The following is a 45802-nucleotide window of genomic DNA, read 5'->3' as shown; positions in this document are numbered from 1 at the left end:
TTATATCACTACAACCACGAGCGCCCGAATATGGGCAATGGCGGTTTTACGCCAATGCAGAAACTAAACCACGCAGCTTAATTCTATTTGATAAGTGTCTTATGGTTGGGATGATTACCCTTCCTCAGCCTAAAAAAATCATTCAAAAACCAGACACGAAAAAGCCCAGTCATTACGACTGGGCTTTTTTATTCTAAATCCAATCAATTATTACGCTGCATTTTTACTCTCAGCAGCCAATTGACGTAGCACATAGTGCAACACGCCACCATGACGCACGTACTCGCGCTCTTTTGGCGTCTGTAGCATGACATTGACATCAAAGCTCTCAGACGAACCATCGGCACGCGTGGCCGTGACTTTGGCGGTCTTGCTCTCACCATTATCTAGACCTGTAATGCTAAGCACTTCTGAGCCGTCCAGTTTATAGGTATCTGCGTTTTCACCGTCTTTAAAGGTCAATGGCAACACACCCATACCGACGAGGTTTGAGCGGTGAATACGTTCGAACGAGCTGGTCAATACTGCTTTTACGCCAAGCAAAATCGTACCCTTCGCGGCCCAGTCACGACTAGAGCCAGAGCCATATTCTGCACCGCCAAGTACCACGAGCGGACGCTTGTCTTCTTTATACTTCATTGCCGCATCATAGATGGCCATTTCTTCGCCGTCTTGAAGCGTGGCGCTATCACCGTTAAAGTAATAAGTATAGCCGCCCTCTTTGCCAGCCATCATGGTATTTTTGATACGGATATTGGCGAAAGTACCACGTGTCATGACTGCATCATTACCACGGCGTGAGCCATAGCTATTGAAGTCGGCTTGCATCACACCGCGCTCTTGCAAGTACTTACCTGCTGGCGAATCTGGATCGATATTACCCGCTGGTGAGATATGGTCAGTGGTGATTGAATCACCGAACAACCCTAAGATGCGTGCGCCTTCGATATCAGGAATACCTTCTGGCTCCATGGTCATTCCATCAAAGAACGGCGGGTTTTTAATATAAGTAGACGCTTCGCTCCACGGATACAACTGGCTATCGGCTGAGCTAATAGCGTTCCATGCGGCACTACCGTCAAACACTTCGCCGTAGTTTTTGCGGAACATATCCGCATCGATATTATTGGCAATCAGCTCATTGATCTCATCTGACGTTGGCCAAATATCTTTTAAGAAGACATCTTTGCCATCTTGATCTTGTCCTAACGGCTGCGTCGTTAAGTCAATATCAACCGTACCTGCCAGCGCATAAGCAACTACGAGTGGTGGTGACGCCAAATAACTGGCTTTTACGTGCGAGTGGATACGACCTTCAAAGTTACGGTTACCTGATAATACAGCAGCAGCGACTAAGTCTTTTTCTTCGATACCTTTTTCAATCGACTCTAAGAGCGGTCCTGAGTTACCGATACACGTGGTACAACCATAACCCACTAAATAGAAGCCTGTTTTTTCAAGCTCGTCCATTAACTTAGATTTTTCAAGATAATCGGTGACGACTTTCGAACCAGGTGCCAATGAAGTTTTGACCCAAGGCTTGGCTTTTAGACCTTTTGCAGCGGCTTTTTTCGCCACTAATCCCGCGCCAATCATCACTGCAGGGTTTGAGGTATTGGTACATGAGGTAATCGCTGCGATAACGACAGAACCATCACGCAATTTATGGCTCTTATCATCGATATTGACGTCAGAGAAAACATTAGGCTTAACATAGAGTCTATCCGCTTGCTCTTGCTCGCCGCCTTCTTCATCAAAGCGTACCTTGCCTTCGACTTCTGACTTGCGGTCTTTTGTCATTTTTTCTAAAGTTTCGCCAAATTTTTCGTGCATATCAGATAAATTGATACGCTGCTGTGGCAAGTTCGGACCGGCAAGTGCGGGCTGTACCGATGATAAATCAAGCTCTAATTTACTTGAATAAGTCGCTGCTGGCGTATCGGCATCGTGCCATAAGCCTTGCGCCTTGGCATACTTTTCGACCAACTCAATCTGACTTTCTTCACGACCTGATAGACGCAAATAATCAATCGCCATTTGGTCAATCGGGAAAATACCACAGGTTGCCCCATATTCTGGTGACATATTGGCAATCGTCGCACGATCCGCCAGTGGCATACTGTGTAAGCCTTCGCCATAAAACTCAACGAATTTACCAACCACACCATGCGCACGTAACATCTCTACCACGCGCAATACCAAATCCGTCGCAGTGACGCCTTCGGTGAGTTTGCCTTTTAGCTCAAAGCCGACCACTTGTGGAATCAGCATTGATGACGGTTGACCAAGCATTGCCGCTTCCGCTTCAATACCGCCGACACCCCAACCAAGCACGCCAATACCATTAATCATCGTCGTGTGGCTGTCAGTACCAAATACCGTATCAGGATAAGCCGTCAGCTCACTTTTACCATCAACATTGACATCAGCAGCCATTACAACACGAGCTAAGTATTCAAGGTTAACCTGATGCACGATACCAGTGGCTGGTGGTACGACCACAAAGTTTTTAAACGCATTACGACCCCAATGCAGGAATTCATAACGTTCATTATTACGTTTAAATTCAATTTTTTCGTTCAAGTCTAGTGCATCTTCTCGGCCATAAGCATCAACTTGTACAGAGTGATCGACGACCAATTCACTCGGGATAAAGGGGTTAATTTGCTCAGCTTTACCGCCAAGCTCAACCACGGCATCACGCATGGCTGCCAAATCGACAACTGACGGCACACCAGTAAAGTCTTGCAGGACTACACGGGCTGGCATAAAGGCGATCTCTTTTGACGCTTCTGCGCCTGCGTCCCAGTTGGCAACGGCTTCGATGTGGTTTTTGCCGACAGATTGACCATCATCTTCATTACGTAATAGGTTTTCTAAGACGATTTTCATACAAAATGGCAATTTGCTGATGTGCTCAAAAGTTTCGGTCAGCTTTGGCAAACTGTAATAGGCATGTTCCTTGCCATCGACCGTAATAGTGTCTTTTACATTAAAAATATCACTCATGGTAGCTTCCTTATCGTTGTTATAGATCCTAAGCCCAAACGGTTATAGGTTTATGCTTAGGATTGGTGGCTAGATAGATGATTGTACGAGTTGTATTCAAAATCATTATTATTTGACACAGTAGAATATAAAGTTGAGTTAACAAAATAGCTAAGCGACTCTTTAGGACTTAACAATAACGCTCTTTTACCATAACAAAACGGCGGCGCTTTGTTAACGTCTAGACGTTGTCAAATCGTGGCATAATCGTAAACGTAACAAGGGTTTAACGTTCTATTATTAAGTATCAATATATTTTCCAAAGACATATTAGAATCAAAGGTAATGGGTAAACCAGTCGCTGCATACGAGCCTTATCTCTTAGACGTTTGGCTGCGCTATGCTATTATGGTGCGCTTTTTTACCGCTAGGCAAACGCCTCGAAACAATCGTTTCGCGCGCTACTTATTGATGAGTTTTTATGGCAAATTTTAACACCCACCTGAATGTTGCATTCATGGTCAGTGGTACGCTCAGTTTGACAGTTTATAAAGCGGGATTGATTGATGATTCGGGGTTTTTAGTTTGCGTGGCGCTCGGCACTATCGGTGGGCTACTTCCCGATTTGGATTCTGATAACTCCACACCGATTAAACTTGGGTTTAATATTACTTCGTTTATTTTTGCCTTTGGTTTGGTCATGCATTGGCGCAGTGAGCTGAGTTTGCTCGCCCTGATTGCATTATGGCTGGCAGGCTACGGCTTTATGCGTTATGTGGTTTTCTCTATTTTTACCAACATGACCGTGCATCGCGGCGTGATTCACTCCGTGCCTTATATGGCAATTTTGGGTTTGGGGCTGACTTATTTAAGCTACTACGTTTTGCACCTCCCATTAACGGCAAGTTGGTTTTACGGTTTATTTTTATTCGGTGGAGCGCTAGTGCATTTGACATTGGACGAGCTATATAGTGTTAACTTATCGAATATGAAAATGAAGCGCTCATCAGGTACAGCGATGAAGTTTTATCAGCCTAAAGATAAGTGGTGGTATTTATTGCTATATACACTGCTCGCCATGTTGGTCTATTTTGCCCCACCGTTTGATGCATTTTGGCAGCAGCTGCGTGACCCAGCACCATGGGCACAGCTAAAAGTTGGCATATTGCCAGAACTGATAAAAAGCATGCTGCGATAAAGATACGGTAAAGTAGTAAAACCCAAACGAAAATGAGAATAAAACATGCAACCTAATCTACACGTTTGCCCTTGCCAAATTCATCCATCATCAAGCGCTATCAGCTCACCACTACTTTATAAAGATTGCTGTCAGCCTTATCATGAGGCTGTTTATAATGATGCTCTTTGTAATGGTGAGGTTGGCAAAGCAGAGGGTATAAAAGCGGAGACAGCCGAACGTCTTATGCGCACGCGCTATAGTGCCTTTATGTTGATTAAGCCAGAATATATCGTCAAAACCACCTTACCCGCGCAGCAAAACTTGTTGGATATCAAGGCGATTGAATCGTGGGCAAAAGAGACAAATTGGGCAGGATTAGAAATCGTAGCGCACACGCCAAAGCTAGGCAAACGCCATGCGCAAGTTGAGTTTAAGGCTTATTTCAAGCCAACTAATAATGCAAATAATTTAGAAGAGAAAGTGCAGGCGCATCATGAGCGGTCTACCTTTGTGAGAGTAAAAGACAAAGCTAATAACGATGCGCGCTGGTACTTTTTAGATCCGACGGTTGCGATGACTGTCAGCCAAAAGCAACCGTGTATTTGTGCGTCAGGTGAGAAGTTTAAGCGGTGTTGCGGCGCTTATATCTAACTGATATTTAGTCAATATTAAATATTGCTCGACCCTAAACACTCGCTCCAACTGCACGTGCTACCGCAATCCCTTCCTCAATCGTCAAAAACTTACGCTGGCTTGGGCTGTCTTTATAAATGACGTCGCCATCTTGGAATATCAGACATTCATTGACGGCTAGCTGTTGCCATTTTTCATTTTCAGTGAGCGGAACAGTGACTAAGATAGTCACTTTATCCGTATCTGTCGTCACATCGCCAAAGTTAATCGCCAAATCATCATCTGCCAATTTCGCCTCACCAAACGGCGCTTGACGCGTGAGATAAAACAATAAACTCCCCGCATAAGCCAATTGCCAGCTACCATTTGATATCAAGCAGTTAAATAAACCATTGGCAGATAAATATCGACATTGGGTGGTCAAAAAGTTAAACAGCGTTTGGTCATCCGGACGGGTTTTAAAGCTACTTTTTAGGCGATTAACAAGGTAGCAAAACGCCATCTCAGAATCGGTTGAACCGACTGGCTGGCAATGCGAGGCGTTGCCGTTGTCTTGCAAGCGCTGACAACGTTTGATAAATTCGCTATTCATTTGTCCATTGTGCGCAAATACCCACTGCTCGCCCCACACTTCACGGACAAAGGGATGGGTGTTTGCCAAGCAATTTTGCCCTTGGGTCGCTTTACGAATATGAGCGATGACGTTCATGGCTTTGATCGGGTAATTATTAACCAAATCAGCCACGGGCGATAAATGGCTTGGGCGATTGTCATGGAATAAGCGTAGACCAGTTGAAGCATTCTCTGGTTTGTCACTATTAGTGCATTCGCTACGCTCAAAAAATGCAATGCCAAAGCCATCTTCATGACTGTCGGTCATACCGCCACGACGACGAAACCCTGCAAAGCTAAAACCAATATCGGTTGGGGTATTACAGTTCATTCCTAGGAGTTGACACATTTATACTTCACCGCCGTTATTGTCGTCTTGTGCAGGATTTAAAGTAGGGTTAATTTTGGCTGCCGACGTTTCATCAAACACCTCATAAGGCGTTGCCCCATCGGTGTCAATATTTGCCAAAATACGCTGTGCATGCGCCAAATCAGTATCCTGTACCCACAGCACAATCCCAGAATTCATACCCGGCATTGCGCTCAGCGGTTGCAGAGACACCGTAATACCATTGTTACGCAGCAGATTGGCATGCAGTTCACCCTGCATATTGGTGTCGTAGCGTGCCAGTTTGTGCCAGTTATCAACTTGATCGGTCATGATAAATTCCTTTTAGATATTTATAAATATAACTCGTTGCTATTATTCTATTAGCAACCGAAACCTTGTGACCAATTAATTTGATTTAACGGATAAGCATCAATATGAAAACCGTTTGGATAATCTTTAAAGCCAGATTGTGATTTTAATTGCTCAATAGCAGCTTGTGCTTGTTGCTCAGTCGCAAACACACCGATTATCTTAAAATCTTCGACATCGTTATTTTTATTATCATCTTTATAACGCGCATGTTCTAGTACAAACACTGTACTTTGCGCTTTTTCAACATGTGACCAATGATAAGCAGCAAGGCGTTTCATCAGGTCAGGATTTTTGACCATGATGTTATCGCCCGTACGTCCTTCGGTACGGTTATAGTGAATAACGTTGAGACGTAATAGCCAAAAAATCACCGCCGCTTTTGCCAACATTACTGGTAAGGCACGTTTTTCATCTTCACCGAGCATGCGTTTCGACTCATAGCCTTGCAAAAAAGCCGCCATTTTACTGCGATCAAAATTCACCGACTCGCCCTGCTCAGCATCGCCCCACGTGGTACAAAAGTCATTAATCGTAATGGCAATATCCATCACATAGTGCTCGACGCTAACTTCGGTGAAATCTAACAACCCAGTCAGACGCTCTGCGCCTTTTTGGCTATTATTTAACGATAAGTCCCATAAGGTATTATCAGCGAACATGTCTAAATGACATAAGCCTTTTGGCAAAGTCGCAAGCGGCAAATCCGTATAAGACTGCCAAATATCACTCATCAATTTGGCTTCGTCAGCTGGCATAAACTGCCTTTCACGATCGCGCACCTCGCTCCATGGGTATAAAGGCACGCCATATTCTTCCGCAGGTTGTAGTGCTTGCAATGTCTCATGCAGCATCGCTAAAGCGGCGCCAATTTCATGACACATCGCTTGCGTCGTCTGCTGGGGATGCGAGCCTGCTAGGCATGGCACTAAGGTAATTGCTTTATTGTCGTATTGAATGACATAACATTTTTCTGCGCTATCAACGAGTGATAACGGCGCAGCGACCGGTAACTTACCGTCTAGTTGATTTAAGATAATCGCCATCTTTTCGATATCTTCTGGTGGACGCTCTTCAAATAAGGTAAATACATAAGAGTGTGCGCCATCTACATCGTCAGTCGTTTGAATAAACCAGTTAGAGTTTTTGATACCTTGGGTGATCGGAATGGCACGCGCGAATGACACGCCAAAACGCTGGCAAAAAGCGGCAAACTGGTCATCGGTTAACTGGGTATAGACGGACATGACATCTCACTTATGGCAATTAAAAGAAGGTAAATAGATACGGTAATGACAGTGATTGTACCGTGCATGAGCAAACTTTGGCTAAAAGCATAATAATCTTGCGAAAACCTGCCTGAGATGGCGGTGATTTTGCTAGACTAGCGCTTATAGAATGAATTGATTATAAGGCGAAAGTCCCTATGTTAGCAAAGCGTATCATTCCTTGTTTGGACGTTGATAATGGTCGTGTGGTCAAAGGTGTGCAGTTTGTCGATATCAAAGACGCAGGAGACCCTGTTGAAGTAGCGAAACGCTACAACGAACAAGGCGCTGATGAGATTACTTTTTTGGACATTACTGCGACCAATGACGAGCGCGATACCACCTATCATACCGTTGAGCGTATGGCAGAAACGGTATTTGTGCCATTAACTGTCGGTGGCGGCGTGCGTAAAATCGCTGATATCCGCAATTTGCTCAATGCGGGCGCGGATAAAGTAGCTATCAATTCTGCGGCGGTATTTACCCCTGAGTTCGTTGGCGAAGCGGCGCAGAAATTTGGTAATCAATGTATCGTCGTGGCTATCGATGCCAAACGCGTTGCAGATATCAATGTCGATGGCATCATCATGCCGCGTTGGGAGATTTTTACCCACGGTGGTCGCAAACCAACGGGGATTGATGCCGTTGCTTGGGCAAGCAAAATGGCTGAGCTTGGCGCTGGTGAATTATTGGTGACCTCGATGGATGGTGATGGCACCAAAAAAGGCTATGACTTGGCATTGATGAAGCAAATTACTAACCGCGTCAATGTGCCTGTTATTGCTTCAGGCGGCGTCGGCAATCTGCAACATTTAGCCGAAGGGGTGTTGGAAGGTGGCGTCGATGCCGTACTTGCTGCCAGCATCTTCCATTTTGGTGAGTATACGGTTCAAGAAGCCAAAGCGTATATGGCAGCGCAAGGCATACAAATGCGTCTATAGTAGGCTCGTAAAGTACAAATAAAACAGAAAAAAATGTTATCATAGCGCTAACCACTTATTTTCGTTCATTTAACTGATTATCTAACGGATAATAAGCCATTTGAGCGTAGCGATATATTTAGCGCATTATTTATTCCTACATTTTAATTAAAAGCCCATTCGGCAAAGGATTTTTTATGTCAAATCTACAACAGCAGCGCAATGACGTGACTCACATCGATGGTAATTTACATCAAAATAAAGACGTTCGTATTGGTATCGTCGTCGGTCGTTTTAATGGTTTTGTGGTTGAGTCATTGGTAGATGGTGCAATTGACGCGCTACTACGTCACGGTGTATTGGGTAGCAACATTACCGTTATCCGTGTACCGGGTGCTTTTGAACTGCCATTGGTTGCACAGCGCGCTGCTGAGTCTGATCGCTTTGACGCCATCGTTGCTTTAGGTGCGATTATTCGTGGTAGCACACCGCATTTTGATTTCGTTGCAAGCGAATCTGCAAAAGGCTTAAGCGCGGTAGCTATGGACTACAATATCCCAGTTGCCAATGGCGTCTTGACCACTGACAGCATTGAGCAAGCGATTGAGCGTGCGGGCACGAAAGCGGGTAACAAAGGCTCAGAAGCGGCAATGGTTGTACTAGAAATGCTTGCGGTACTATCACAGTTAGATATTGAAGATGACAGTGAAGACGCTTAATCAAGCCATCATTTGATAGGCTATTTGTTATTTAATGAGCGCTGTGGTTTTTATGAGCTTTCGTTTTTATCGAGACCACAGCGTCAGTGTTACAAAAACTGTTACCAAGTACGCTACAAAACTTGACTGGCAAAGCCTGCCAGCTAACTACTATTTAACATTTTATTTTAAACCTTTTATCTTAAAAACTTTTTATCTTAGCAACTAGGTATAGACCCCCTATGACTGACCAACTCAAGCGCGCTATCAGCGCTGCGAAAACCGCCCAAACCAATGATAAACAAGCTGAAGCCACGCGCATCGCGAGCAGCAGTGCGGGTGATCAAATCTTCGATATGAGTGAGTCTTCTTACAAGACCAGTCACACTGCTATCCGTAAAGCACGACGCTTTGCGATGCAAGGTCTATACGAATGGCTCGTCACTGACCGCCGCTTCGATATCGATGGTAAGCTTGGCTGGAAAGACAATGCCCCACACGATATCGCCGCTCGTACACGCGCGACCAATGCCATGCATACCGTACATATTGGCTATTATCATGAAATGATGCGTGACATCCCAGAGCAGATCGAGGCACTAGATGTCCTTATCTCTCAGCATCTTGACCGTGAAATCGATAAATTGGATACCGTCGAACACGCTATTCTTTTAATTGGTGCTTACGAGCTACAAAACCGCTTAGAGATTCCTTATAAAGTGGTACTTGATGAAGCGATGAAGCTGAATAATCACTTTGGCGCTACTGACGCGCATAAATTGATTAATGCCGTCCTTGATAAAATGGCGGTAGAGCTACGTGCTATTGAAGTAGAAGCAGATAGCAAAGCCAATTTACGCACCTCACAAAAAACGGCTGCTAAACCTGTAATAAAAGCGGATAGCAATGCTGACGATAACGCTGATATAGAAGATAGTGCTGATAAAGCTGCCATTGAAGAAAAATCAACTACTTCAAACAAGCCTCGTATTAGCGCCAATAATGCTACCGTCAAACGCAATAGCGCTAGTAAGGCTACTGCCAATATTAGTGACTTTAAAGCGAGCAAAAAAGCGATTGAAACAGACCGCATTGATGCAGACAGCAAAGACTAATCATGAATGAGTTTGAGCTGATTGAGCGTATATTCTCCCAAATACAAGCTGCGCAGTCATTGTCTAGCAGTGTTGACAAAGGCATTGTCGAAAAAGGCATTGGTGATGATGCGGCGGTGATGAGCTTGCCTGCAGGTGCGCGCTTGGTCAGCTGTATTGATACACTGGTTCAAGGTCGACATTTTAGCGCTGACTGGGAGCAAGTAAATAAGCTGGCATTTACCATCGGTTATAAATCCGTGGCAGTGAACGTCTCAGATATTGCCGCTATGGGTGCAACTCCGCATAGTATTCTACTGGCGTTAGCTTTGCCTGAGCGCTTGGCAAATGAGCACTGGTTAAGTGAATTTGCTAAAGGCTTATTTCATGCTTGCCAGCTATTTGGGGTGACACTTATTGGTGGTGATACCACGCGCAGCGACAATTTAGTTCTGAGTGTCAGCGCACAAGGGTTACTCACCAAAGAGACGCCAGCCGTCTACCGTTCAGGCGCGCAAGTTGGCGACAAACTTTATGTCTCAGGGTCGCTTGGAGATGCCGCTTATGCGCTACAGCATCCTGATACTGCTATCGGTATTGAGCTTGCGCATCGTCTACATATGCCAACGCCACGTATTGCACTGGGTTCAGCATTGGCAAAAATCGGTGCGACGGCGATGATAGATATCTCTGATGGTCTGTATCAAGACATGGGACATATCTGCCAACAAAGCAGCGTTAGTATGCGCATTCATCTTGATCAGCTACCTACTAGCAAAGCATTGGCAAACGCTGAGTTAACCGAGCGCTTGTTGTGCCAGCTGGCTGGCGGTGATGATTATGAATTGGCTTTTACTTTGCCTGCTCATATTGAACCACCTGTTAATGACAGTAGCAACACGCCTGTTACCTGTATCGGCGAAGTCATAACCGTAAATGAGCCAGATGCTACCAAGAGTTTACGACCAGAGCTTTTTTATCAAGGACAGCCAATCACACCTACCCATCCCGCCCCCTTTACTACTTGGCCCAATCTGACGGGTTACCAACATTTTGCAGGTTAACCCATGATTGATCACAACCTATCTAAGCCTGATATCCGTAAAGCCAATGACTGCCCGCCGCTACCCGCCAATGCCAGTATGCTTGACCGCGTAGTTTATTGGCTTGGGTTGGGTTTAGGTAGTGGTCTGCCTCGCCGTGCACCCGGTACTTGGGGCACGGTTGGTGGCTTAATCGTCGCAATACCATTGCTAAGCTTAGGATTCGTACCATTTTTGATTATTACCATTCTCTCTTGTGTGATTGGTAGTTGGATATGCGGTCGTACCTCAGAGCTAATGGGTGGTCATGATAACCCGCATATCGTCTGGGATGAATGGGCAGGCATGTGGCTTACCCTACTGCCGCTATCTTATATGGGTATCGCTGACGGTAATTTTTGGCAAAATATCGCTCAAACCTCTTCTATTGTTGCCATTATTATCGCCTTTATATTGTTCCGCTTTTTTGACATTATTAAGCCACCACCGATTGGCTGGGCAGATAAAAAAGTCGCGGGCGGCCTAGGTATCATGCTTGATGACATCATCGCAGGGGTCATGGCAGCAGCCGTCTGGATCATTATTTATACCACCATCCTTTAGCTGTTAAATTAGCCTCGCTTTTATATAAGCGACGGTCTTTCATAACCGATTGTCGTTTATAGTCCATCATTTTTTTAACTCTCCCACTTTTTTAGTAATGCGTTTGTGACGATAGCCAATTTATCAGCAAGCCACCAGTAAATGGTAAGCCCATGACAAGCAACGTAAGTTACAAAGATGTCACGACATAGCGTTTTAGTTAAATGACGGTTTGCGTTATAATTTGAAATTATATTTTGTTACATTTGTAGGCTATTATGACAACTCCCCTCTCGGTAATCATCCTCGCTGCTGGCAAAGGCACGCGTATGCAGTCGGCTAAGCCAAAAGTGCTACAGACATTGGCTGGTAAGTCGTTATTGGGTCATGTCCTTGATACGTGTCATCAATTAACGGTTGACGACACCATTATTGTTCATGGTTTTGGTGGCGAGCAAGTCCAAGCAGATATCAATGCTCAATATGCACACTTGCCTATTACTTGGGTTGCTCAGACTGAGCAATTAGGTACTGGACATGCGGTGAAAGTAACCCTGTCGGAATTACCCAAAGAAGGGCAAAGCCTGATTCTCTATGGTGATGTGCCATTAGTCAGCTGCCAGACATTAGCAACGCTACAAGCGGCTAACACCGAGGGCATGTCGATGTTGACGTTGACCGTAGATAATCCTTTTGGTCTCGGTCGTATCAAACGTGACAAAGACGGCAACATCGAAGCCATCGTCGAGCAAAAAGATGCCAGCGCCGATGAGCAGAAAATCCAAGAGATTAATAGCGGTATTTACTGCGTCGATAATGCGTTATTGCATAAATACCTGCCAAAACTGTCTAATGACAATGCGCAGCAAGAATACTATCTGACGGATATCGTCAAAATGGCGGTCGCTGAAGGTATTAATATTGTCGCGATTGAGCCTGAGCATACCTTTGAGATTGAAGGCGTCAATAACCGCCAACAACTTGCGAGCTTAGAGCGCACTTGGCAAGGCAAACTGGTTGCCGACTTACAAGAAGCGGGCGTGCAGTTTGCTGATCCGACACGCGTTGATATTCGCGGTACCTTGACTGCGGGTCAAGATGTGTTTGTCGATGTGGGTGTGGTATTCGAGGGTGATTGTGTCTTAGGTGACAATGTTTATATCGAAGCGGGCTGTGTCATCAAAAACGCCCACATTGGTAATGCCTGCCACATAAAACCTTATTGCGTGATTGATCGCGCTGAGATTGGGGCAGGTGTTGATGTCGGTCCTTTCGCCCATTTGCGTCCTGAAACCATACTGTCTGATAACAGTAAAGTTGGTAATTTCGTCGAGATTAAAAAATCAACGGTCGGTCATGGCAGCAAAGTCAATCACTTGAGTTATATCGGTGATACGACCATTGGTACAGATGTCAATGTCGGTGCAGGCGTCATTACTTGTAATTATGATGGTGTCAATAAATCACAAACTATTATCGAAGACAATGCCTTCATTGGCTCGAATTCAAGTTTAGTGGCACCTGTGACTATTGGTGATACCGCTACGGTTGCTGCAGGTTCAGTGATTACTAAAGACGTCGACAGTAAAGCATTAGCCTTTGGACGGGCACGACAAACTCAGAAAAACGACTTTCAGCGTCCGACCAAAAAGTCAAAATAGCAATGGTCAATCACAAGTATTTTGAACAATATCTATTGAAGTAATACTAAGCAGCATGACAATTTTTGTGATGCTGCTTCCTTATATTTATAACGTCAAAATTGTTAGTATAAAAGCTCTGCCAGTATGAACTTCTATTATTTATTGACTGAACATTATTGCCTCTCAAAGCATTTGAGCGGTTAAGCATTGAAACATTGAAGCCTTTAAAAATCAAAACATGAAACATCGAATTTAAGGAATAGTTATGTGTGGAATCGTTGGAGCAGTCGCTGAGCGTAATATCGCTAATATCTTACTTGAGGGTCTTAAGCGTCTAGAATACCGTGGTTATGATTCTGCCGGTCTGACCGTCATTCGTGATGGCGAACTCCATCGCGAGCGCCAAGTGGGTAAAGTGCAAGCATTGGTCGATGCTGTGGCCGTCAATCCTGAATTTTTCGATGGTCATATTGGTATTGCGCATACACGCTGGGCAACCCATGGCGAGCCGGCACAGCGTAATGCCCATCCGCACGTATCAGGCAAGATTGCTGTGGTACATAACGGTATCGTTGAAAACTATGCCGAATTAAAAGAAGAATTGATTGCTAAAGGTTACGTATTTACGTCGCAGACCGATACCGAAGTCGTCGCTCATCTAATCAATGATATCTACAAAACCACACCTGATTTACTAGAGGCGGTTCGTGCCGTTATTCCGTTATTACATGGCGCATTTGCCCTTGGTATTCTACATATCGACTGCCCAGAAGAGCTGATTACTGTTCGTTTGGGCTCTCCACTAGTGATTGGTGTGGGTATCGGTGAGAATTTTATTGCTTCTGATCAATTAGCCTTACTACCGGTCACCAATCGCTTTATGTACCTAGAAGAAGGAGATATCGCCAAATTGACGCGCAGTAGCATTCAGGTTTATGCCGATGGTGTCGAAGTAAAACGTCAGATACATGAAATTGATGCGGCACAGCACAATGCGGATAAAGGTGAATTTAAGCATTATATGCTCAAAGAAATCTATGAGCAGCCAGACGCGGTTGCCCGTACTGTTGAGATGGCTGTAGATAGCGATGAGCCGTCTCAACTGCGCGATGATTTTTTGCAGCGTCATGAAGCGCAATTAAAAGGCATTAAGCATGTCCAAGTCATCGCTTGTGGTACCAGTTACCACTCAGGCTTGGTCGCAAAATATTGGTTTGAGAGCCTGATTCGTGTGCCTTGTTCCGTTGAAGTCGCTAGTGAATTTCGCTATCGCAATCCTGTCGTCATCGACAACACACTCGTCATTTGTATTTCTCAATCTGGCGAAACGGCAGACACGTTATCGGCGCTACGTGATATTCAAAAGCACACGCCAGCAGGTCTAGTCAGCTTAGCCTTATGTAATGTACCGACATCGTCTCTGGTACGTGAGACGGATATCTTTTTACCAACGCTTGCTGGTCCCGAGATTGGTGTTGCTTCTACCAAAGCATTCACCACTCAGCTCGCCGCTTTAATGCTATTGGTCTTAAAAGTGGGTGTCGTTCAGGAGCGCATGACTGGCGAAAACCTGAGTACCTTGCTTGGTCAATTACAAGAGCTACGTGGTCAACTACATGCCAGCTTAAACCTCGATGCGCCTATCAAAGCCATGAGTGAGCATTTTGAGTATAAAAAGAGCTGCTTGTTCTTAGGTCGAGGTCTACAATTCCCGATCGCTCTAGAAGGCGCGTTAAAGCTGAAAGAAATCTCTTATATCCACGCTGAAGGTTATGCGGCAGGTGAGCTGAAACACGGTCCATTGGCATTGGTCGATAAAGACATGCCCATCGTCGTACTAGCGCCAAAAGACAGCATGTTTGATAAGCTAAAAGCCAACATGCAAGAGGTACACGCGCGTCATGGTGAGCTGTTCGTTTTTGCCAGCGAATCTAGTCAGATGGTGGCAGAAGACAGATTACATGTGGTCTATGTGCCCGATGTTTGTGAAACGCTTGCCCCTATCGTCTACAGCGTACCCGTACAGCTGCTGTCTTATCATGTCGCCGTAATGCGCGGCACAGACGTCGATCAGCCACGTAACCTCGCAAAATCAGTGACTGTTGAGTAATATAAGTATTTGATTTTAATAATATTATTATTAATCAGCTGCTTTTTACACCGAGTCCTTCGCTATCTGGTACGAATAAGATAGCGAAGGATTTTTTTGTGAATAACGAAATAGAAAAATATCAGTAATCTATATAATTCAATCACTTATATAATTACTGTATCTACAGTATGGACAATGAGAACATGGATATCAAAAGCGGCACCGCCAATCAAATCACTAATCAAATAGAAATAATCTATGAAGATGAATTTCTGGTGGCAATTAATAAAGAGGCTGGTCTATTGGTGCATCGCAGTTGGCTGGATAAAGGCGAGACGCGCTTTGCCATGCAGCTCACCCGTGATGCGGTAGGTTGTCATGTATTTCCGGTGCATAGGTTAGACAAGCCCACATCGGGCGTATTATTGTTTGCCAAGAGCTCAGCCGTGGCGCGCAGCCTTGGCGAGGCTTTTACTGAACACAAAGTTACCAAGCAGTATTTAGCCGTGGTGCGCGGCTATATGCCAGAACAAGGCACCGTTGATTATGCGTTGAGCTTTCAGCCCGATGCCATCGCCGATAAGTTTGCCGATTTGGACAAACCCGCTCAAGAGGCGGTGACCCATTGGCAAAGTTTGGCACAAATCGAGCTACCATTTGCCGTATCAAAAAAGCATGACACGAGCCGCTATAGTCTTGTGCGCTTGACACCCGAGACTGGGCGCAAGCATCAGCTGCGTCGGCACATGCGACATGTATTCCATCATATCGTGGGTGATACTAGCCACGGTGATATACGTCACACACGATTTTTTCGTACTCACTATGATTGTACGCGCATGTTGCTGCATGCTCAGACTTTAGCGCTCAGCCACCCCGTCACTGGTGAGCCATTATTGCTAAAAGCTAAATTAGATGACCAATGGATGCGTATCTTAGAAGAGTTTTCTTGGGTGGACAGCGCTAAAGATTAAACAGCTTAGGTTTTATCTTAGATAGTCATATCAAAGAAGTCGACATACTGATGCTAGATATGAAGGTTCGATACCCTAGTAAGGACTTCAATCTTCGGCTATGAGCTTTTGGATTTTTATTTACCGTAAGCGCTGTTATAGGAATAAGAGCAGCTAACATCATATTGGCTGGCGCTTTCTTCCCTGTTTCATTTTTATATTCGCTAGCACCAACCCCGACAATATCAATATCATTGCCAGCATCTTCCACCATGTCACGACCTCTCCTGTAAGCAGCACTGAGGTTGTCATACCGAATACTGGCACCAATAGAGCAAACGGCATAACCTTAGAAGCCGTATTTTGACTAAGCAGATGCGCCCACAGTCCAAAGCCTATCAGCGTTGAGACATACACGATAAACCCAAGTGATAACCAAGACTTAAGCGATGCCTCGGTAAACGTCGCCAGCTGCCATGCCTCGGTCTCAAATATGAGAGAAGATAGAGTTAAAATCACGCAAGCGATCAGACCACCCCAAACCACGAGAGCGAGAGCAGACAACGCGGATGCCTTATTCCTTCCAGTATTAGACGAAATAATAGCCCTGTCTGATCCTTGCTGCATCGCTTGTGTTGAAACCTGTTTTGAAGCAATGTTACCAAAGCTCCAGCCTATGGCCGCAATCAAGATACAGACAAACCCAGCCAGAGGCATATCACCACCAAGGTTCAACGCGATGACGCTAAGCCCTAGCACACCGACCAGCATACCGATGATTTGCATGCGACTCACTGCCTCACCCAGTATAAAATACGCCAACAATACGGTAATAAAAATTTGAATTTGTAGCAATAGTGCCGTCAATCCTGCTGATGCCCCTAAGTGCATGGCAGTAAAGACAAAAGCATACTGCATGACAAACGTACCGATAGCATAGATAAGTAATGTACGGTTAAATTTGGGCGGCTTCAGAAAGAAAACCAGTGGCACAGCGGTAAAGAAAAAACGCAGGGCGGTGAGCATTAGCGGTGGAAAGCTTTCAAGTCCCCATGCAATAAAGGTAAAGTTCACACCCCAAATAAAAGTAACCAGTACAGCCAATGCAGTGTATATAGGAGTCATATCGTTGGCCTAAGAAATTATGGCTGGTTATTATATTTAAAAAAATTTTATGACAATCTCGTATTAACCATAGGAGGCTTTTAGAGAGCGAGCACCACACTTACAAACAATAGAACGGCAATGAGCATTAATATTGCACCGCCTATTTTTGTAATTAACTAGAGGTTATCTTGAGCTTTCCATAGATACCGACTGGCTAAAGCAAACGCTTCTGCATAGCAAAAATGGATTAGTAAGACCAAGAGGCAAAAAGCTGAAGCTAAAATGAGAAATTGATAAAGATAGGCTTGTTCAGTGTCGATAAATTTCGGAAATACAGCCATAGAAAATAAGATAGGTTTTGGGTTAGAAAGAGAGGTTAGCAAACCTTCTTTGAATAATCTACCAGCACTTGTACTACTCACATCTAACGTGTTGCCAGACTCTAGGACAAATGATTTTCTCTTTCCAAAGATCATTCTGAAAAACAAAAATACGTATACCAAACAGAACCTAGATACTTCACCCTTTAGACCCATTAATAGACCACTTAAAGCAGACTGATATAAGAGAACCACTCAAAATAAACTTTTGAACTATCTAAACGTTGCAGTGTAAACGCGCCAATATAAAGACTTAAACCAATCCCTTATACAGGAAATAGCACCCCACAACCGTTAATAACACCGCAAAGCATTTCTTTAAAAGCTCTGGTGATAGTATATGAGCAACTTTCGCGCCTAGCTTGGCGGTAAAAAAGCTCATGATACTGATCCCTAAAAAGGCATAAATGTGCACAAAGCCAATGGTGTTAGGCACATCAATTCGTTGCTGCATCCCAAAAAACATAAAACCTAATGCTCCAGCAATGGCAATCGGCAGACCACAAGCTGCTGAGGTGCCAACGGCTTTTTGCATGACTACACCATACCGCGTGAGATAAGGCACGGTTAAGCTACCGCCGCCAATACCGAAAATAGCAGAAGCGATACCGATAACCCCACCTGCTGCGAGCTGCTTAGGTTTTGAAGGCAGTTGTGTATTAGCATCGTCGGCACTACTAGAATTGGTAGCATGATTAGTAACCTGTTTTTTGCCACCGAAAAACATCTTGTAGGCGACCCAAAGCAAAAACACCCCAACAATGAGTTGAAGATACAGCCCAGATATCTGTCCTGCAATCCCTGCCCCTAAAAAGCAACCAATCGCTAAGCCCGGTGCTAGATTTTTGAAGACAGGCCACATGACTGCGCCTTTTTTATTGTGTGCCATTAACGAGCTGATCGAGGTGACAATGATGGTCGCCAATGACGTCCCCAATGCCAAATGCATGATATTGTCAGGGCTGTAACCCATTTGCGTAAAGACGATGAATAATAATGGCACGATAATTGTGCCACCGCCTACACCAAATAGCCCCGCAGCAAATCCTGCTAGCGCACCTATGATTAAAAAAATGATTAATTCCACGGGATATTTACTTCTTATATAGAGTTAGTACGATGGTTATTTTAGTTCAGTGACAATCAATCAGTTAAAAAGCCAACTTAAGCGATTTCTGCTTGATCCACTTGACCAACCCGAGAATAGGCACGATTAAAATACACCAAACTTTCCTCTTGCTCACTTTGTCTAATGGCGACCACTCGGCACATGAAAACACTGTGCGTGCCCACTTGCTGAATGTCCTCAATCTCACAATCAAAACTGACCAACGCATCTTCTAAAACGGGAGCGCCTGTTTTGAGCGGTGACCAAGAGCCATATTCAAATCGCTCTTGTGAACTCAATTTGGAGGCAAAAGCGTTAGATATTGATTCATGCTGTGCACCTAAAACATTGACACTTAACGTTTTATTTTCAATAAAATGGGCATGTGAGCGAGATATCTGATTCATGCAAACCAGCAAGGTTGGCGGTGTATCGGTGACGCTACACACCGCAGATGCGGTAAATCCATGAGTACCAGCGCTGCCTTCTGTGGTAATGACATTGACCGCTGTGGTTAATAAAGACATACCATCTCTAAAATCGGTGGCTTCAATCATGACTTAACTCCTAAATTTTAAATCTTTAAGTTCATTGATAACTGAGGTCACTCATGAGTTTAAACAAGCTGGTATATACGGGGTTAAAAACCCAACCTATAAAAGCTAAATTTTGTATCAGTTTATCAATAAATCCTAAGCGGTCAGTTCTTGACGCACGATTGCCGCGCCAGCACTTAACGCTTGCAGCTTACCTCGTGCCACTTGTCGAGACAACGGTGCCATGCCACAGTTGGTTGAAGGATACAGTTTATCCGCATCAACGAATTGCAAGGCTTTACGTAGCGTATTGGCCACTTCTTCAGGGGTTTCAATGGTATTGGTTGCCACATCAATGGCACCAATCATCACTTTTTTACCGCGGATCAATTCAATCAAATCCATGGGAACATGTGAGTTTTGACATTCTAAAGAGACAATATCAATATTCGACTGTTGCAATTTAGGGAATGCTTGCTCGTATTGACGCCACTCTGAACCCAGTGTCTTTTTCCAATCGGTATTGGCTTTGATGCCATAGCCGTAGCATATATGCACCGCTGTTTCACACTTTAGACCTTCAATGGCACGCTCTAACGTGGCAATACCCCAGTCGTTGACGTCATCAAAGAACACATTAAATGCAGGCTCATCGAATTGGATAATATCCACGCCGGCAGCCTCTAACTCTCTCGCTTCTTGATTTAAGATTTTAGCAAATTCCCACGCCAATTTTTCACGGCTTTTATAATGACCATCATACAAGGTATCAATCATGGTCATCGGACCAGGCAGTGCCCATTTGATCGGCTGATCGGTTTGTGCACGTAAAAACTTAGCATCATCAACAAATACAGATTTTTGACGGCTTACCGCGCCCACAACTGACGGCACACTGGCATCATAACGATTACGAATGCGCACGGTCTCGCGCTTCTCAAAATCGACGCCATCCAGATGTTCAATAAAGGTGGTCACAAAATGCTGACGAGTTTGCTCGCCATCACTGACAATATCAATGCCTGCATGTACCTGTTCTTGCAATGTCAAACGTAGCGCGTCTTGTTTGGCTTCAAACAGTTGCTCACCTTCTAATGCCCATGGTGACCAGATTTTTTCAGGTTCTGCAAGCCAAGAAGGTTTCGGTAAACTGCCAGCCGTTGACGTCGGTAATAACTTTTGTGTCGGTAATAATATTGTCATACGATTCATCTTCTTATTTATTGGTATTCTCATTTCAGCCAGATTGAGCGTGTTTAGGCAGCGTATTCTTTATTCGCACATGCTTCTGCCACGTGCTCATTTACATCATAGCTTGCTGCCCACTCATTAAGAATGGTTTGGTATGGCTTGATGAACTGCTCTTCGGTGAACTTACCTTGTGTCACTGCCATCTGGCTGCGCTCTGCGCGATCATAGACGATTTGCGTTAGGGAATAATCTTGGTACTTCAAACTCGGTTGATACACTTGAGCGGCTGCTGAATTGGCGTTATAAATCTCAGGTCGGTAGATTTTTTGAAACGTCTCCATGGTACTAATCGCACTGATCAGCTCAAGATCGGTATAATCGCTCAGCAAGTCACCCGCAAAATAAAAGGCTAAAGGTGCAACACTGCCAGCAGGCATAAAGTAGCGAACGGTTAAGCCCATTTTGGAAAAGTACTCATCGGTTAATGACCCTTTGTTCAAAGAGCAGCCATCTTGTTTGTATTCAACGCCCAATACAGGGTGCTGATTGGTCGTACGTTGATAGGTTTTACTGGTGGACACACTCAAGCAAATCACAGGCTTCTTGGTGAAATTAGCTTGGTAAGCTTCTGAATTCAATAAATACTGAAACAGCTTGCCGTGTAAGTCACCGAAATCTACTGGCGGCGCAGATGATGGATGTTTATCGAAATGGTCTAATAAGACCACGCTAAAGTCATAATCGCGCACATAAGATGAGAAACTATTACCAATCATACCGTCAATACGGGTGTTTTCTTTATGATCCACAATCGTTGTTTGCAGCATCTCGATGATAGGGAAAGTATCGCCATTTCCTGCCACATCCATGTCGACAGAAATAATATCAACCTCAACAGAATAACGATCTGCGGTGGGATTATCCCAATGCGCCAAAGCATTAAAACGATTATTGATCATTCTTAATGTTTTGCTTAAGTTCTCTTGACGATGCTCGCCACGCGCCAAATTCGCAAAGTTTGTCGTCAGACGCGTGCTATTTGCAGGATGATAGTTTTCATCAAAACGAATGCGCTTAATGGCACAGCTAAATTCTTTACTCATGATAATCCGCTACCCTAATCTACTCTCATTATTTGAGATAAAACCCAATTTGTGTATGAGTTGAATCATACCCAAACTATTACATGAATAAAAACGATACTATTTAAACATAAGATGAATATAATTCATGTTAATGAAATTATGGTATGACATGAGATTGGATAGCGGAGACTTTATGACTTGCTCGATAGGATCATTCAGCAAAAAATAAGCCTGTAGAAAAATGAGCTACGCTAGTGAAAGCATAAAGAAAATTTCGATAAACTAACGAATCTAAGGGTTCTCTCATTAAAAAAGCCGAAACTTATTTTCTAAGTCTCAGCCCTTTTTTTGATAATATAAATAGAAAATTGCTTTCTATTGATTGTGTTAGCAATAAGCATTCTTAAGATTTTTTGAACTTCAACGCGGTCAAACTACTGCCTTGCCGCTTCAATCTGAATGTTTAGCTGAACTTCTTTAGTAATACCCAATAACGTATATTTACTGATGCCCCATTTCATTCGATCAATGGTCGTTGTAAAATCCCCACCGCAAACTGGCTTTTTCAATATTGGGTTTAAGTAGCAATTGAACTTGGTAGCCGTCAGCGTAATGGGATTAGTCTTGCCATGTAGTGTCAACATACCATCAACCTTGCTGACATTTGAGCCACTACCATCATTCGTAAAATACCATTTGGTAGACTCAAATTGCGCCAGTGGAAACTGCTCAATATCGAAAAAATCTGCGCTTTTTAACGTAATATCAAATGCTGTATTGCCTGTATTTAGGCTATTCAGAGGAATTACTAGCGAGATATTACCGGTCTTAGCCGCTGGATCATAATCTAGCTGCCCAGTGATATTATAAAAGCCACCTGTGTTGGTAGAGGTATTAAAATGGTCAATAGCAAAGCGTACATTGGTATGGGTGGGATCAATATCGTAAGTCCTCGCCTGACTGCTGGCGATACCCAACATGCTTATGCTTAATGCTAGTAGCGGCTTTCGAGAGGACAGTATGACTGTCGAGAGGGATATTTGATTCATAGTAACATTCCTTTGCTGTATAAATGATAGAGCCATCACATCCTTTGTGATTGTGATTGTGATTGTGATTGTGATTGTGCTTGTGATTTTGCTCTTATAATTGCTCTCTTATATAATGACAACAAGCCCATACTTAATCAATAAATATAGGCTCGTCTATTTTAGACATAGCATTCTCACTGCTAACGCTATGTCATAGGTATGATCAAATAAATCCATTAAATCATACTTTACCATCTGTCGTTGTCTGCTCTTTGCCACTAGGTACGAGCCATTTAGCAAACCATCCTGACAAGTCATCCATCAAAGTATAAACCACGGGAATCACCACAAGGCTTAATAACGTCGAAGTCACCAGACCACCCAATACCGCAGCGGCCATCGGACGACGGAAGGTTGGATCGGCATCACCCCAACCGAAGACTAAGGGCAACATCCCCGCTCCCATCGCAATGGTGGTCATAATAATAGGACGCGCCCGCTTGCGGCAAGCATCGATAATAGCCTCAAAACGCGCCAAACCTCGACGCTGTGCAATAAGTGCATAATCGACCAATAGGATAGAGTTTTTGGTGGCAATACCCATTAGCATAATAAAGCCGATCATCGATGGCATAGAAAGACTGCTATTGGTAATAACCAAGCCTACAAAAGCGCCACCTATCGATAAAGGCAATGCCATCAAAATGGTAAAAGGCTGCAATATACGCCCAAACAATAGAATAAGTACGCCTAAAATACAAACCACACCGACCGACATCGCAATCACAAAACCGCTAAATAGCTCAGCCATGTTTTCTGCTTGACCTTGGTCAATAATGGTAATGGAAGGCGGTAGTTGTTGCATGGCAGGTACTGATTTAACCGCTTGCACCAAATCTCCAAGCTCACCACTCGCAGGTTGCACCGTGATACTGATGGCGCGTTCCCGATCGAGCCTGCTAATCTGCGCCGGCCCAGTGCCAAAGTCTAATGACGCGACTTCACCCACACGTACACCCTGTCCTGCGGGTAACGAGCTCGGTACATATAGACCTTCTAATTGACTGACATTTTGTTTGGCAACATCTGGTAGACGAATGACGATAGGAATCTGCCGCGTATCCAAATTGAGCTTGGATAAACGTTGCTCATAGTCACCCACCGTCGCCACTCGTAACGTCGTAGCGATGTCTTGCGTGGTCACGCCTTTATCCGCCATCGCCAGTCTGTCTGGCGTCACCGTTAACTCTTGACGCGGCAAACTGCGGTCACTGGTCACGGAGCCAGCACTGGGCAGCCCTCGAATCTCTGACATAATTTGCTGAGCGGTTTGTTCAAGCAATTGCGGATTGGTACTGGTCATAGAGAAGTTGTAACCACTCTCTCCACCACTCGACAAACCGACGGTAAAGCGCGCACCTGGCACTTCTGCCAACAAACTACTTATTTGACGTTCAATCTCTTGCTTAGAGCCGCGCTCTGCACGTGGTGCTAGCACGATGTCTAGACCTGCTATATTTTCGGCTTTGCCACCACTAGAGTTTGAGTCCATGCTAGCCTGAGCCTCACCGACTGAGGTAAAAATATTGGTGACTTCAGGCATTGCTAAAATACGCTCACTTGCCAGCGCAGCAACGCGCTCTGTGTCTTCCAGTGCAACGTCAGGTGTCAACTCAATCGCCACACGAGTTTGGTCAATGTCATTATCAGGAATAAACGATGTTGGTAGTAATTTGACAAGCATCAGTGACGCCACGAATAACACTAAAGTTGCACCCATCGTCAGCCAGCGATGATGCAGTGTCCATGCCACTATTTTGAGATACCAACCCATCAGCGCGCTTTGCTTCTCAACGTGTTTTTTCTCTGGTCGCAATATATACGCTGCCATCATCGGTGTGATAAGACGCGCGACCATCAAAGACGCAAAAATCGATAATGCAGCCGTCCAGCCAAACTGACGGAAAAACTGTCCAACGATACCGCCCATAAAGGCGGTGGGTAAAAACACGGCAATCAAAGTAAAGGTGGTGGCGACTACCGCCAAGCCAATCTCGTCAGCCGCTTCCATCGCCGCTTCATACGGTGTCTTGCCCATGCGTAAATGCCGTATGATATTTTCGACCTCGACGATCGCATCATCAACCAATACACCGATCACTAACGACAATGCCAATAAAGATATAATATTGAGGCTAAAGCCAAATAAGTACATACCTAAAAATGTGGGAATCACTGATAATGGCAAGGCGACAGCAGCAACTATAGTCGCCCGAATATTGCGCAAAAATAAAAATACGACGACGACTGCTAACAGACCACCTTCGATCAGCATCCGTAATGAGGCTTGATAATCTTCCGCAATCGGCGTTGCCCGATCATAGACCTTTTCAATCGTGATGTTATCTACATCGGCTGACAGCTTGGCAAGCTCTGCATCAACCAGCTCCATGACCTCGACTTCACTGGCACCACGCGAGCGGGTGATGTTAAATGCCACCACCGTTTGCCCGTCAAGCTTAGCAATAGAGCTTGGGTCAGCCGCGCCATCTGTGATTTGTGCCATACGTCCAAGCGCTTGCGTGCCGCCTACTGGGATTGCCACTTGTAAATCATTGAGCTCACTTGCCCGCTCCACCGCACCAAGGACACGAATCGTCTGGGTGGTTTTGCCCACTTCTGCTTCACCACCAGAGCTGTCCTGCTGAATACCCGTGATTTGATTGGATAGTTGTGTGATAGAGAGCTTAAGACCACTCAAGGTAATCGGGTCAGCTGCGACGGTAATCTCACGCTGCAAACCACCAATACGGCTAACCGTACTGACACCCGGTATATCAGAAAGACGCTTGGTGACCGTATCATCGACGAACCAAGACAAGTCTTCCACATTCATGTTTTCAGAAGCCACAGAATAAGTGACAACGGGGAATCCTGCGGTTGAAACTTTAGTAATAATAGGGTCATTGGCAGCGGCAGGCAAATCGCCGCGTACCTCGCCTACTGCCGAGCGCACATCATCGACCGCTTCCTGAATATCCTTTTCTAACACAAACTCTGTGACCATGGTGGCAGCACCCGTTTGTAACGTGGTGCGAATATGCTTGATGCCCTCAATACTGGTGAGCTTATTTTCTATCTTTTTTGCGATGTCGTTTTCGAGCTGTGATGGCGCGGCGCCCGGTAAAGTTACCGTGACCACAACTGCAGGTAGGTCAATATCGGGAAACTGCTGTACCTTCATTTTCATAAAGCCATAAATACCGCCTAACGTCAGTAATATGAATAGCAAAATGGCGACTAAAGGATTTTTTATCGAGTAAGCAGAAACATTTAAACTCATGGTTGTGCCTGCGCTGCTGTACTCGTTTGGCTAACACCATCAACGATACGCACCAAATCTCCATCATTTAAAAAGCTGCCGCCTTGTTTGACAATTTGACTGTCACTAGGCAATGGCTCTAGCACTGCCACATTTTCGCCAAGTCGCTCGCCCAATGTCACTCGTTGTTGCTTGATACGACCCATGGTCTGACCATCTTGAGTCGTCACATTGGTTACTAGCATCACATAATCATAGCCATCGTTGCTGACGATAGCGCTATTGGGTACCGTTTGCGTACTGGCACTGCCTAATAGGAACTCACCCGTTTGATACATACCTGCCCGTACTTTTGCATTGGCCGCCAAGCTCGCATAAATAGTAATCTGCCGGTTGTTGTCCGCCGTTGGTGCTATGCGGCTCACTTTCCCCATTACCGTATCACCATCTGGTAAGCTCACCCGTACTGGCGTCCCGACACTGACTTCACCGACGAGCTTGGGATCAATATCTGCACGCCATTCCAAAATACCACCTTTAATGATAGTAAATAATGGCTCGCCACCAGCAACCATACCGACCTCCGCCATTTTCTCGCTGATGACACCGCTGACTGGTGCGACCACTGTTGCATTATCTACACTCAAGCGCTGAGTGCTCAGACGCGCTTTGGAGGCTTGTAGCGCAGCCTGTGCTTGAAGCTTTGCAGTGCGATAGCGATCGGCTTCTTGTTTGCTAATCGCATCAATATCAAGCAGTGGCAATACACGGGCAGCATCAGCGCTGGCATTGGCAAGCGTCGCTTCTGCTTCGGCAACATCTGCCTCTGCTTGCAAGACTTGCTGCTCCATAGCATCGGTGTCAAATATCGCCAATACTTGACCCGCTTTGACGCGATCACCTTCTTCAACCACTATACTCTCGATAGCCACGCCATTGACTTTAGCACTGACATTCGCCGTATCTTTGGCATCAATGGTGCCATCAGCACTGAGTGTGTTACCAATATCATCTTGGCTTGGGCTGACCGTTTCTACTGATAATACCGCCTGCTCAGTGCTCGTAGCGCTTGCAGTGGCACCATCACTTGAAGTACGACTAGAAGCTGGTGATTCATCGGTCGCGGCTTTATCACTACCGTCCCAATACTTTCCAAGTAGCACACCAATGATAAGCACGGCTGCCAATACGGGTAACAACCATAATGGTAGTTTTGAAGCGGTTTTTTTAGACAAATTATCAGACTGGCGATACGGTGGTAGCTCAGATGGTTGAGGTGGCTCAATGTTGGTTTCTTGCTCGCTAGTCGGTGCTTGCTTATTATTAGGGTGTTCAAAATCACTCATAGTCGGTCTCTATAAATAAGCACGGTACTAACGCCGTAAAAAGTATAAGGGAAACAAAATGATACAGGCAGAGCTTATCAAAATAGTCTTTTATCATTGTAGACTATCTCGTCATTGGGTCAATTATGTTAAGTATCTACATAGTCAATTGTTGATAGTAATCAAGATATAATAATCAAGACGTAGTAAGACATTGAACTTAATAAAGATTATTAGTAGCAAAGATTATAAAGTGAACGATAAGTAAAGACAAAAGACAGCCTATTCCTAGCTCATTCCCAGTTCATTGCATAAGTCTTCTTCACCAAAATCCCTTGCTTAAAACTTATTCAGCCAATGAAAAAATATGCTGTCATATTGAATGCATTAAGATGCGACCATTATAGTTGGAACAATCACTCGTAAAAATTAATGATACATACGCCCTACAGTTTAGACTTGTATTTATGGGGTAATTTGTCATTATTAAGATAACTCTACTAATAAAGGAATCCATCATGGCTAATAAATCAGACGTAAAGAAGCTTAAACAAGAAATTAAAGACACCAAAGCAAAGATTAAGCAGAAAAAGAAAGACCTCAAAGATCTTAAGAAGTCATTGAAAAAGTCGAAAAAAGCCAAATAGCTTTTCGAGATGATGGCTCTACGTCAAAAAACAGAAGAGGATAGCGTTGGCTGTCCTCTTTTTTGCTATTAATTTAGCCATTTTCAGCCCATTTAGACGATAGTCGATTGAATTGAGAACACGCCCTAGGCATTGGTATAACGACTCGCCTCAGGCATCCAGCGGTGAATCAGTTGGCTGACATCTGCCTTGCGCGTAGGATCTGCAATTAGATGTTTGGCTAAACGCTGAGCAATGGCAAAAAGCTGCTCGTCACGTATCAGATCAGCCAAATAATAACCAACATTACCCGTTTGACGTTTGCCTAATAACTCACCGGGACCACGCAGTTCCAAATCTTTTTGCGCAATGACAAAACCATCAGTGCTATCACGCAGGACATTTAAGCGCTCTGTACCTGTCTCTGATAATGGCTTTTGGTATAACAGTACGCAATAGCTTTTGGTTGAGCCACGCCCGACTCGCCCGCGCAGCTGATGTAATTGCGATAGACCTAATCGTTCGGCATTTTCGATGACCATTAACGATGCATTAGGTACGTCGACCCCAACTTCAATGACCGTTGTGGCAATCAACAAATCCAAATTGCCAGCTTTAAATGCTTGCATGATAGCTTGTTTATCAACGGATTTCATCTTGCCATGGACAAGACCAATGCGAATATTCAAGCGCTCATTTAAATCCTCATAAGTGGCTTCAGCAGCTTGCGCATCCAGCACACTAGACGCTTCGACCAACGAGCAAACCCAGTACGCTTGCCTACCCGCTTCACAATTAACCGCAATCCGCTCAATGACTTCATCGCGTCGATTACGGTCAATGGTCACCGTAGTAATTGGCGTACGCCCCGGTGGCAATTCATCAATAATCGAGGTATCCATATCACCGTAAACGCTCATCGCGAGCGTGCGCGGAATCGGGGTAGCGGTCATAATCAGCTGATGTGGTGTGCTATTCGCCACCCCTTTATTGGTCAGTGCCATACGCTGCTCAACACCAAAGCGATGCTGTTCATCGATAATAACTAAGCCCAATTTGGCAAACTGCACCTGCTCTTGAAACAGTGCATGAGTACCGACCACGATTTGCACCGTGTTTTCTGCGACGGCTTCCAACGCTTCGCGGCGCTGCTTCGCCGTTTGTTTACCAGCAAGCCAGCCAACACCGATACCTAACGGCTCAAACCATTGTTTGAAATTGACCAAATGTTGCTCTGCCAAAATCTCCGTGGGTGCCATGACCGCCACCTGCCAGCCACTATCAAGCGCATAACCCGCTGCACCCGCTGCGACCAGAGTCTTGCCCGCGCCCACATCACCTTGCACCAACCGCAGCATTGGGATGGACGTTGCCATATCAGCCGTAATATCTTTCATGACTCGTTGCTGGGCGCTAGTGAGATCAAATGATAATGTGGCAAATAGCTTATCGGTAATCGGACTTTGTGTAGCACATTTGGGTGCTTTATGCTGATGCAGTTGCTGACGACGATATAACAAGCTGAGCTGATGGGCGGTTAATTCTTCAATAATCAAACGCTGGCATGCCGCATGAGTACGGGCACTTAACTGGGTGAGTAGCTGATATTGTCGTCCTGCGTCGGTATAAGTCGGCGGCGTATGCAGTAATACTAAGGCTTCAAATATCGTCAGATTATAGACGTTGTTATTAACTGTTCTATTAGCGACTGTATGGATATCACTGTTTGTATTATTATTGGCATCATAGACATTGGCTTTATTGACACTACTAACGCTATGAGCAATCGTATTATCTGGCATACTACGCGCCAGTGTCGAAAATATATCTTCTGGATACTCTGCCTCTGTTACTACTGTCTTCGTCGGTTCAAAAGGTGCTAATGGCAAGTCAGCCACGACTGCAAAGTCTGTAGGAGTAAACAGCGTCATCGGTAAGCCTTCACTGCGAACCGTCTGTAATGCCAGCTTAATTAAGGTACGCAGCTTATTTTGATGCAAACCTTTAACACTTGGATAAATGGGCTGCAAACCGGTATTTACTACCGTCTCATTACTACTGATAATTTGATATTCAGGATGGTGGATTTGCTTACCATAACGACTCACCTTTACTTCGCCAAATAATTGCAGCTGCGTCCCTAAGCTCATGGTTTGTGCAAGGCCACGATAAACCTTAAAAAACCGTAGCGATATGGTGCCCGTATCATCATCTACCACGACCGTCATACCGCTGCGCTTGGTATCGACGTGCACCACACGCCCAGTAATTAACGCAGACTGCCCGTGCCCCACCTCTGCTATGGACAGCAATCGGCTACGATCTTCATAATCACGTGGCAAATGCAGCAATAAATCAAATATTCGTTTAATATTCAATTGCGCCAACTGTTCTGCGACTTTTAATCCCACACCCGCCAGTGCCGTCACTGGCATATCTAGCGCTGAGAGTGGCAGCTCAGACCTTATATGGTCTGTTGGGCTGGTTAAAGAAGCGTTCACTGATACTGACATCAAAGATCCTAACGATATTATTTTTAGTTTTCATATACTCATTCAAGTATTTTCAATATACCGTAGATGATGATATTTTTTATAAAACAGCTGTCATCAACAGGACACATCAAAACACCGACTCATTTCATTATAGCTGACAATACAATTGCTTATGCTCAGCTATTTAGTAATACTGCGTCAAAAAGCCTGAAAGTCAAACGGCTCATTTGTATCATATCAATAACTGATGTTTTATTTTCCGTATTATGGTCATTTTATAAGGTGTTTTTATGTTCCCTCCTGCCCAGTACCGACAACCTCTTCATAGTCTAAGAGTGCGACATAGTATGAGAGTGCTATGCACCAGCTTAATTGCCGTACTTGGATTATCTATCAGCGCTTGTAGCGCTCTAACGCCAGCGCAGCCGTTACCTGAAGCACCTGAAATAGCGCCACTTAATGTGGCGTTAGTATTGGGCGGCGGCGGTGCCAAAGGCTTCGCCCATGTTGGGGTGATTAAAGCACTAGAAGCAAATGGTATCAAACCAACGCTCATTGTTGGCACCAGCGTCGGCAGCTTGGTTGGTGGCCTATATGCCAGCGGCTACACACCATTACAACTTGAGCAACTGGCACTGACCACTACAGATAGCGAATTGACAGATTTTGTGTTATCCAATCAAGGTGTCATCGAGGGTATCAAACTCAAGAACTTTATCAACGATAAAGTCGATGGACGATCAATAGAGGATTTCCCCATCCGCTTTGCAGCAGTCGCGGCGGAGAAGCATACTTTGAAAAAAGCCATTTTTACCACTGGTGATGCGGGGCTTGCCGTTCAGGCATCCTGTAGCGTACCAAATATTTTTATTGCGCCACGTATTCCCGAAAAGGTCGGTAAAAAATATATCGATGGTGGCGTGGTCAGCCTAGTACCTGTCGATAGCGCCCGTGATTTGGGCGCTGATATTGTTATTGCCGTTGATGTGACAGATACTGGCATTAACAATCCTAGCGGTGTTTCTACACTAGATAAAAAATTAAACCTCAACGGATTAAGCAATTTTTGGGGATTTTTGGAGAGTAATATCGTAGCCCCGCCAAGCGCCAATCGTGCCTCATCGATGCAGCGTGAACGAGATCGTGCTGATGTGCTGATTACGCCTGCGGTCAGTCATATCAGCTCACTAGATACCAGCCAGCGCCGTGCTCTCATAGCTGCAGGCTCGCAATCCACTACCGCACAGATGGCTGCCATCAAGCAATTAATCAAAGAAAAATCTAGCCGAAAATACGCGACGCTTTAAGCGCTTTGCAACAGCATACCAAAATTTCTTGTTAACAACCCACAAAAAAGCACCACAGCAACGAGCCGTGATGCTTTTTGTGATTAAACGAATATTAAGCCAGTATTAAATAAATCACACTGATAAAGTATTTAATATTAAATGACTGGCTTATTTCACACGTGCACGGTATTTAACCACTACAGTGTCATTAAGACCAACACCCTCTAAATCCCAGCGTACCGCTTTATAATACTTTAATGGAATTTCTTGCAGTTGGTTATCCACTTTTCCACGTAATGGCATACGGGCAAAAGTATTGCCGTCAGCACTGCCGTATGGAAATTCAGGTGATACTGTACGCAATAATTCTACCTGCTCAGGGATACTCATCGTCACAGTCATTTTACGGACGCGATCTGCATTGGTATTGGTAAAATAGCCTTGGTACTCTAAGACATTACCTGATTGTAGGCGCGTACTAGCATTCACCGGAGCCAAAACCTCTTGACCGTTTGCATCAACGCTAATCAATGACGCGGTAATCTTACTATTGACGGCCTGTGCACTCGAGTTGCTGCTTTTAGTAGCATTGGTCTGTACAGCTGCCGAACTATCAACGGCTTGTTCTGGCGTCGGTAGCATTGCCGAGGCTTGCGTCACTACCATCGCACCGATGAGCGTACCAGCCACAACGTGGAATAAGCGATGTCCGCTCCAAGCACTAAATGGGCTAGCAAATTGGTTACTTTTTTTCATGGTTTTCATTATCCCTGGTTAATATGTCGGTAAAACGCAGCTGGTAAAAATTGAATAACTTTTGGTGTATATTGAATCGTTGATAGGCAGCGCAATTTAGACGGAACATACATACTTATAAGAAACATGTTATAAGAAACATAACTCATTATAAATGGTCGACTATTATAGTATTGGCAGACCTAGTATCGCTGCTGATTGTAGTGACAGCTAATGGCAAGCGCTGCTGGCGTCTATGCTGCTAGCGTCTATCTTGTCATAGCTGGTAAGCTTATCGTATAAAGTTTTTATTTTTATTGATTATCTTCGTTCATCGCCTGTAAAGCAATAGCGCTTAGCATAGCAAAAAGTGTTTGTACGTACACTAACCCCGTGTTGAGGTTGTGTATATCCTCGATCAGTGATAAAAATTGATTGATACTACTGAAATAAAAGATAGCTCATAACGGCGTTTTTTGCTATGGTAATTCTTTAGCGATAGGCATTTTTTGCTACGCCCCTTTTCTTATTCTCACTACTATTGCCCTTATTATGACTACTAGCGCCATGCCCCAAATCAACCCTGAATACGTCCATTGGTTCCGTAACTCTGCCCCCTACATCAATACCCATCGCGGCAAAACGTTCGTGATTATGTTTGGTGGTGAGGCGGTCAATCATCCAAATTTTAGCACCCTTATTCATGATTTTGCGCTACTGCATAGCTTAGGTATCAAGCTGGTATTGGTACATGGAGCGCGACCGCAAATCGAAAAGAACTTAAAAGATGCCAACATTACCTCCCCACTGCATCAAGACATTCGAATTACACCGCGCGTGGCGATGCCTGCTATTTTACAAGCGGTAGGCGCTATTCGCCTGCAACTCGAAGCGCAGCTGTCGATGGGACTGGCTAATTCACCTATGTATGGTTCACGCATCGATGCCATTTCAGGCAATTTTGTGACCGCACGTCCTTACGGTATTCGTGATGGTATCGACTACCAAATGACTGGCGAAGTGCGCTCTATCGATGTTGAAGCCATCAAAAATAACCTGCTACACGACCATATTGTGATTTTAGGCTCAATGGGTTATTCAGCGACTGGTGAAGTCTTTAATTTGCTAGCTGAAGACGTGGCGCTCAGTGCGGCTGTGGCACTGGGTGCTGATAAGCTTATCTTCTTGGGCGAAGAAGCAGGCATCAATGACGATTATCGCTTACTAAGGGAGATGATTCCCAATGAAGTCGATCGTTTCTTACGTGATCGTGATTTAAATTGCGAGATCAATTATTTCTTAAATTGCGCCAGTTTGGCTTGCCGCCAAGGCGTCCATCGCACCCATATTATCTCGTATGCCAAAGACGGTGCCTTATTAGAAGAGTTATTCACTCGCGATGGCTCTGGTACTCTTATCAGCCATGACCCTTACGAAGAGATTCGTCGTGCCAATATTGACGATGTGGTCGGACTGATTGAGCTGTTATCACCGCTAGAAGAGCAAGGCATATTAGTCAGCCGCTCACGCGAACGCTTAGAGCAAGAGATTGATAGTTATAGTGTCATTGAGCGTGATGGTATGATTTTGGGCTGCGCAGCGCTATATCCATTGGATACAGAATCAGCAGAAGTTGCCTGTGTCGCCGTACATCCCGATTATCGTAGCGGTAGTCGCGGTGCGGACTTACTGGCATTTTTAGAGCAACAAGCGCGCAGTCATGGTCTGCACAAGTTGTTTGTATTAACGACACGGACGGCACATTGGTTCGTCGAACAAGGCTTTGCCGAAGTCGAGGCCAGCGCGCTACCTGCATCGCGTCAAGAAAAATACCATAACGGTCGTAATTCTAAAGTCTTTCAAAAAACTCTTTAGATCCTCAATTTCTAATCATAAAAAAGCCCTCATAATATTATGAGGGCTTTTTTATGACTTTATTTTTTAACACTGTTCACTAGGGTGTGTACTAAGTATTATTTTACTTTTAACAGCTCAACCGTAAAGATAAGCGTGCTGTTAGGCTCGATACCTGCGTTACCCGCTTCGCCATAAGCAATATCTGATGGGATATAAAACTCGTATTTACCGCCCTCTTTCATCAGCTGTAGACCTTCTGTCCAGCCAGCGATGACTTGGTTCAATGGAAACTCAATTGGCTCACCGCGCTCATAAGAGCTATCAAATACCGTACCATCGATTAACTTACCTTCGTAGTTTACTTCAACCACGTCAGTCGATTTTGGTGATTTACCCGTACCTGCGGTGATGACTTTGTACTGTAAGCCAGAAGCCGTTTCTTTGACGCCTTCTTTTTTAGCGTTTTCTGCTAAGAATGCAGCGCCTTTAGTTTTGTTTTCTTCAGCTTTTGTTTCCATGTCTTTAACGAACTTTTCTTCTTGCTCTTTTTGATAAGTCGTCAACACTTCCTGCATTTGTTCTTGAGTCAATGCTGATTCGTTGCCTTCATAACCATCACGGAAGCCTTTTTCAAAGGTATCAAGATTCAGGTCACCGACCGCTTCTTTGTTACCTTCAGCCATCATGAAGCCTAAGCTATAACCTACTTTTTCATTTGCTGAGCTTTGCTCGGTGATTGAAACGCTTTTAGCAGCTGTCTCTTGGTTACCGTTATTTGTGCTACAGCCTGTTACCAACAACATAGCACTAGCAAGTGCACCAACGCTTAAAGTAGTGATTTTTTTCATAAAGTACTCTCAAATTGTAAGGATAGTGGCGAGATGTCACATGTTCCTATAATAACAAATCTTAGTTTTAGGAACCATGTTTGCCGTCAAATTATCGGGCGAATGTACAGTCTATGTTAATATTTCTCATCATAATAACAAGTTATCACACAAATACAGTAACACGTTAAGCTTTCTATCTTTAAATCTACTAATACATCAGCTAAGCTAAGTTAGTTAAGGTGATAAGTAACCGAGTGTACGTCTTTATCATGGATGATTAACATTGGCAGTAGAGCAATTAACACGAGGGAAACCAACGTTTTTTGATAAGGTTTTTTGATAAGGTTACCTACTCAAAAATTATAATATCACCGCATAACTTATTTTAAAAATACTATTAATTATAACCATCTATGTATTGGTTTCGCTCAACACTAGCTGTACTGATGATATTGTTGAGTGGCTTTCGTATGATGATTAAAGGAGGATAAGATGAATCCAATGTACACATCTTTTAACGGTTATCTTGGTGGGCCTATCGGCTCTATTATTGGTGCTATTTTAATATTTATTATTGGTTGGCTAGTGGCACTGGGTATCGCGGCACTGGTTCGTAATGTATTATCTAGAGTCAATCTGAACCAACGCATGAACTCTTCAACGGGTAAGACCTACGATTTAGAAGGTATTATCTCTAAGATTGTATTTTGGTTCATCTTTATCATCGCGATTTCTGGGGCGCTGAATCAATTGAATTTGAACTCAATCTCGACACCGTTTGCAAATATGGTCAATCAAGTCCTAGCCTTTATCCCTAATCTTATCGGCGCTATCGCTGTGGGTATTATTGGTTGGGTCTTGGCTACTGTTGCACGCACAGCTATCAACGCGGCATTGGCGAAAACGTCAATGGATGAGCGTTTAAGTGCTCAGGCAGGTGTAAAACCGATGAGCAGCACGATTGCCGATATGGTTTATTGGTTCATCTTGTTGGTTGTTTTGACGATGGTATTGGGTAAATTAGAGCTTGATGGTTTATTTGCTCCATTGACTAATATGGTTGATAAAATCTTTAGCTTTATCCCTAACATCCTCATTGCAGGTGTCGTCTTTGTCGTCGGTTATATCATTGCCAAAGTGGTACGCGGCATTGTGACCAACCTTGTTTCTACTTTTAATGTTCAAGAATTGGCTACAAAAGCAGGCTTAAGCGAAAAAAACAGTTTGCCTAATATCGCTGGTTCATTGGCATTTTTAGTAGTGATCATTCCAACTATTATTGCTGCATTAAACGCATTAAAAATTGAAGTGATTGCTCGTCCTGCGACAAACATGCTGAACAAAATCATGGAAGCATTGCCAAACATCTTTATGGCGGTTGCGATTTTAGTCGTGACCTTCTATGTGGTACGTATGGTTGCCAATATCATCAAAGGTTTGATCGAAAACACTGAGATTAATCAATTGCCTGCGAAAGTTGGCTTACAAGAAACGATGGGCGATAAGAGAGTCTCTGACCTTGTTGGTTATGCGATTATCTTCTTTGCGATGTTATTTGCCTCAATTGCCGCCGCTGACTTGCTAGGTTTTGAGCCTATCTCTGCCATTATCGCCATGTTTATTGCGTTTGGTGCCAATATTATCTTGGGCGCAATTATCCTATTTATTGGCTTTTGGCTTGCCAATATCATTGCAGGTGTCGTTGAGCGTTCTGAGCAAGGCTCACAATTCCTAGCAAATATCGTCCGTGTACTAATAATGGGTTTAGTACTTGCCATGGGTCTAAAAGCGATGGGTATTGCTGACTCTATCGTTAACCTAGCATTTGGTCTAACGCTAGGTGCCGTAGCGGTAGCCTTTGCCCTTTCATTTGGTCTTGGTGGTCAAGAAGCTGCTGCACGTTTCCTACGTAAAATGCAGGATAAAATGGACAAAGAACGTGAAGAAGCTAAAGCGAAATCTGCTCTTCATGCTAGCTCAAGTACACAAGAAAAAGTTGCTGACTCAGTTCGAGAGAACACTCCTGCTGCTTCAGGTACAATGACTAGTGACTTCCCTACTAGCACTGGCGATACCAACAATCTTAGTACGGGTCATGTAGATATTACTCACGTTGAAACAAGTGATGACGATATCGACACTGGTTCAGATCTAGCGCCAAGTAATAAAGGCTTTACTGATATTGATAATAACGACTTAAAATAAGTCATCGTTAACGATATATTTTGAATAAAAAAAGACAGCCTAGGCTGTCTTTTTTTATGGCGTAAATTTATTTTCTACAAAACATCGCTACAAAATCATATTCAGGACTTGGTCTTCCGTGCAGGTATATTCAAATTTAATTGCATTCGCATTGGCTCATTTTTACTTGCTGATAAATTATTTGCTGTTTGCTGTTTATGCTGTTGGTTTAAGCGCTGTAATTGTTTGGTCAGCTGCCGCTCACGCTGGGTCATCGGATCAACGGGTTGAATCCATAAATCTATATCAATAAAGGTGTCATTAGACTCGTCAATAAAATCAATGCCCAATACAATCACATGATGCAGCTCGGCTATTGGCAGGCGGCTCGCAACATCCTGTGCAATCCTTGCTAAGTTTGGCTGAATAGCCTGTTTACTGTGCTGGCTCTCAACATCTTGCCCATAAAATATTAATACATAATGCCTTCCCAAGCTCTCATAAGAGTGCTGATGGACGACATAACCTTCTTTTTGCAGACCATGTGCTTGTTTAGGATGCCTATATAGAGTTCGAACCAGCTCATGGCGTGAAAATAAAGACTCATCCAATAACTGCTGTTGCCAATAACAGCGTTTTGTTCCTAGTGTCTCTTTATCAGCATTGTCTAGTACTTCTGCATCGAGCATCTCTATCATTTGGGTGCTTAACTGCGACCACAGAGCTGCCGCTTGCGCCATATGCTGATGATACATCTGCGCAGTCGTGCTTTTGTTTTTGTAGGCAAGTGTCATAGCGACTAATGCAGGATTGGGCTCATCTTGCACCTCGTACTTGATGAGTGCATTATCTACTGCGATAGCGTCCGTAAATAAAGTTGGGCTATGTAAAAACTGAGTGACTAGATCTGCTTCTGATTCAAAGCTAATGACATGATTACTGGCTGAATACTGTAATTGCCCTAAACGATAATGCAAAAATCGCCATAACTCGCATGGTGCTTGTAGGCTTGCTAATATCGCCTGCCAGTCATGCCAGCTAAAAACTTGTAGCTGCTGCATACTGTCGCTCATATCCACCACCAAATCTTCCATAAAATAGCGGACACCAAAGCCATGAATGAGCCGTTTTAGGGATTGTCGTTGCTGGTTATTTATCTTAATTTTATTGATTTCTTCAACTTTATCGGTGCGCTGAATATCAAAAACTAAAATATTATGGCTAATGTTGTCGTTATTTTTATGCTGAGTAAGATATGTCTTGTGCCATATGAGCGCGACCTTTACTACCGTCATACGCGCAGCTTTAATATCGACCAGACTACTTTTAGCAGGCAAATACAATATGAGTTCAAGTAATGAGAGGTTACCCATTGGCAATTGATAGTGATATTGCTGAGCACGGTAACACGCGTCATATTTATGCTCAAGATGCTGCATATTGGCCAAAGCAATATCTACAGCATCTTTCTGCAAATAGCAGGTCAACTCATTAACAAGACAATCATTATCAGATAGGGTAATAGATGAGTCAGACACAGTGTTAACCTTTTATTATCGAATGGACACGTTGTATGGTAAGTTGCTATTGATGAGCATAACACTAGAGCATGTTGAATATTCGCAAATTCTTTTGGTATAACGACAGGCTACCAACGAAAAACTTAACAAAATAAGCCTTATTAAATGCAGTCGCTTTCAGGGCAATGAGTTGTTATGATAATAGCAAAGTAGCATGATTTGCAGTCAAACTTATCGCTTATGGGCTGCCTTTGATTACATTTTTTAGAGACATTTATTAAAATTATTTAATGACCATCATATAATAAAAAGGATTGAACGTTATGAAGCGCTTTAAAGAAAAAACTGTCATTATAACAGGTGCAGATTCTGATATTGGTCGTGCAACGGCGCTTAGATTTGCACAAGAAGGGGCGAATTGTATTATCGTTGGTATTAATAACGATATTTTAGAATACATCTACGAGGAGCTGCCACAGGATCATACATGGATCAATACAGGTAATCACCTTACCGTAACCAGTGATATTAATGATCTGACCCAAACGGCAAGATTAATAGAGCATGTACGCGATAAATATAAACATATTGATGTGATGGTCAATATAGATACTGCGGTCGGCATTCATCAGTCAGTTATTCCAGAACTGATAAAAACACAAGGCAATATCGTTAATGTGTCAACGCTAACGGAGATATCAGCAGACTGGAATATAGAGACCTATAAAGCTAGGCAAAGGGATTTGACTGATATTACAAAGAAGCTGGCATTAGAGAATATACCAAATAATGTACGTATTAATGCCGTATCTGCTGGATTGGTGGCAACGGATATCAGTCCAAATCCATTTATTACCCACTCTCCACTAGGGAAGACAGCGACACCGTTTGATGTAACCGCCGCTGTGATGTTTTTAGCCAGTGATGATGCTGCCATCATTACTGGTATGAATTTACCTGTCGATGGCGGGGTGAGTACGTTCAACAGCTAAATCCATGCTTAGTTTTTTAGCCATTTTTAAAACTCATCACCGCAAACAAAAGACCCCCTGACATTAATCAGTCAGGGGGTCTTAATATAATACAGGTACTCATAACTCATTTAAAACTTTATTCAGCTGAATGATTGATATCTTGTAATGGTTGAGATAAGCGCTCGGGATGTCTTGGTATCACCCCTTTATACTGAGCATAAATTTTTGGTAAATCCGCTTCGATATCACCACTAGGATAAACCAACGACATAAAGCGTATTTCTTTGGTTTTGTAATCCATCGCTACCGGCAAAATAGGTACACCAGCGCCCACTGCTAAATAATAGAAACCTGATTTCCAAGTTTCAGTATATTGACGAGTGCCTTCTGGTGCTAAACCCAAAAATAGTGGCTTACCTGTTTTGAACTTATCAATACTTGCTTGCAGCACTGAGCCTTTATCACTACGATCAATGGGAATCACCCCTATCCAGCTTAATAGCTGAGCAAATACGGGCACTTTAAATAACGTATGCTTACCCATAATACTGATTTTCAAATCTAGGGCAAATAAACTGGGTATCGCATAAACCCCGTCGATATTCGAAGTATGCGGCAGCGCTAAAACTACAGCTTGTGAAATATTTGGAATCTCTCCAACCGTACGCCAACCCGCAGCTTTTAGCATAGCTGAGGCAATCACTGGCGCAATTTTATTACCGCGTTTCGGAACTAAAATACCCAGCTGCTTTCTACTAAGCTTGGGCAATATTTTAGAGTTTACAGACTGAGAAGCAGCAGCTTTTGAGCGATTAAATAACTTTGATGTCATGACGGCACCACATAATAAAAGATACCTACATAATAACATTAAGCTTATACAACTAAATTGAATTTTATAGGCTTTTATTGCTTGCCAGCTTACCGGTTTATAAACTTATATAAATATATAGCTATTGATGGACATATCCATCGAGCCCATTAGGATATGTCAGCCAAATTGCCTTTATTCTCAAGCCAAACCTTGCGATCAGCAGCACGTTTTTTAGCCAACAGCATATCCATCACGCTATTAGTCAACACCATGTCATCCATATCTAGCTGAACTAAACGCCGAGTATCACGGTTCATGGTCGTCTCACGTAACTGCTCTGCACTCATTTCACCCAAGCCTTTAAAACGGGTAATCTGCGCTTTTTTATTGCCCGGCACATTGGCCAAAATATGCTGAAGCTCAGGCTCATCTAACGCATAATGCACCTCTTTGCCCACGTCTACTCGATATAACGGCGGCATGGCGACAAATAAATGACCCGCATCCACTAGCGCAGGGAAATGCTTCACAAATAAAGCGCAGATGAGCGTGGCGATATGCAGACCATCAGAATCCGCATCCGCTAAGATACATACCTTGTCATACCGCAGCTCAGACAAATCGTCAGATGCCGGATCGACACCGATAGCAATAGCGATATCATGAATCTCTTGGCTCGATAACACCGTATCAGAAGACACTTCCCACGTATTTAAAATCTTACCACGCAGCGGTAAAATCGCCTGATAATGACGGTCACGTGCTTGCTTGGCGCTACCACCCGCAGAATCCCCTTCTACTAAAAACAGCTCAGCACCATCACGCAAATCACCACGACAGTCTGCCAACTTACCCGGCAATGCAGGACCTTGCGTGATTTTCTTACGGGCGACTTTTTTGGCAGACTTGAGACGACGTCCAGCTTTATTAATCGCCAGCTCTGCGATTTGAGTACCCATATCGGCATGCTGATTTAACCACAGACTAAAGGCATCTTTTGCCAACGCCTGTACTGCCCCAGCAGCTTCACGACTAGACAGACGCTCCTTGGTTTGCCCAGAGAACTGCGGTTCAGAAAATTTAAGCGACAGAATATAGTTCACCCCATCCCAGACATCTTCTGCCGTTAGCTTGACACTACGCGGCAGCAAATTATGAATATCGCAAAACTCACGCAATGCCTCTAATATACCAGTGCGCAGACCATTGACGTGCGTACCGCCCTGAGCCGTAGGGATAAGGTTCACATAACTTTCTTGAATCGGCGTGCCACCATCAGGCAACCAAGACAAGGCAAAGGTAATAGCAGCACGTTCGCCCGCTTTTGCATCGTAATTATAATAAAACGGTGCTTCAGGTAAGGTTTCTAAACCATCCAACTGTTCGCTTAGATATTCGACCACTCCGTCAGTAAACTGCCAAACCACCTTTTCATTATTAATATCATCGACAAATTCAATCGTCAATCCAGCGGCCAATACTGCTTTGGCTTTTAGATTGTGCTTGAGCTGCTTGACATTAAATTTAGGCGTATCAAAAAAGCGACCATCTGCCCAAAAATGTACTCTGGTACCACGTTTGCGTTTGTTTGAGCTGATTGCTTCAGTCAACGGCGTAACTGGTGCGCCATTTTCAAACGCCATATCAAACTGTGTACTATCACGCCATACCGTCACCTCAACACGTGTTGATAACGCATTGACGACAGAGATACCCACACCATGCAGACCGCCTGACACTTCATAATTAGAAGTCGAAAACTTCCCACCAGCATGCAAACGAGTTAAAATCAGCTCAATCCCTGACTGATTAAACTCAGGATGAATATCAGTCGGCATACCGCGCCCATCATCCTCAACTGACAACGAGCCATCGCTATGCAGTTGCACCTTGATGGTTTTAGCATAACCCGCCAACGCTTCATCGACGGAGTTATCGATAACCTCTTGCGCCAGATGGTTTGGACGGGTGGTATCGGTATACATACCTGGACGACGACGTACTGGCTCAAGCCCTTCTAAAACTTCTAACGATTGCGCATTATATTGACTCACAAATGCATCCTTAACGATTCATGTCTGATTAATTCTATTCAACCATTATAACCAAAAATAGCGACGTTAAGGTTAATAGTCCATCGCTCACGTCATATAATGTCGCCTGTTTGTAGTGGTCAACTAATTTAGGCTCGTACTAAATCTTGTAGCATATTTATCACCATCGGCAACTGCTCACCAAAGTCACTAAACCGATGATCGCCACCCGCTTGTAAAATAACCGTACTCCCTTGCTCTTGATAAAAGGCTTTAGACAATTCAGGATTTAATAACTCATCGCCTTCTTTGATAAATACCGCAATTTTTTTAGGATAATGAACTTCTGATAACTGATGATCTGCAAACCATTGCAAATCCGCAGAAGTAATATCCCAACCGCCAGTGGTCGTATAGAGAATTTGATTCTTTGGCAATTTATCTTCGCCTTGACCTTCATTACTATCGTTATTTAATAGTAGGTCATGAGCAAAGCGCTGTAATGTCACATGTGGCTGAGTACTAGGATTTAATAGTAAAGCCGCACAGCCTGTATGATTGCTTACCAAGGTAGAAAAATAGCCACCCAATGAGCTACCAACGAATACAACTTTTGAGTCGCTGCCCCATTCCTCAACTAGACTTATCAGTTTATCGAACACGTCTTGTGGCGATTTATTCAAATCGGGACGCAGTACATTGATATCAGGATGATGATGCTGGCAGTATTTTTCTAATAGCATTCCCTTGGTAGAGTTCGCATCACTGCCCAGTCCATGGATATAAATCAAGTTCACGTATCATCTCACTTATTAATTTTGTTATGATTATCTTATATAGGCTAGTGACGCTAAGCATAGCACCCGCTAAACAAAAATAATAACAATAAAACGGCACACCATTAGTCAGTATTTGCGACATAATAATATTGTCATAATAGTTTTATGCAAGTCAAAGGAATGACGATAATAGCAATGGAGTCGCCATGAACCAACAGTTTGAGCTGTTTGAGATTGCCAATCCATGTATTGGTCTTTGCCAAAGCAATAAAAAAGGCTATTGCTTTGGTTGCCTGCGCAGTCGAACGGAGCGCCAGCGATGGCATGATATGACGACAGAGCAACGCCGTGAAGTTTTAAGGCTGGTTTCTGGACGTAAACTGCGTATAGAGCAGATGAGACAGCGTAAAGGTGAACAGTTAGGATTTGATTTTGAAGAAGATGTTGAGGTTGGGGAGTTGTTTTAAGCGGTAATGATAATTAGAAAAATTATTAAAAAAGTATGAGACTTGTATAAGAAGGCTCTATCTCATTTTCGTAACACCAAAGGTCAAATCTATCCCTTTCAGTTGCAACGAAACCTTTACCGTCATCAGTTAACAACATATGAGTATTCATATTAATTGGTTTGATATAGCTGTCTCCATTCATAAAAAGTCTTGTTAAAATAAGATTCTCTACTACTTCACTTATAGCAACTCCATGCTTGCTTATTAAAAACTCTTCCATTTCGTCATCTAATATGAGATACCCACTATTCATAAGCATAATGTGTATAGCTGAAATTTCTGCCTCTCCAATAATAGCAGGCTCCCAAATGTTACTATCCTCTCTTTTAAGATGCTTTTCTTTGAACTCTAATGAGTTATATTTCCAGCCTTGTTTGTCTCCATCCTCAAAAGCTTCAGCTATTAATAAAGGTTGAACATTGTCCATATGAAGTCCATCGTCCCATGGCATTTTTAAGTCAAAATGTATAGATATTTTTGACCATATAATCTCAAGTATCATTTTTGCAGGATTGTATCGTGTAGAGCAAATGGCAACCCATTCATTTTTATCTTTAATAATTGAGAAAGGTACACCATTAGCTTTTATAAGACAAAATTGATTTGAAGTAACTAAAGTCGGGATACTCGGTATTCCTAAACCATTACCTTCATTCTGTATTTTTTCTTCTATTATGTCCACAAAGGCAGTGCGCAATCCTTGTTCTGTTTTATACCCTCCATAACCATGAATAATACTTATAGGGGCTAACGACTCTTGAACCAGCACATAGAATAATATTGCGTTACTTTTAGAAAGAGCATGTATATCAGAGTATCTCTGAGGTGCAATTTTTCCCGTAATCTTTGAAAACTCTTTCGCAGCAACTGTAATATCAGGTTCATAACTTTCATTTATAAGTTTATATTCAAAGTGTTCAGCAAACTTTGTACGTATAGAATCAAGATGTTGGATAGCGTCTACAAAATCAGCTTTTCTTAAAGTTTTTTTAACCTCAAAAATACAAAGCACTTTATCAACATTATAAATGTATTGCTCAGTCAGTCCATACTTACGTCCATCTCCATGCACGAGCATGCAATCAATTTGCTGTGGCAGCATCTCATCTCCAATAGAAATGAAACCAGACACAACACGCAGGTCTAAATATTTTGGAATCGTAAATTCGCTATCAATACCTTGTTTAGTAACCTCTTCATATGCAGAGCCTAAAGTAGGCATATGAGGCATCTTGATGCCTTGTAACTTTTCGGATTCAGCTTTTATAAACTTCTCAAGTAGCTCAGATGCTTTTTCGATCAAAGTATATCTCCTAGATTTTTTGAAGTTATAATAATTTTTGTTATATGAATTTAGCATCTGCGCTAAAAATCAACAATATATATATGGTAATAAAAGATACACAATAATGTAAGATAGACATTGTGCTCAAGAAAATCGCTATTTCCCCGAAATGTTGGCAAAAGAAAACCCCCTGTGACATAAGTCGCAGGGGGTTTTACTTTGAATAGAGAGCTGACGATGACCTACTCTCACATGGGCGAACCCACACTACCATTGGCGCAATGATGTTTCACTTCTGAGTTCGGGAAGGGATCAGGTGGTGCCATCATGCTATTGTCGTCAGCAAAGGGGGTTAGATATGAGTCTGTTATTTTTATTGTT

At 43.6% G+C, this 45802-nt stretch carries 38 protein-coding genes and 1 rRNA gene; 17 read left to right on the top strand and 22 right to left on the bottom strand.

What is annotated here, in order from left to right; genetic code table 11:
* On the top strand, window positions 1–197 hold a 197-nt coding region (locus ACP69U_RS12100), incomplete at its 5' end, for a hypothetical protein (protein ID WP_426138636.1).
* Between the two features lie 13 nt (window positions 198–210).
* Here ACP69U_RS12100 and acnA read toward each other — a convergent pair.
* Window positions 211–3009, bottom strand: coding sequence for an aconitate hydratase AcnA (acnA, locus tag ACP69U_RS12095; protein ID WP_426138635.1), 2799 nt, complete (start codon window positions 3007–3009; stop codon window positions 211–213).
* A 460-nt stretch (window positions 3010–3469) separates the two neighbouring features.
* Here acnA and ACP69U_RS12090 point away from each other — a divergent pair, with 460 nt between their 5' ends.
* Together ACP69U_RS12090 and ACP69U_RS12085 are read left to right on the top strand one after the other, a co-directional pair.
* Window positions 3470–4186 (top strand): metal-dependent hydrolase, encoded by a 717-nt coding sequence (locus ACP69U_RS12090; RefSeq protein ID WP_193007540.1) that lies wholly within the window; start codon window positions 3470–3472, stop codon window positions 4184–4186.
* A 45-nt stretch (window positions 4187–4231) separates the two neighbouring features.
* Window positions 4232–4819 (top strand): YchJ family protein, encoded by a 588-nt coding sequence (locus ACP69U_RS12085; protein ID WP_426138634.1) that lies wholly within the window; start codon window positions 4232–4234, stop codon window positions 4817–4819.
* Between the two features lie 34 nt (window positions 4820–4853).
* On the opposite strand, the gene ACP69U_RS12080 is transcribed toward ACP69U_RS12085, so the two are convergent.
* Genes ACP69U_RS12080 through ACP69U_RS12070 form a run of 3 tightly spaced genes read right to left on the bottom strand, consistent with a single transcriptional unit; the run spans window position 4854 to window position 7360 of the window.
* On the bottom strand, window positions 4854–5762 hold the full coding sequence (locus ACP69U_RS12080) for a class II glutamine amidotransferase (protein WP_426138633.1): 909 nt from the start codon (window positions 5760–5762) through the stop codon (window positions 4854–4856).
* A complete protein-coding gene (locus tag ACP69U_RS12075; protein ID WP_227694293.1) occupies window positions 5763–6074 on the bottom strand; it encodes a putative signal transducing protein in 312 nt (103 codons plus the stop codon). It lies immediately after the preceding gene.
* Between the two features lie 50 nt (window positions 6075–6124).
* The gene (locus tag ACP69U_RS12070) at window positions 6125–7360 is read right to left on the bottom strand and encodes a homoserine kinase (RefSeq protein ID WP_198330045.1); all 1236 of its coding nucleotides are present in this window, start codon (window positions 7358–7360) and stop codon (window positions 6125–6127) included.
* A 179-nt stretch (window positions 7361–7539) separates the two neighbouring features.
* Here ACP69U_RS12070 and hisF point away from each other — a divergent pair, with 179 nt between their 5' ends.
* From hisF to truC, 8 genes are all read left to right on the top strand, one after another.
* Window positions 7540–8322, top strand: a complete 783-nt coding sequence (hisF, locus tag ACP69U_RS12065; protein ID WP_045452349.1) for an imidazole glycerol phosphate synthase subunit HisF — start codon at window positions 7540–7542, stop codon at window positions 8320–8322.
* A 176-nt stretch (window positions 8323–8498) separates the two neighbouring features.
* The gene (gene ribH, locus ACP69U_RS12060) at window positions 8499–9020 is read left to right on the top strand and encodes a 6,7-dimethyl-8-ribityllumazine synthase (protein WP_045445783.1); all 522 of its coding nucleotides are present in this window, start codon (window positions 8499–8501) and stop codon (window positions 9018–9020) included.
* Between the two features lie 221 nt (window positions 9021–9241).
* Window positions 9242–10114 (top strand): transcription antitermination factor NusB, encoded by an 873-nt coding sequence (gene nusB, locus ACP69U_RS12055; RefSeq protein ID WP_426138632.1) that lies wholly within the window; start codon window positions 9242–9244, stop codon window positions 10112–10114.
* Window positions 10115–10116: 2 nt separating this feature from the next.
* The gene (gene thiL, locus ACP69U_RS12050; RefSeq protein ID WP_426138631.1) at window positions 10117–11157 is read left to right on the top strand and encodes a thiamine-phosphate kinase; all 1041 of its coding nucleotides are present in this window, start codon (window positions 10117–10119) and stop codon (window positions 11155–11157) included.
* Between the two features lie 3 nt (window positions 11158–11160).
* Window positions 11161–11739 carry a phosphatidylglycerophosphatase A family protein gene (locus ACP69U_RS12045; protein ID WP_426138630.1) on the top strand — a complete coding sequence of 193 codons (579 nt, stop codon included), beginning with the start codon at window positions 11161–11163 and terminating at the stop codon, window positions 11737–11739.
* A gap of 257 nt (window positions 11740–11996) precedes the next feature.
* Window positions 11997–13379 (top strand): bifunctional UDP-N-acetylglucosamine diphosphorylase/glucosamine-1-phosphate N-acetyltransferase GlmU, encoded by a 1383-nt coding sequence (gene glmU / locus ACP69U_RS12040; RefSeq protein ID WP_426138629.1) that lies wholly within the window; start codon window positions 11997–11999, stop codon window positions 13377–13379.
* 247 nt (window positions 13380–13626) lie between these two features.
* The gene (gene glmS, locus ACP69U_RS12035) at window positions 13627–15471 is read left to right on the top strand and encodes a glutamine--fructose-6-phosphate transaminase (isomerizing) (protein WP_426138628.1); all 1845 of its coding nucleotides are present in this window, start codon (window positions 13627–13629) and stop codon (window positions 15469–15471) included.
* Between the two features lie 185 nt (window positions 15472–15656).
* On the top strand, window positions 15657–16427 hold the full coding sequence (gene truC / locus ACP69U_RS12030; protein ID WP_426138627.1) for a tRNA pseudouridine(65) synthase TruC: 771 nt from the start codon (window positions 15657–15659) through the stop codon (window positions 16425–16427).
* 159 nt (window positions 16428–16586) lie between these two features.
* On the opposite strand, the gene ACP69U_RS12025 is transcribed toward truC, so the two are convergent.
* The 9 genes from ACP69U_RS12025 to ACP69U_RS11985 all read right to left on the bottom strand — a co-directional run bounded on the left by ACP69U_RS12025 (window position 16587) and on the right by ACP69U_RS11985 (window position 27512).
* Complete coding sequence (locus tag ACP69U_RS12025; RefSeq protein ID WP_087815065.1) at window positions 16587–17531, bottom strand: EamA family transporter; 945 nt, start codon at window positions 17529–17531, stop codon at window positions 16587–16589.
* 158 nt (window positions 17532–17689) lie between these two features.
* The gene (locus ACP69U_RS12020; protein ID WP_426138626.1) at window positions 17690–17989 is read right to left on the bottom strand and encodes a LysE family translocator; all 300 of its coding nucleotides are present in this window, start codon (window positions 17987–17989) and stop codon (window positions 17690–17692) included.
* A 157-nt stretch (window positions 17990–18146) separates the two neighbouring features.
* The gene (locus ACP69U_RS12015; RefSeq protein ID WP_426138625.1) at window positions 18147–18980 is read right to left on the bottom strand and encodes a sulfite exporter TauE/SafE family protein; all 834 of its coding nucleotides are present in this window, start codon (window positions 18978–18980) and stop codon (window positions 18147–18149) included.
* Between the two features lie 77 nt (window positions 18981–19057).
* Window positions 19058–19558, bottom strand: coding sequence for a flavin reductase (locus ACP69U_RS12010; protein WP_426138624.1), 501 nt, complete (start codon window positions 19556–19558; stop codon window positions 19058–19060).
* Between the two features lie 135 nt (window positions 19559–19693).
* A complete protein-coding gene (locus ACP69U_RS12005; RefSeq protein WP_426138623.1) occupies window positions 19694–20740 on the bottom strand; it encodes a methionine synthase in 1047 nt (348 codons plus the stop codon).
* Window positions 20741–20793: 53 nt separating this feature from the next.
* Window positions 20794–21831: a DUF1852 domain-containing protein gene (locus ACP69U_RS12000; protein WP_426138622.1), complete on the bottom strand. Its 1038-nt coding sequence runs from the start codon at window positions 21829–21831 to the stop codon at window positions 20794–20796.
* Between the two features lie 416 nt (window positions 21832–22247).
* On the bottom strand, window positions 22248–22862 hold the full coding sequence (locus tag ACP69U_RS11995) for a YceI family protein (RefSeq protein WP_426138621.1): 615 nt from the start codon (window positions 22860–22862) through the stop codon (window positions 22248–22250).
* 223 nt (window positions 22863–23085) lie between these two features.
* A complete protein-coding gene (locus tag ACP69U_RS11990) occupies window positions 23086–26187 on the bottom strand; it encodes an efflux RND transporter permease subunit (RefSeq protein ID WP_426138620.1) in 3102 nt (1033 codons plus the stop codon).
* The gene (locus tag ACP69U_RS11985) at window positions 26184–27512 is read right to left on the bottom strand and encodes an efflux RND transporter periplasmic adaptor subunit (protein WP_201580560.1); all 1329 of its coding nucleotides are present in this window, start codon (window positions 27510–27512) and stop codon (window positions 26184–26186) included. The genes ACP69U_RS11990 and ACP69U_RS11985 overlap by 4 nt, the downstream gene beginning before the upstream one ends.
* A gap of 497 nt (window positions 27513–28009) precedes the next feature.
* On the opposite strand from ACP69U_RS11985, the gene ACP69U_RS11980 reads away from it, so the two are divergent.
* Complete coding sequence (locus ACP69U_RS11980; RefSeq protein ID WP_265088293.1) at window positions 28010–28138, top strand: hypothetical protein; 129 nt, start codon at window positions 28010–28012, stop codon at window positions 28136–28138.
* 125 nt (window positions 28139–28263) lie between these two features.
* On the opposite strand, the gene recG is transcribed toward ACP69U_RS11980, so the two are convergent.
* Window positions 28264–30630, bottom strand: a complete 2367-nt coding sequence (gene recG, locus ACP69U_RS11975) for an ATP-dependent DNA helicase RecG (RefSeq protein ID WP_426138619.1) — start codon at window positions 30628–30630, stop codon at window positions 28264–28266.
* A 272-nt stretch (window positions 30631–30902) separates the two neighbouring features.
* Between recG and ACP69U_RS11970 the strand changes: the two genes are divergently transcribed.
* Window positions 30903–31919, top strand: coding sequence for a patatin-like phospholipase family protein (locus ACP69U_RS11970; protein WP_314885757.1), 1017 nt, complete (start codon window positions 30903–30905; stop codon window positions 31917–31919).
* A 150-nt stretch (window positions 31920–32069) separates the two neighbouring features.
* On the opposite strand, the gene ACP69U_RS11965 is transcribed toward ACP69U_RS11970, so the two are convergent.
* Window positions 32070–32657: a hypothetical protein gene (locus ACP69U_RS11965; RefSeq protein ID WP_055125406.1), complete on the bottom strand. Its 588-nt coding sequence runs from the start codon at window positions 32655–32657 to the stop codon at window positions 32070–32072.
* A 531-nt stretch (window positions 32658–33188) separates the two neighbouring features.
* On the opposite strand from ACP69U_RS11965, the gene argA reads away from it, so the two are divergent.
* On the top strand, window positions 33189–34511 hold the full coding sequence (gene argA / locus ACP69U_RS11960) for an amino-acid N-acetyltransferase (protein ID WP_314885753.1): 1323 nt from the start codon (window positions 33189–33191) through the stop codon (window positions 34509–34511).
* Window positions 34512–34609: 98 nt separating this feature from the next.
* Here argA and ACP69U_RS11955 read toward each other — a convergent pair whose 3' ends face one another.
* Window positions 34610–35341, bottom strand: a complete 732-nt coding sequence (locus ACP69U_RS11955) for an FKBP-type peptidyl-prolyl cis-trans isomerase (RefSeq protein WP_201555222.1) — start codon at window positions 35339–35341, stop codon at window positions 34610–34612.
* Window positions 35342–35815: 474 nt separating this feature from the next.
* On the opposite strand from ACP69U_RS11955, the gene ACP69U_RS11950 reads away from it, so the two are divergent.
* On the top strand, window positions 35816–37528 hold the full coding sequence (locus tag ACP69U_RS11950) for a mechanosensitive ion channel (protein WP_426138618.1): 1713 nt from the start codon (window positions 35816–35818) through the stop codon (window positions 37526–37528).
* 101 nt (window positions 37529–37629) lie between these two features.
* On the opposite strand, the gene ACP69U_RS11945 is transcribed toward ACP69U_RS11950, so the two are convergent.
* Window positions 37630–39045, bottom strand: coding sequence for a hypothetical protein (locus tag ACP69U_RS11945; protein WP_426138617.1), 1416 nt, complete (start codon window positions 39043–39045; stop codon window positions 37630–37632).
* 305 nt (window positions 39046–39350) lie between these two features.
* Between ACP69U_RS11945 and ACP69U_RS11940 the strand changes: the two genes are divergently transcribed.
* A complete protein-coding gene (locus ACP69U_RS11940; RefSeq protein ID WP_426138616.1) occupies window positions 39351–40019 on the top strand; it encodes an SDR family NAD(P)-dependent oxidoreductase in 669 nt (222 codons plus the stop codon).
* 118 nt (window positions 40020–40137) lie between these two features.
* Here the strand turns inward: ACP69U_RS11940 and ACP69U_RS11935 are convergent, their stop codons facing one another.
* From ACP69U_RS11935 to ACP69U_RS11925, 3 genes are all read right to left on the bottom strand, one after another.
* A complete protein-coding gene (locus ACP69U_RS11935; protein WP_227676014.1) occupies window positions 40138–40833 on the bottom strand; it encodes a lysophospholipid acyltransferase family protein in 696 nt (231 codons plus the stop codon).
* Window positions 40834–40982: 149 nt separating this feature from the next.
* On the bottom strand, window positions 40983–42869 hold the full coding sequence (gene parE, locus ACP69U_RS11930; RefSeq protein ID WP_109592054.1) for a DNA topoisomerase IV subunit B: 1887 nt from the start codon (window positions 42867–42869) through the stop codon (window positions 40983–40985).
* Between the two features lie 128 nt (window positions 42870–42997).
* A complete protein-coding gene (locus ACP69U_RS11925; protein WP_426138615.1) occupies window positions 42998–43645 on the bottom strand; it encodes a YqiA/YcfP family alpha/beta fold hydrolase in 648 nt (215 codons plus the stop codon).
* 188 nt (window positions 43646–43833) lie between these two features.
* On the opposite strand from ACP69U_RS11925, the gene ACP69U_RS11920 reads away from it, so the two are divergent.
* Window positions 43834–44094: a DUF1289 domain-containing protein gene (locus ACP69U_RS11920; protein WP_087816287.1), complete on the top strand. Its 261-nt coding sequence runs from the start codon at window positions 43834–43836 to the stop codon at window positions 44092–44094.
* A 25-nt stretch (window positions 44095–44119) separates the two neighbouring features.
* On the opposite strand, the gene ACP69U_RS11915 is transcribed toward ACP69U_RS11920, so the two are convergent.
* Both ACP69U_RS11915 and rrf read right to left on the bottom strand, forming a co-directional pair.
* Window positions 44120–45439 carry a DUF6602 domain-containing protein gene (locus ACP69U_RS11915; protein ID WP_426138614.1) on the bottom strand — a complete coding sequence of 440 codons (1320 nt, stop codon included), beginning with the start codon at window positions 45437–45439 and terminating at the stop codon, window positions 44120–44122.
* Window positions 45440–45650: 211 nt separating this feature from the next.
* Window positions 45651–45765 (bottom strand): 5S ribosomal RNA (gene rrf, locus ACP69U_RS11910).
* Between the last annotated feature and the right edge of the window lie 37 nt (window positions 45766–45802).

Source organism: Psychrobacter sp. TWR1-1-1 (assembly GCF_049895865.1).
In the GTDB taxonomy this organism is placed as follows: domain Bacteria; phylum Pseudomonadota; class Gammaproteobacteria; order Pseudomonadales; family Moraxellaceae; genus Psychrobacter; species Psychrobacter immobilis_A.
The sequence above is the reverse complement of the archived record's forward strand: the minus strand, read 5'-3'. Positions and strand labels throughout refer to the sequence as shown.

Excerpts from the sequence above, each read along its gene's own strand:
- acnA (WP_426138635.1), bottom strand. The coding sequence starts at position 3,009 with ATGAGTGATATTTTTAATGTAAAAGACACTATTACGGTCGATGGCAAG.
- ACP69U_RS12090 (WP_193007540.1), top strand. The coding sequence starts at position 3,470 with ATGGCAAATTTTAACACCCACCTGAATGTTGCATTCATGGTCAGTGGT.
- ACP69U_RS12085 (WP_426138634.1), top strand. The coding sequence starts at position 4,232 with ATGCAACCTAATCTACACGTTTGCCCTTGCCAAATTCATCCATCATCA.
- ACP69U_RS12080 (WP_426138633.1), bottom strand. The coding sequence starts at position 5,762 with ATGTGTCAACTCCTAGGAATGAACTGTAATACCCCAACCGATATTGGT.
- ACP69U_RS12075 (WP_227694293.1), bottom strand. The coding sequence starts at position 6,074 with ATGACCGATCAAGTTGATAACTGGCACAAACTGGCACGCTACGACACC.
- ACP69U_RS12070 (WP_198330045.1), bottom strand. The coding sequence starts at position 7,360 with ATGTCCGTCTATACCCAGTTAACCGATGACCAGTTTGCCGCTTTTTGC.
- hisF (WP_045452349.1), top strand. The coding sequence starts at position 7,540 with ATGTTAGCAAAGCGTATCATTCCTTGTTTGGACGTTGATAATGGTCGT.
- ribH (WP_045445783.1), top strand. The coding sequence starts at position 8,499 with ATGTCAAATCTACAACAGCAGCGCAATGACGTGACTCACATCGATGGT.
- nusB (WP_426138632.1), top strand. The coding sequence starts at position 9,242 with ATGACTGACCAACTCAAGCGCGCTATCAGCGCTGCGAAAACCGCCCAA.
- thiL (WP_426138631.1), top strand. The coding sequence starts at position 10,117 with ATGAATGAGTTTGAGCTGATTGAGCGTATATTCTCCCAAATACAAGCT.
- ACP69U_RS12045 (WP_426138630.1), top strand. The coding sequence starts at position 11,161 with ATGATTGATCACAACCTATCTAAGCCTGATATCCGTAAAGCCAATGAC.
- glmU (WP_426138629.1), top strand. The coding sequence starts at position 11,997 with ATGACAACTCCCCTCTCGGTAATCATCCTCGCTGCTGGCAAAGGCACG.
- glmS (WP_426138628.1), top strand. The coding sequence starts at position 13,627 with ATGTGTGGAATCGTTGGAGCAGTCGCTGAGCGTAATATCGCTAATATC.
- truC (WP_426138627.1), top strand. The coding sequence starts at position 15,657 with ATGGATATCAAAAGCGGCACCGCCAATCAAATCACTAATCAAATAGAA.
- ACP69U_RS12025 (WP_087815065.1), bottom strand. The coding sequence starts at position 17,531 with ATGACTCCTATATACACTGCATTGGCTGTACTGGTTACTTTTATTTGG.
- ACP69U_RS12020 (WP_426138626.1), bottom strand. The coding sequence starts at position 17,989 with ATGATCTTTGGAAAGAGAAAATCATTTGTCCTAGAGTCTGGCAACACG.
- ACP69U_RS12010 (WP_426138624.1), bottom strand. The coding sequence starts at position 19,558 with ATGATTGAAGCCACCGATTTTAGAGATGGTATGTCTTTATTAACCACA.
- ACP69U_RS12005 (WP_426138623.1), bottom strand. The coding sequence starts at position 20,740 with ATGACAATATTATTACCGACACAAAAGTTATTACCGACGTCAACGGCT.
- ACP69U_RS12000 (WP_426138622.1), bottom strand. The coding sequence starts at position 21,831 with ATGAGTAAAGAATTTAGCTGTGCCATTAAGCGCATTCGTTTTGATGAA.
- ACP69U_RS11995 (WP_426138621.1), bottom strand. The coding sequence starts at position 22,862 with ATGAATCAAATATCCCTCTCGACAGTCATACTGTCCTCTCGAAAGCCG.
- ACP69U_RS11990 (WP_426138620.1), bottom strand. The coding sequence starts at position 26,187 with ATGAGTTTAAATGTTTCTGCTTACTCGATAAAAAATCCTTTAGTCGCC.
- ACP69U_RS11985 (WP_201580560.1), bottom strand. The coding sequence starts at position 27,512 with ATGAGTGATTTTGAACACCCTAATAATAAGCAAGCACCGACTAGCGAG.
- ACP69U_RS11980 (WP_265088293.1), top strand. The coding sequence starts at position 28,010 with ATGGCTAATAAATCAGACGTAAAGAAGCTTAAACAAGAAATTAAAGAC.
- recG (WP_426138619.1), bottom strand. The coding sequence starts at position 30,630 with ATGTCAGTATCAGTGAACGCTTCTTTAACCAGCCCAACAGACCATATA.
- ACP69U_RS11970 (WP_314885757.1), top strand. The coding sequence starts at position 30,903 with ATGTTCCCTCCTGCCCAGTACCGACAACCTCTTCATAGTCTAAGAGTG.
- ACP69U_RS11965 (WP_055125406.1), bottom strand. The coding sequence starts at position 32,657 with ATGAAAAAAAGTAACCAATTTGCTAGCCCATTTAGTGCTTGGAGCGGA.
- argA (WP_314885753.1), top strand. The coding sequence starts at position 33,189 with ATGACTACTAGCGCCATGCCCCAAATCAACCCTGAATACGTCCATTGG.
- ACP69U_RS11955 (WP_201555222.1), bottom strand. The coding sequence starts at position 35,341 with ATGAAAAAAATCACTACTTTAAGCGTTGGTGCACTTGCTAGTGCTATG.
- ACP69U_RS11950 (WP_426138618.1), top strand. The coding sequence starts at position 35,816 with ATGAATCCAATGTACACATCTTTTAACGGTTATCTTGGTGGGCCTATC.
- ACP69U_RS11940 (WP_426138616.1), top strand. The coding sequence starts at position 39,351 with ATGAAGCGCTTTAAAGAAAAAACTGTCATTATAACAGGTGCAGATTCT.
- ACP69U_RS11935 (WP_227676014.1), bottom strand. The coding sequence starts at position 40,833 with ATGACATCAAAGTTATTTAATCGCTCAAAAGCTGCTGCTTCTCAGTCT.
- ACP69U_RS11920 (WP_087816287.1), top strand. The coding sequence starts at position 43,834 with ATGAACCAACAGTTTGAGCTGTTTGAGATTGCCAATCCATGTATTGGT.